General features: G+C 74.1%; 36 protein-coding genes. 22 read left to right on the top strand and 14 right to left on the bottom strand.

Translation table 11 applies throughout. The features are described from left to right. The first annotated feature begins 175 nt into the window (after window positions 1-175). Window positions 176-1,396 (top strand): DegT/DnrJ/EryC1/StrS family aminotransferase, encoded by a 1,221-nt coding sequence (locus ACZ5NJ_RS21355; RefSeq protein ID WP_468766655.1) that lies wholly within the window; start codon window positions 176-178, stop codon window positions 1,394-1,396. Window positions 1,397-1,421: 25 nt separating this feature from the next. Beyond that, entirely contained in the window at window positions 1,422-2,621 is a 1,200-nt protein-coding gene (locus ACZ5NJ_RS21350) for an MFS transporter (RefSeq protein ID WP_468766654.1), read from the top strand. Window positions 2,622-2,660: 39 nt separating this feature from the next. Here the strand turns inward: ACZ5NJ_RS21350 and glpK are convergent, their stop codons facing one another. Continuing rightward, the gene (gene glpK / locus ACZ5NJ_RS21345; RefSeq protein ID WP_468766653.1) at window positions 2,661-4,178 is read right to left on the bottom strand and encodes a glycerol kinase GlpK; all 1,518 of its coding nucleotides are present in this window, start codon (window positions 4,176-4,178) and stop codon (window positions 2,661-2,663) included. Window positions 4,179-4,222: 44 nt separating this feature from the next. Next, window positions 4,223-5,071: an MIP/aquaporin family protein gene (locus ACZ5NJ_RS21340; protein WP_468766652.1), complete on the bottom strand. Its 849-nt coding sequence runs from the start codon at window positions 5,069-5,071 to the stop codon at window positions 4,223-4,225. Window positions 5,072-5,330: 259 nt separating this feature from the next. Here ACZ5NJ_RS21340 and ACZ5NJ_RS21335 point away from each other — a divergent pair, with 259 nt between their 5' ends. Next, a complete protein-coding gene (locus tag ACZ5NJ_RS21335) occupies window positions 5,331-6,071 on the top strand; it encodes a class I SAM-dependent methyltransferase (RefSeq protein ID WP_468766651.1) in 741 nt (246 codons plus the stop codon). Window positions 6,072-6,241: 170 nt separating this feature from the next. Continuing rightward, window positions 6,242-7,078, top strand: a complete 837-nt coding sequence (locus tag ACZ5NJ_RS21330) for a hypothetical protein (RefSeq protein WP_468766650.1) — start codon at window positions 6,242-6,244, stop codon at window positions 7,076-7,078. Window positions 7,079-7,124: 46 nt separating this feature from the next. Here the strand turns inward: ACZ5NJ_RS21330 and ACZ5NJ_RS21325 are convergent, their stop codons facing one another. Continuing rightward, window positions 7,125-8,579 carry an amidohydrolase family protein gene (locus ACZ5NJ_RS21325; RefSeq protein ID WP_468766649.1) on the bottom strand — a complete coding sequence of 485 codons (1,455 nt, stop codon included), beginning with the start codon at window positions 8,577-8,579 and terminating at the stop codon, window positions 7,125-7,127. Window positions 8,580-8,945: 366 nt separating this feature from the next. Between ACZ5NJ_RS21325 and ACZ5NJ_RS21320 the strand changes: the two genes are divergently transcribed. The 5 genes from ACZ5NJ_RS21320 to ACZ5NJ_RS21300 all read left to right on the top strand — a co-directional run bounded on the left by ACZ5NJ_RS21320 (window position 8,946) and on the right by ACZ5NJ_RS21300 (window position 13,306). After that, entirely contained in the window at window positions 8,946-9,101 is a 156-nt protein-coding gene (locus ACZ5NJ_RS21320; protein WP_468766648.1) for a GPR1/FUN34/YaaH family transporter, read from the top strand. Window positions 9,102-9,124: 23 nt separating this feature from the next. Then, window positions 9,125-9,607 carry an acetate uptake transporter gene (locus tag ACZ5NJ_RS21315; protein ID WP_468766647.1) on the top strand — a complete coding sequence of 161 codons (483 nt, stop codon included), beginning with the start codon at window positions 9,125-9,127 and terminating at the stop codon, window positions 9,605-9,607. Window positions 9,608-9,653: 46 nt separating this feature from the next. Continuing rightward, window positions 9,654-11,651, top strand: coding sequence for an acetate--CoA ligase (gene acs, locus ACZ5NJ_RS21310; RefSeq protein ID WP_468766646.1), 1,998 nt, complete (start codon window positions 9,654-9,656; stop codon window positions 11,649-11,651). A 215-nt stretch (window positions 11,652-11,866) separates the two neighbouring features. Next, on the top strand, window positions 11,867-12,091 hold the full coding sequence (infA, locus tag ACZ5NJ_RS21305; protein WP_468766645.1) for a translation initiation factor IF-1: 225 nt from the start codon (window positions 11,867-11,869) through the stop codon (window positions 12,089-12,091). A 120-nt stretch (window positions 12,092-12,211) separates the two neighbouring features. Continuing rightward, entirely contained in the window at window positions 12,212-13,306 is a 1,095-nt protein-coding gene (locus ACZ5NJ_RS21300) for a substrate-binding domain-containing protein (protein WP_468766644.1), read from the top strand. Here the strand turns inward: ACZ5NJ_RS21300 and ACZ5NJ_RS21295 are convergent. From ACZ5NJ_RS21295 to ACZ5NJ_RS21280, 4 genes are all read right to left on the bottom strand, one after another. After that, the gene (locus ACZ5NJ_RS21295) at window positions 13,290-14,000 is read right to left on the bottom strand and encodes a sulfite exporter TauE/SafE family protein (RefSeq protein ID WP_468766643.1); all 711 of its coding nucleotides are present in this window, start codon (window positions 13,998-14,000) and stop codon (window positions 13,290-13,292) included. The genes ACZ5NJ_RS21300 and ACZ5NJ_RS21295 overlap by 17 nt on opposite strands. Then, window positions 13,997-15,424, bottom strand: coding sequence for an amidohydrolase family protein (locus ACZ5NJ_RS21290; RefSeq protein WP_468766642.1), 1,428 nt, complete (start codon window positions 15,422-15,424; stop codon window positions 13,997-13,999). The genes ACZ5NJ_RS21295 and ACZ5NJ_RS21290 overlap by 4 nt, the downstream gene beginning before the upstream one ends. A gap of 34 nt (window positions 15,425-15,458) precedes the next feature. Next, window positions 15,459-16,841, bottom strand: coding sequence for a uracil-xanthine permease family protein (locus ACZ5NJ_RS21285; protein ID WP_468766641.1), 1,383 nt, complete (start codon window positions 16,839-16,841; stop codon window positions 15,459-15,461). Window positions 16,842-17,130: 289 nt separating this feature from the next. Continuing rightward, window positions 17,131-17,973 carry a helix-turn-helix domain-containing protein gene (locus ACZ5NJ_RS21280; protein WP_468766639.1) on the bottom strand — a complete coding sequence of 281 codons (843 nt, stop codon included), beginning with the start codon at window positions 17,971-17,973 and terminating at the stop codon, window positions 17,131-17,133. Window positions 17,974-18,372: 399 nt separating this feature from the next. On the opposite strand from ACZ5NJ_RS21280, the gene ACZ5NJ_RS21275 reads away from it, so the two are divergent. The 5 genes from ACZ5NJ_RS21275 (at window position 18,373) to ACZ5NJ_RS21255 (ending at window position 24,246) form a co-directional block, all read left to right on the top strand. Next, window positions 18,373-19,785 carry a phenylacetate--CoA ligase family protein gene (locus tag ACZ5NJ_RS21275; RefSeq protein ID WP_468766638.1) on the top strand — a complete coding sequence of 471 codons (1,413 nt, stop codon included), beginning with the start codon at window positions 18,373-18,375 and terminating at the stop codon, window positions 19,783-19,785. Beyond that, window positions 19,782-20,696, top strand: coding sequence for a hypothetical protein (locus ACZ5NJ_RS21270; RefSeq protein WP_468766637.1), 915 nt, complete (start codon window positions 19,782-19,784; stop codon window positions 20,694-20,696). The genes ACZ5NJ_RS21275 and ACZ5NJ_RS21270 overlap by 4 nt, the downstream gene beginning before the upstream one ends. Before the next feature lie 41 nt (window positions 20,697-20,737). Further along, window positions 20,738-21,253, top strand: a complete 516-nt coding sequence (locus ACZ5NJ_RS21265; protein WP_468766636.1) for a GNAT family N-acetyltransferase — start codon at window positions 20,738-20,740, stop codon at window positions 21,251-21,253. A gap of 90 nt (window positions 21,254-21,343) precedes the next feature. Continuing rightward, window positions 21,344-23,737, top strand: coding sequence for a PP2C family protein-serine/threonine phosphatase (locus ACZ5NJ_RS21260; RefSeq protein WP_468766635.1), 2,394 nt, complete (start codon window positions 21,344-21,346; stop codon window positions 23,735-23,737). Between the two features lie 137 nt (window positions 23,738-23,874). Next, entirely contained in the window at window positions 23,875-24,246 is a 372-nt protein-coding gene (locus ACZ5NJ_RS21255; RefSeq protein ID WP_468766634.1) for a hypothetical protein, read from the top strand. A gap of 3 nt (window positions 24,247-24,249) precedes the next feature. Here ACZ5NJ_RS21255 and ACZ5NJ_RS21250 read toward each other — a convergent pair whose 3' ends face one another. Beyond that, window positions 24,250-25,074 (bottom strand): class I SAM-dependent methyltransferase, encoded by an 825-nt coding sequence (locus ACZ5NJ_RS21250; protein ID WP_468766632.1) that lies wholly within the window; start codon window positions 25,072-25,074, stop codon window positions 24,250-24,252. A 116-nt stretch (window positions 25,075-25,190) separates the two neighbouring features. Here ACZ5NJ_RS21250 and ACZ5NJ_RS21245 point away from each other — a divergent pair, with 116 nt between their 5' ends. The 7 genes from ACZ5NJ_RS21245 (at window position 25,191) to ACZ5NJ_RS21215 (ending at window position 31,959) form a co-directional block, all read left to right on the top strand. Next, a complete protein-coding gene (locus ACZ5NJ_RS21245) occupies window positions 25,191-25,937 on the top strand; it encodes an IclR family transcriptional regulator (RefSeq protein ID WP_468766631.1) in 747 nt (248 codons plus the stop codon). A 133-nt stretch (window positions 25,938-26,070) separates the two neighbouring features. Beyond that, window positions 26,071-26,397: a putative quinol monooxygenase gene (locus ACZ5NJ_RS21240; protein WP_468766630.1), complete on the top strand. Its 327-nt coding sequence runs from the start codon at window positions 26,071-26,073 to the stop codon at window positions 26,395-26,397. A 127-nt stretch (window positions 26,398-26,524) separates the two neighbouring features. Then, window positions 26,525-27,562 carry a hypothetical protein gene (locus tag ACZ5NJ_RS21235; protein WP_468766629.1) on the top strand — a complete coding sequence of 346 codons (1,038 nt, stop codon included), beginning with the start codon at window positions 26,525-26,527 and terminating at the stop codon, window positions 27,560-27,562. Between the two features lie 129 nt (window positions 27,563-27,691). Further along, complete coding sequence (locus ACZ5NJ_RS21230; RefSeq protein WP_468766627.1) at window positions 27,692-28,306, top strand: TetR/AcrR family transcriptional regulator; 615 nt, start codon at window positions 27,692-27,694, stop codon at window positions 28,304-28,306. Next, complete coding sequence (locus ACZ5NJ_RS21225; RefSeq protein WP_468766626.1) at window positions 28,290-29,924, top strand: isovaleryl-CoA dehydrogenase; 1,635 nt, start codon at window positions 28,290-28,292, stop codon at window positions 29,922-29,924. The genes ACZ5NJ_RS21230 and ACZ5NJ_RS21225 overlap by 17 nt, the downstream gene beginning before the upstream one ends. A gap of 256 nt (window positions 29,925-30,180) precedes the next feature. Continuing rightward, window positions 30,181-31,347, top strand: coding sequence for a S8 family peptidase (locus ACZ5NJ_RS21220; protein ID WP_468766625.1), 1,167 nt, complete (start codon window positions 30,181-30,183; stop codon window positions 31,345-31,347). Between the two features lie 60 nt (window positions 31,348-31,407). Beyond that, a complete protein-coding gene (locus ACZ5NJ_RS21215) occupies window positions 31,408-31,959 on the top strand; it encodes an RICIN domain-containing protein (RefSeq protein ID WP_468766624.1) in 552 nt (183 codons plus the stop codon). Between the two features lie 234 nt (window positions 31,960-32,193). Here ACZ5NJ_RS21215 and ACZ5NJ_RS21210 read toward each other — a convergent pair whose 3' ends face one another. The 3 genes from ACZ5NJ_RS21210 to ACZ5NJ_RS21200 form a co-directional block, all read right to left on the bottom strand. After that, window positions 32,194-32,976, bottom strand: a complete 783-nt coding sequence (locus ACZ5NJ_RS21210) for a hypothetical protein (protein WP_468766623.1) — start codon at window positions 32,974-32,976, stop codon at window positions 32,194-32,196. Continuing rightward, window positions 32,960-34,252 (bottom strand): hypothetical protein, encoded by a 1,293-nt coding sequence (locus tag ACZ5NJ_RS21205; RefSeq protein WP_468766622.1) that lies wholly within the window; start codon window positions 34,250-34,252, stop codon window positions 32,960-32,962. The genes ACZ5NJ_RS21210 and ACZ5NJ_RS21205 overlap by 17 nt, the downstream gene beginning before the upstream one ends. A gap of 109 nt (window positions 34,253-34,361) precedes the next feature. Continuing rightward, the gene (locus ACZ5NJ_RS21200; protein WP_468766621.1) at window positions 34,362-36,353 is read right to left on the bottom strand and encodes an ABC transporter ATP-binding protein; all 1,992 of its coding nucleotides are present in this window, start codon (window positions 36,351-36,353) and stop codon (window positions 34,362-34,364) included. 359 nt (window positions 36,354-36,712) lie between these two features. Here ACZ5NJ_RS21200 and ACZ5NJ_RS21195 point away from each other — a divergent pair, with 359 nt between their 5' ends. Beyond that, on the top strand, window positions 36,713-37,243 hold the full coding sequence (locus ACZ5NJ_RS21195; RefSeq protein ID WP_468766620.1) for an NUDIX domain-containing protein: 531 nt from the start codon (window positions 36,713-36,715) through the stop codon (window positions 37,241-37,243). Window positions 37,244-37,253: 10 nt separating this feature from the next. On the opposite strand, the gene ACZ5NJ_RS21190 is transcribed toward ACZ5NJ_RS21195, so the two are convergent. From ACZ5NJ_RS21190 to ACZ5NJ_RS21180, 3 genes are read right to left on the bottom strand one after another with little or no spacing between them, the layout of a single operon-like run. Then, window positions 37,254-37,607: a UBP-type zinc finger domain-containing protein gene (locus ACZ5NJ_RS21190; protein ID WP_468766619.1), complete on the bottom strand. Its 354-nt coding sequence runs from the start codon at window positions 37,605-37,607 to the stop codon at window positions 37,254-37,256. Further along, window positions 37,604-39,067: an ATP-binding protein gene (locus ACZ5NJ_RS21185; RefSeq protein WP_468766617.1), complete on the bottom strand. Its 1,464-nt coding sequence runs from the start codon at window positions 39,065-39,067 to the stop codon at window positions 37,604-37,606. The genes ACZ5NJ_RS21190 and ACZ5NJ_RS21185 overlap by 4 nt, the downstream gene beginning before the upstream one ends. Further along, entirely contained in the window at window positions 39,064-40,740 is a 1,677-nt protein-coding gene (locus tag ACZ5NJ_RS21180) for an NAD(P)/FAD-dependent oxidoreductase (RefSeq protein WP_468766615.1), read from the bottom strand. Before ACZ5NJ_RS21180 ends, ACZ5NJ_RS21185 begins: the two co-directional genes overlap by 4 nt. Window positions 40,741-40,858 lie beyond the last annotated feature (118 nt).

The following is a 40,858-nucleotide window of genomic DNA, read 5'->3' as shown; positions in this document are numbered from 1 at the left end:
GCCGCGATCTGGCACAACCGGGCCACCGGAACACCGATCACACGATCACTGATCGCCTACGACCACTGACCAGGACTTCGGACTTACTCGTCTAGCCGTCGACGGGGGCACCCCACTGCTCGCCGAGGGCGAGGCGGCCCCCTGGCCGCATGTCACCGACGCCGACCGCAAGGCCGTGCTCGACGCACTGGAGCAGGCCACCCCCTGGCACTGGCCCATGCGCACCGTGACCGCCCTGGAGGAGGCCTGGTCCGAGTTCACCGGCATGCCCCACGTCCTCGCCGCCAACTCCGGTACGGCCGCCCTGCACATGGCCGTTGCGGCCGCCGGGGTGGAGCCGGGCGACGAGGTGCTCGTCCCGGCCGACACCTTCCTGGCCTCCGCCTCCTGCGTGCTCCAGGCCAACGCCATCCCGGTGTTCGTCGACACCGACCCCGTCACGTTCACCATCGACCCGGCCCGGATCGAGGAGCGGATCACCGACCGCACCCGTGCCGTCGTGGCCGTCGACCTCAACGGCCTGCCCGCCGACCACGACGCCCTGCGCGCGATCACGGACCGCCACGGCCTCGTCCTCATCGAGGACGCCTCCCAGGCCCACGGGGCCACCTACCGGGGCCGCCCGGTCGGGTCCCTCGGCACCATGAGCGGCGCCAGCCTCAACGGGTCCAAGACCCTCTCCGCCCTCGGCGAGGGCGGCCTGTTCGCGACCCGCGACGAGGAACAGCACCGGCTGGCCCGGCGGGTGCTGATGTTCGGTGAGGAACTCCCGGGCCAGAGCCGCGACTACAACGCACGCATCATGGGCTGGAACTACCGCATCGACGTCCTCGCCGCCGCCTTCGCCCGCTCCCAGCTCACCCGTCTGGAGGAGATGTCCCTCGTCCGGCAGGCCAACGGCGCCGCGCTCACCCGGGCCCTCGACGGCGTACCCGGCATCCGCACCCCGGCCGTGCCCGAGGACCGCACGCACGTCTACTTCTTCTACCCCCTGCTGGTCGAGCCCGGGGAACTCGGGCTCGACGGCCTCCCCGTCGCCGCCTTCCGCGACGCGCTCGCCCGGGCGGTCGCCGCCGAAGGCCTCGGCATCATGCGCTGGCAGCCGCAGCCGGTCCCCGGCCAGACCCTGTTCCGGGAACTGCGCGGCTACGGCCGGGGATGCCCCTGGAGCTGCGGACACGCCCGCCCCGGCCACCACTACGACCCCGCGCAGTACCCGGTGAGCGAGGACGTCTGCCTGCGCCGCCTGGTGCTCGGGCAGAGCTTCAGCTCCTTCGGGCCGCCCAACGACGCCACGACGATGCACCGCTACGCCGAAGTCCTGTACAAGGTCCTCGTCGAGGAACGGGAGGCGCTGATCGCCCTGACCCGGCGGACGGCCGCGGCGGCGCGGTGACGTACGAGGAAGGGAACGTACGACGATGCGAGACGGGCCCGAGACCGCGCAAGGACGCGAGGCGCCGCACACCCCCGGCCGGAGCCGGCGGCCGGGGACGACGCGGCTGGCCGTCGGAGCGGTCTTCTTCGTCACCGGAGCCGCCTTCGCCACCTGGGCGGCCCGTGTCCCCGCCGTACAGGGCCGGCTGGACCTGTCCGCCGGGGAACTGGCCGTGGCCCTCGTCGGCCTGAGTGGCGGAGCCTTCCTGGGGCTGCCGCTGGTCGGCGGCCTGGTGGCCAGGTACGGCAGCCGAACGGTCCTGTGCACCGGCATGGCCGCCTACCTGGGCGCCCTCGCCGGCCTGCCGTACGTCCCGGACCTCGCGGCGCTGACGGGGGCCCTGGCCCTGTTCGCCTGCGGCAACACGGCCGTCGACGTCGCCATGAACACCCAGGGCGTCCTTGTCGAACGCGCCTACGGCCGCCCGGTCCTCGGCGGCTTCCACGCCATGTTCAGCCTCGGCGGCATCACCGGAGCCACCGCCGGGGGCCTGGCGGCCTCCGCCGGGGTCGGTATCCGGGCGCACTTCACGGTGGCGGCCCTCGTCCTGCTGGCCGTGGCGGGGGCCGCCGCCACCGCCCTGGCCCCCGATCCGCCCCGGCCCGGCGCCCCTTCCCGGAGGGACCCCCTGCTGGCCCTGCCCGGCCCGGGCCTGTGGGTCCCCGGCCTGGTGGCCTTCTGCGCGCTCATGGGGGAGGGGATCGTCAACGACTGGGGGGCGGTGTACCTGAAGGAGGAGACCGGGTCCTCGGCGGGCGCCGCCGGTCTGGGGTACGCCGTCTTCTCCGTCGGCATGGTCATCGGCCGGCTCACCGCCGACCCGCTGCGGGCCCGCCTCGGCACCGTCCGCTTCACCCTCCTGAGCGCCGTGGTGGCCGGCGCCGGGGCCCTCGTCCCGATCCTCGCCGCGACGACGGCGGCGGGCTTCGCCGGCTACGCCCTGCTGGGCCTGGGGCTGGCCGCGGTCATCCCGCTCGTCTTCGCCCACGCGGCGGCCCTGCGGCCCGAGCGCACCGGCTCCGCCCTCGCCGCCGTCTCGGCGGTGGGCTACGTCGGCTTCCTCGCGGGGCCGCCGGTCATCGGCGCGCTGGCCGAGGCGGCGACCCTGCGGTGGGCGATGCTCGTCCTGCCGGCGCTGATGGCGGCGATGGCGCTCCTGACCCCCCGCCTGCGCCGCCCCTGACGCCCCTGGCCTCCGGACCGTCCCGGCCGTCCGCCGGGGCTACTCGACCTTGGCCCAGTCGAGGGTGCGCTCCACGGCCTTCTTCCAGCCCGCGTACCCCTCGGCCCGCTGGTCCTCGGACCACTGGGGCTCCCAGCGCTTGGACTCCTGCCAATGGGTGCGCAGTTCGTCCGTGTCCTGCCAGAAGCCCGTCGCCAGACCGGCGGCGTAGGCGGCGCCGAGCGCGGTCGTCTCCGCGACGACCGGACGGCTCACCGGTACGCCCAGCACGTCGGCCTGGATCTGCATGCACAGGTCGTTGGCCGTCACGCCGCCGTCCACCTTGAGCACGTCGAGGTGGACGCCGGAGTCCTGCTCCATCGCCTCCACCACGTCCCGGCTCTGGTAGCAGATGGCCTCGAGGGTGGCCCGGGCCAGGTGGCCGTTGTCGTGGTAGCGGGCCAGGCCGACGATCGCGCCGCGGGCGTCGGAGCGCCAGTACGGGGCGAACAGGCCCGAGAAGGCGGGCACGAAGTAGATGCCGCCGCTGTCCTCGACGGTGGAGGCCAGGCGCTCGGTCTCGGCCGCGTCGGTGATGATCTTCAGCTGGTCGCGCAGCCACTGGACCGCGGAGCCGGTGACGGCGATGGACCCTTCGAGGGCGTACACCGCGGGCTGGCCGGCGAACTGGTACGCCACGGTGGTCAGCAGGCCGTGCTGGGACCGGACCAGCTCGGTACCGGTGTTGAGCACCAGGAAGTTGCCGGTGCCGTAGGTGTTCTTGGCCTCGCCCGGGGCGTAGCAGACCTGGCCGACGGTGGCCGCCTGCTGGTCGCCGAGCACGCCGGTGATGGGGATGGCGGCCCGTAGCGGCCGGGAGGTGCGGGCCTGACCGTACGCCTCGGGATCGGAGGAGGGGTTGATGGTCGGCAGCATCGACCGGGGCACCCCGAAGAAGCCCAGGAGCTCGTCGTCCCAGTCGAGGGTCTCCAGGTCCATGAGCATGGTGCGGCTGGCGTTGGTGACGTCGGTGGCGTGGATGCCGCCGTCGGGGCCGCCGGTGAGGTTCCACAGCACCCAGCAGTCGGTGTTGCCGAAGAGGGCGTGCCCCTGCTCGGCGGCCTCCCGGACGCCGTCGACGTTCTCCAGGATCCACTGGATCTTCCCGCCGGAGAAGTAGGTCGCCGGCGGCAGCCCCGCCTTGCGCCGGATCACGTCGCCCTGGCCCGAGCGGTCCAGTGCCGCCGCGATGGAGTCGGTGCGGGTGTCCTGCCAGACGATGGCGTTGTAGTAGGGGCGGCCGGTGCGCGGGTCCCAGACGACGGTGGTCTCCCGCTGGTTGGTGATGCCGATGGCCGCCAGGTCGGTCGCGGAAAGGTTCCCGTGCCGCAGGGCGTTCTGGATCACGGAGTTGGTGCGTTCCCAGATCTCGACCGGGTCGTGTTCGACCCACCCCGACCGGGGCAGGATCTGCGAGTGCTCCAGCTGGTGCCTGGCCACCTCGTTGCCCGCGTGGTCGAAGATCATGAAACGGGTGCTGGTGGTGCCCTGGTCCACTGCGCCGACGAAGTCAGCCATGGGGTTGCCGCCTCTCTCGGGTCCGTCCCGTCCTGCGGGTCGGGTCAGCTCTCGTCCGGTGACGGCACCCGTCCGGGCGGTTCCGGCTCGGCGGTCGGCAGGTACCGGCCGATGAAGACCTTGTACAGGCCCGCTCCCAGCAGACCGCCGATCAGCGGACCGACGATCGGCACCCAGAAGTAGAAGTGCCCGTACTGGTCGCGCCACGCGCCGCCGTACCCGGTGAGGAAGCTGGCCAGCCGGGGCCCGAAGTCGCGCGCCGGATTGATGGCGTAGCCCGCGTTGGTGCCCCAGGCCATGCCGATCGCGACGACGATCAGGCCGACGATGAACGGGCCGAGGTTGGCGCCGGGGGGAGTGTTGAGCAGGTCCGTGACCGCGAGGATCAGCAGCAGCAGGATCGCGGTGCCGATGATCTGGTCGCGCAACGCGCCCCACTCGGTGACCGGCAGGTTCGGGTTGCCGTTGGCCGGCAGGGTGGAGAAGACGCCCTGTGTCTTGATGGTGTGCGTCGGGTCGGCCTTCGCCAGTGCCTCGGAGTAGTTCCAGCGCACGATGAGGGCGGCCACGAAGGCGCCGGCCGTCTGGGCCAGCGCGTACGGGGCCACACGGCTCCACGGGAACCCCTTGAACGCCGCCAGCGCGACGGTCACGGCGGGGTTGAGGTGGGCGCCGCTCAGCCGGGCGGCGACGTAGACACCGAGGGTGACGCCGAGGCCCCAGGCCCAGGCGATGCTGTCGTGGTTGCCCAGACCGCCCGGCGGAGTGGTGAGGCCGCCGCCGGCGACCACCTGGGCCACCACGCCGACGCCGAAGAGGATGAGGATCATCGTCCCGGCGAACTCCGCCGAGAGCTCGCCGATCAGCCCCGACTTCTTGAGCCGTTCAGCCATGGGTGCCCGCTTCCCGCCGGCCAGAGACCGGCCGTCGACTGCCCCGAGTCCTCTAGCGCCATCGTAAGTCCGGCGACGGCATCGGGCGCGGGGAGCGGGGTCCCGAGGGGGCCGTGGCCTGTTGGAGTCATCTGGGAGAACTCCGCGTGATCTTCGTACGTTCGGCCAGTGCGACGTCCCGTGGACGAAGCAGGAGACTCTCCACCGAGGGCCGCGGCTCGTCATGGGAGCCGACGCCACAAATCGAGGGGGAACCACGATGAGTGGTCAGTTGTACGACGGTATCGGGGAAGCGTTCGAGGGCTTCAAGACCCTGCCGATCATCCGCTACGGCGAGGTGCCGAGCTTCCTCTCCCTGGTCGGGGACGTCACGGGCAAGTCCGTGCTCGACATCGCCTGCGGAACCGGCTTCTACAGCCGTGAGCTGAAGCGGCGCGGCGCGTCCCGCGTCTTCGGCTTCGACATCTCCGGTGCGATGGTCGACGCGGCCCGGGCGATCGAGGGGTCCGAGCCGCTGGGCATCGACTACGAGGTCGGGGACACGGCGACCCTGCGGGAATTCGACCGGCCGTTCGACGTCGCCGTCGCCGTCCAGGCCTTCAACTACGCCGCCGACGTGGCCGAGATCGAGCGGATGATGCACAACATCCGGCGCGGCGTGGTGCCCGGCGGGTCGTTCCACCTGTTCGTGCAGAGCCCGGCCTACGACTTCGACGGTCCGTCGCTCGACAAGTACGGGTTCCTGTGCGAGGCGACCGGCAAGGACAACGAGATCGGGCGCGGGATCCGGCTCACCGCCCTGCTCGACCCGCCGGTCTCCTTCGAGGCCGTCGTCCCGTCGCGGGAGACGTACGAACGGACCCTGGAGGCGGCCGGGTTCACCGGCGTCGAGTGGATCCCGCTGACCATCTCGGAGGCCGGGGTGGAGAAGTACGGCCGGGAGTTCTGGGCGGACCACGACGCGAACCCGCCGCTGACGATGATCCGCTGCACCGCCTGACACCGACACGCGCACGGCCGCGCCCCGGGCAAGCGGGACATCCCCACCGCCCGGGGCGCGGCCGGCTCCGTACGCCACGCGCCCGCGGAACGACCTCACCGGCCCGGCCTGACCCATACTCAACACCGGTACCAGGTGCCACGCTTCACCGTCGAGGTCCAAGGAGATCCATGGCCGACACCGTCCACTCACTGACCGCCCGCGTCCACGAACTGCTGGTGACACATCTGACCCAGAGCGCCGCCGCGGCCGCGCCGGCGCCGGACGCGTTCTCCTTCCTCACGGGCGCGGTCCCTTCCGCCCCCCGGGGAGTCGACGTCGCCGCGGGACTCCACGACGCCGTGGCGCGTGCCTCGGCGCTCGGCCCGGAAGGCGCCTGGCTCGTCGCCGCGGGCCACGCGATCCTCGGCGGCGCGGCCGTCCTGCGGGGGGAGGCGGAGCGGGCTGTCTTCCACTTCGACGCCGCGGTGACGGCCGGCTACAACGACTGCGTGGCGTTCCACATCGGCCTCATACGCCCCCTGCACCGCGACCCCCGCTTCCGCGCCCTGTACGCGCGGATGCGGGTCACCGAGGCCGACCTCGACGAGTTCTTCTGGCTGCACCAGGAGATGCAGACCACGGCGAGGGAGGCGCAGACCGCGGCCGTCGACGACATCGGCCGCCACGACACCGGGGTGTCGCTGCTCCCGCAGGCCCCCCTGCCGACCCGTGAACCGGACACCGCCGGCGTCCTCGTCACCCGGCTCGACCTCGCCGCGACCCAGACCGCGATCCAACGGGTCGCCGTGCAGGCGGAGTTCCGGCGCAGCTCCGGCAACGTCAGCCTCAGCCTCATCGACGGCTCGTGGGACGACACCCGTGCCGTGCGCGACGCCCGGCACGCCGACGAGCTGGATTCCCTGCGCCGGCGGGCCGCCGAATCCCGTGCCTTCGTCGAACGCCCCGGCGCCGGAAGGGTGCTCGCCCCCTGCCCGCCGCTGGGCTCCCTCACCTACCCGGTCTGACGGGGCCGGGCCCGCGCGGCGGCCGGGCGCCCCGTCGCGGGTCCGGTCAGCCGGCCGCGCGCAGGCGGCCGGCGGCCGCCTCGGCGTCGCGTACGACCCGGGCCGTGTCGACGTCGACCAGCCGGCCGCCGAGCTTGAGGGCCCGGCCGTCCACGAACACCGCGTCGATGTTCTCGGGGCGGCCGTTGAACACGATCTGGCCCGTCCAGTCGAAGCGGGGGGCGAAGTTCAGGGCGGCCGGGTCGATGACCAGCAGGTCGGCGCGTTTGCCGGGGGTCAGGGACCCCACGCGGTCCGCGAGGCCGAGCACCTCGGCGCCGCCCAGGGTGGCCATCCGCAGGACGTCCTGCACCTGGGGGAAGACCGTGGCCTCGGTCGCCCGGGCGCGCTGCAGGCCGATGGCCGTCTTCATCAGGGCGTGGAAGTCCGAGGTGTCGTCGGTGCCGCCGTCCAGCCCGAGCCCCACCTTGACGCCCCTGCGCCCGAGGTCGGACAGCCGCATGATGCCGGAGCCCAGCCGCATGTTGCTGAGCGGGCAGTGGGCCAGCCGTACGTCGTGCTCGGCGATGGCGGCGATCTCCGCGTCCGTCAGGTGGATCGCGTGGTTCATCAGCAGCCGGGGCCCCAGTGCGCCGATGTCGGTGAGGACGCCGACGGGATCGTCGGCGCGCATCTCGGGGCGTTCCAGCACATGGGAGTTGAGCATCACCCCGAGCGCCTGGGCGGTCTCCCAGTGGGCACGGTTGTCGGCCTCGGCCGACCGCGCCGCGTGCGTGGCGATCTGGAAGGAGCCGAGCGGAACCGGGTCGACCAGCTCCTTCTTCACCTTCGCCGCCAGCGCCCCGTCGGGGGCCGGCGGGAACATGGCGTACGTGAACCGCAGCCCGGTGCCGGCCAGGGCGCGTACGTAGCTCTCGACGAGGTCGTACGAGAAGATGTCCACCCAGTCCACCAGCGTGGTCACGCCCGACTGCACGGCGTCGAGGGCGGCCAGCCGTACGAAGCTGTGGAGGGCCTCGGGGGTCAGGCGGCCGCGCTGGGGGTCGGTACACGCCTGGAACCAGCCGAATAAGTCCCGGTCGGTACAGCCGCCGCGGATCACCGCCTGCCAGAGGTGGTTGTGGGTGTCGACGAACCCCGGCATGACCAGTTTCCCTGACGCGTCCACGACCCAGGCGCCGGACGGGGTGGGCAGCGCCGGCCCGACGGCGGCGATGGCGCCCCCGCGCATCAGGACGTCGGCGCCCTCGACGGCGCCGAGCGGGCCGCTGCCGAGGGCCGGGTCCATGGTGAGGACCAGGGCGGCCCCGCGGAGCAGGACCGTCCGGCCGCCCTGGGCGGGAGGGCGGGAGGACGGGTCGACGGGGGCGGGGCGCGGGGCGGAGCCGAGCACGAGCGGGGCGGCGGCCAGACCGAGGCCGGCGAGGAGGCCGCGACGGGTGGGGGCCGAAGGGACCGAAGGGACCGAGGAGATGGTGGGGGTGCTGGGGATCGACTGCATGGCGTGTTGCCTCCCGAGGGCTCAGAACGGAAGGCCCGCCCTGGGCGCGACGCTGACGGGGCGTCGGGCCGGGGCGGGAGAACACCCGCAGCATTCCCAGCCCGTGGCCATTCGATAGACGTCAGCGGAAAGCTTTTTCCGGAACGTGAGCGCGTGCCGTCGACGCCATGGTCGGTTTGGCCGGTTTCGTACGGGAAAGGCGCAGGGGGCGGTGGCGGGCCGCCGAGCCGCGGGTGATCCGCAGGCCGACGGCCCGGGCCGCGGACGAGCGGGCGCCGCAAGACCTGCCGTGGCGGGACCCGGTGCCGTGCCCGGGACGGGCGCGGGCGGGCCGGCGACGGCGACGCCCGCCGGAAAGGAGCCGTCGTGGCAGACCCCGGCCGGAACGCATCGGAATCCGCCCTCCCCCCGAGAGTGCCGGCGCCGCCGGCGACCATCCCCGCCGTCGCGGATCCGGGGGCCCTGGGGCTCGCGGCCTTCGCGATGACCACCTTCGTACTGAGCTGGTTCAACGCGGGCTGATCGACCGCTCGGTCGAGGCCGTCGTGCTGCCGCTCGCCCTGTTCTACGGGGGCATCGTCCAACTCCTCGCCGGAATGTGGGAGTTCCGGCGCGGCAACACGTTCGCCGCGACGGCGTTCGCCTCGTTCGGCGGGTTCTGGCTCGCCTACTGGGCCTTCGCCCGGTCCGTGGTCCCGCACCTCCTGCACGTCCCCCAGCTCTACCAGGCCACCGGCCTGTTCCTGCTGGCCTGGACGATCTTCACGGTGTACATGACCATCGCCGCCGCCCGTACGACCGGGGCGGTCCTCGCCGTGTTCGTCACCCTCAGCCTGACCTTCCTGCTGCTGACCGTCGGGGCCTTCGCACAGTCCGGCGGCGTGACGAAGGCGGGCGGCTGGATGGGCCTCGTGACCGCCGTGATCGCCTGGTACGCCTCGTTCGCCATCGTCACGAACAGCACGTTCAAACGCACCGTACTGCCGGTGTGGCCGCTCGGCTCGCCGTCCGCCGCCGGGCCCGGATAGGGCCGCGCCGCGCCTGCCGCGGCCGGCCGAGGAGTGAGGAACGGCCATGAGTGACCAGACCCTGTCCCACCTGTCCCACGAGGAACGCCGCTTCCCCCCTCCGGAGGACCTCGCCGCGCACGCCAACGTCACGGACGCAACCCTGCGCGAGGCGGAGCGGGACCGGCTCGCCTTCTGGGAGGCCCAGGCGCGGCGGCTCGACTGGGCCGAACCCTGGACCCAGGTGCTCGACTGGTCGGACGCGCCGTTCGCCCGCTGGTTCACGGGCGGCCGCCTCAACGTCGCCCACAACTGCGTCGACCGGCACGTCGCGGCCGGGCACGGCGACCGGGTCGCGTTCCACTGGGAGGGCGAACCGGGCGACACCCGGACGATCACCTACGCGCAGCTGAAGGACGAGGTCTGCCGCGCCGCCAACGCCCTCACCGCGCTCGGCGTCCGGGAGGGCGACCGGGTCGCGATCTACATGCCGATGATCCCCGAGACGGCCGTCGCCATGCTCGCCTGCGCCCGGATCGGAGCGCCGCACACCGTCGTCTTCGGCGGCTTCTCCTCCGACGCGCTGCGCGGGCGCATCCTCGACTGCGACGCCCGCGTGGTGATCACCGCGGACGGGGGCTACCGCAAGGGCGCCGCCGCCGCGCTGAAGCCCGCCGTCGACAGCGCCGTGGCCGACTGCCCCGACGTGCGGACCGTCCTCGTCGTCCGCCGCACGGGCCAGGACGTGCCGTTCACGGAGGGCCGCGACGTGTGGTGGCACGAGCAGGTGGACCGCCAGTCCCCGCACCACGAGGCCCGGGCCTTCGACGCCGAGCACCCGCTGTACATCATGTACACCTCGGGCACCACCGCGAAGCCCAAGGGCATCCTGCACACCTCCGGCGGCTACCTCACCCAGGTCGCCTGGACCCACTGGGCCGTCTTCGACCTCAAACCGGAACGGGACGTCTTCTGGACCGCCGCCGACATCGGCTGGGTGACCGGCCACTCGTACATCGTCTACGGCCCCCTCGCGAACGGCGCCACCTCCGTCATGTACGAGGGGACCCCCGACACCCCGCACCAGGGCCGCTGGTGGGAGATCGTCGAGAAGTACCGGGTCAGCATCCTGTACTGCGCGCCGACCGCCATCCGGACCTTCATGAAATGGGGCGAGGAGATCCCCGCCGCCTTCGACCTGGGCTGCCTGCGCCTCATCGGCTCGGTCGGCGAGCCGATCAACCCGGAGGCCTGGATCTGGTACCGCCGCCACATCGGCGGCGACCACTGCCCGGTGGTCGACACCTGGTGGCAGACGGAGACCGGCGCCCAGATGCTCAGCCCGCTGCCCGGCCTCAGCGTCTGCAAGCCCGGCTCGGCGATGGGCGCCCTGCCCGGCATCGCCGCCGACGTGGTCGACGACCACGGCGACCCGGTACCGAACGGAGCGGGCGGCTACCTGGTGCTCACCGAACCGTGGCCGGCGATGCTGCGCACCATCTGGGGCGACCGGCAGCGCTACCTCGACACCTACTGGTCGCGGTTCCCGGGCCGGTACTTCGCCGGGGACGGCGCGAAGAAGGACGAGGACGGGGACATCTGGCTCCTCGGCCGGGTCGACGACGTGATGAACGTCTCCGGACACCGCATCTCCACCACCGAGGTCGAGTCGGCGCTCGTCTCGCACCCGAAGGTGGCCGAGGCGGCGGTGGTCGGCGCGGCGGACGCGACGACCGGCCAGGGCATCGTCGCGTTCGTCATCCTGCGCGCCGGCGCGGACGCCGGGGACGACGGCGGCGACGACGGTGCCGGGGGCCGGTCCGTCGTGGACGAACTCCGGGCGCACGTGACCCGGGAGATCGGCCCCATCGCCCGTCCCCGGGAGATCCTGGTGGTGCCCGAGCTGCCCAAGACCCGCTCCGGGAAGATCATGCGCCGCCTGCTGCGCGACGTCGCCGACCACCGCGGACTCGGTGACGTCACCACGCTCACCGACAGTTCCGTCATGGACGTCATCAAGGAGCGGCTGCCGGCGGCGGCGGGGGGCGGCGGCGAGGAGGAATGAGCCACGACCGCGCCCCGCGCGGAAAACCGGTGGGTCGCGGCGCCGGAGCCGGGTAGGGTCGGAACGCCGTGCCGGCCCACGGGGGCACCATCCCGGCCCGGGCGACACCCACCGCGCCGGCGCCGAGTCGGCCTGCGACCGGCCGACGGCCGGCTCCCACCCCACCCCCGTCACACACCCGCACGGAACCGCGAAACCGAGAGAAACGGAATACATTGCCGAGGACAGCCAAGGGCATCGAAGTCGAGGGCACCGTCGTCGAGTGCCTGCGCAACGCGACCTTCAAGGTGACGCTCCAGAACGGGCACCACGCGCTCGCGCACATCAGCGGGAAGATCCGCAAGAACTACATCAAGATCCTCCCCGAGGACCGGGTGCTCGTGGAACTGAGCCCCTACGACCTGACCCGTGGCCGGATCGTCTACCGGTACCGCAACTAGCCAGTGCCCACCGGCCCGCGCCGGCCGGCACGCGTCCGGGAGCGGGGCTGGAGGACGGCCGGGCGGTCGGCGAAGATGAGGGGGCCGTCCCGGCCGAGCGAGCGAGGAGCGTTTCCGCAGATGTCCAGTTCCGGTTCCGCTTCCGCCTCCGGTTCCCCCACCGGTCCCGCCGGCGCCCCCCGCAGGAGACCGCCGACGATCGCCGACGTCGCCCGGGCCGCCTCCGTGTCGCCGACCACCGTGTCCCACGCCCTGAACGGGCTCGGCAAGGTGGACCCGCGGACCCGCGCGCGCATCAAGCAGACCGCCGCCGAGCTCGGCTACCGGCCCAACCTGCGCGCGCAGCGCCTGCGCAAGGGCCAGGCCAAGGCCATCGCCCTCGCCTCCTCGATGCCGTTCGCGGTGGCCGCCGGGCCCTCCCGGCTCGGCTTCTACATGGAGGTCGCCGCCGCCGCGGCCGAGCGGGCCATGGTGCACGGCTACGCGCTGGTCCTCGTCCCGCCCGTGCAGTCCGGCTCGCCGCTGCACTCCCTCGACATCGACGGCGCCATCGTGGTCGAGCCCGGCGAGGACGACCCGGCCGTCGCGCAGCTGCGCGAGCGCGGCCTGCCGTACGTGGCGCTGGGCCGCGAGGTGGCGCCCACGGACGCCCCCTGCGTGGACCTGCACGGCGGCCCCGTCACCACGCTGCTGCTGGAGCACCTGCGCGCCCAGGGGGCCCGCCGCCCGGCGCTCCTCATCGGCGCCGGTACGCGCCACTCCTCCGTCGACGCCCGCGCCGCGTACGAACGCGCCGCCGAGCAGGGGGGCTGGCCCCCCGTCGTCGCCACCGCCCCGGAGGAGGGCGGCGAGCAGGCCGGATACGAGGCCTGCGCCGCCTTGCTCGCCGCGCACCCGGAGACCGACGCCGTCTGCGCGCTCGTCGACGTCTTCGCGGTGGGCGCCGTCCGCGCGGTCCTCGACAGCGGCCGGCGGATCCCCGAGGACGTCCTGGTCGCCACCCGGTACGACGGGCCGCGCGCCCGCACCTGCGACCCGCCGCTCACCGCCGTCGACCTCCACCTGGACCGGGCGGCCGCCGACGCCGTGGAGCTGCTCCTCTCCCGCCTGCGCGCCGGGGACGGCGCCGTCGCCGAAGGATCCGCGGCGGCGCCGGCCCCCGAGCCCCGGGTGATCGCGCGGGCCTCCTCGCTGCGCGTCACGGAGCCAGGATGAGCACCAGGCCGGAGACGAGCGCGAACCCCAGCACCAGGGGGCGCATCCGCGCGGCGTCGATCCGGTGGTGCGCCAGCCGGCTCAGCCACGCCCCGACGGCGAGGGCCGGCAACAGCCCCACCGCCCAGCCCAGCTGGGCCGGCGTGCCCTGACCGGTCGCGAGGAGCAGCGCGAGCGAGACGACCTCGCCGACCAGGAAGCACAGGGCGACCGTGGAGCGCAGTTCCGCGGGCGGCCGGTGCTGGTACACCAGGGCCAGGGGCGGACCGCCCACCCCGGTGGCGGTCTCGGTGAGCCCCGTGACCACCCCCGCCCCCAGGTAGGCGGCCCGGCCGGGGACGAAGGCCGGCGCCGCCAGGCTCACGGCCGCCGCGAGGACGGTCGCCACGCCGACGACGAGGCCGAGCCGCTGCCCGGGCACCGCCCAGAGCAGCAGCAGCCCGCCGGGGGTCGCGGCGAGCCGCGCCGCGGAGATCCAGCCCGCGCCCCGCAGGTCGACCGCGTGCCGTTCGCGCCAGACCACGTACACGTTGAGCGGGATCATCGACGCGAGGACGAACACCGGGAGCAGCGAGGGGTCCAGCAGGCCGGCCACCGGGGCCACGACCAGGGCGAACCCGAGGCCGCTGGTCCCCTGGACGAACGCGGCGGCCGCCACGACCAGGGCGAGCAGCGTGATCGTCGTGCCGCTCACCGGGCCGCGCTCCTGGTCCGCGAGTCCGTCGAGGTGGGGTGGGCCCGGGTCACCGCGGCCCGTGCGACCACCTCCTCGGCCAGCTCGGCGGCCCGCTCGACGAGCGCGCGGTCGTCCCAGCCGACGGGCCGGCCCCGCCACATCCGCAGCCGGCCGGCCACGAACACGGCGGTGATCTGGTCGCGGTTGCCGCGCCGGACCAGTTCCCAGGGCAGGTCCCGGGACGTCCGCATCTCCGGGCCGCTGACGTCGACGAGCAGGAAGTCGGCGGCCGCCCCGGCGGCGATCCGGCCGGTGAGCGCCCCGAGGCCGACGGCGTCGGCGCCGCCCGGGCCGCCGCGCTCCAGCCAGGACCAGCCCGCGCCGCAGGAGGAGTCGCCGGTGGCCAGGCCGTAGACGAGGCGCTGGGCGGACTCGGCGGCCTCCACGAGGCGGAAGGCGTCGCCGCGGGTGCCGTCGGTGCCCAGACCGAAGCGGATGCCGCGCTCGGCCATGGTGGTCGCCGGGGCCACGGCATTGCCCTTCCACGCGCTGGCGACGGGGTTGTAGCTCACGGCGGCGCCCGTGTCGGCGAGCAGGGTGAGCTCGGCGGGGGTCACCAGGGTGGCGTGCGCGGCCAGCAACTGCGGTCCCAGCGCCCCGACGTCCCGCAGGTACTCCAGCGGGCGCAGGCCGTGCCGGACCAGGGAGCGCTCCACGGCGGCGAGGTGTTCGTTGACGTGGATCTGGACGACGGCGCCCGCTTCGGCGGCGAGCCGGGCGGTGTCCCGCAAGGTCTCGCCGGTCGCGGCCTCCGGGACGGAGACCGCCAGCGACGGGTGGACCAGAGCGGCGCCCTCGTACCGGGAGAGGTGCCGCTCGGCGGCGGCCAGCACCTCGGCGCGGTCCCTCCCCCCGGCCCCGGCGGGGTCGGGGGCGTCGTTGCAGACGAGGCCCAGGACGCAGCGGATCCCGGCGTCCCCGGCGGCCGAGGCCACGACACCGGCGTCCACCGGGGCCCGGGTACCGGCCTCGGCCACCGTGGTGAACCCGCCCCGCAGGGATTCCAGGGCCGCCAACTTCGCCGCGATGTAGGCGGATTCCTCGTCCAGGGCCCCTTCCAGGGGGACCCAGACGCGACGGAAGATCTCGGAGGGTTCGCCGAAGGCCAGGGCCGCGCCGAAGCTCTGCGTCAGGTGGTGGTGCGCGTCGACGAACCCGGGCATCAGCACGTGCCCGGGCAGCCGGACCGGCGTCAGACGGGGGTGCTCGCGCTCCAGCCGGGCGGCCGGCCCGACGGCCCGGAAGACGCCGTCGGCGACCACGGCCGCCTGCCCCTCCTTCGGCCCCTCGGGGGTCATCGTCACGGCGGGACAGAGGAGTCGGGGTCCGCCGGCCAGGTGGTGGGGGCCCAGGGGGGCGCCGGCGGGGGGCTCGTGTGTCATGGGGAGGGTGGTCATCTCGTCCTTCGGGTGCGGATCACGCATGGGGCAGGGGGCTGGGGCCGCCGGCGTCGGCGGGGGTGAGGGACGGCCGTCCGGCGCGGCCCCGGACCAGCCGGGGGCGTACGTGGTGGAAGAGGACGTTGAGGACGGCGGCGGTGAACGCCCCCACGGCCACGCCGCTTTCGAGCAGGATCCGCGCACCGGACGGCACGCCCGCGTAGACGCCGGGGACGAGGATCGGCAGCAGGCCCAGCGCGAGGGCGACGGCGCAGATGAACGCGTCGGAGTGCCGGTCGAGTCGGGCCCGGCCCAGCATCTGGATCCCGAGCACGGTGATGACCGCGAAGACCACCATGGCCGTGCCGCCGACGACGGCGGACGGGATGACGCTGATGGCGCGGATGACCGGAGCGAGGAAGCCGATGGCGATCAGGACGGCGCCGGCCGCCGCGGTGACGTAGCGGCTGCGCACCCCGGTGACCCGGACGATCCCGATGTTCTCGCCGCTGGTCACCATCAGCGGCAGTCCGAGGAACCCGGCGAGGACGGACACGAGGGCGTCACCGCGGATGGTCCGCGGGACGTCGGTCCGCACGTCGATCTCCTTGCCGACGGTCTCCGCGTTGATGACGGTCTGCCCGGTGGCCTCCGCCATGGAGGCCAGGCCGTACAGCATCAGCGGCAGCGCGGCGACCAGGTGGAACTCGGGCGTGCCGAACGGCATCAGCTGCGGGGCGCTCAGGATCCCGCCCTCGGTGACGCCGCCGAAGTCGACCCGGCCGAGCGCGAAGGCCAGCACACTGCCGGCGATCAGGCCCAGCATCACGGCCAGTTGCCGCAGGACCCCGCTGAACAGCCAGTACAGGGCGACGGTGAAGCCGATCGTGGCCAGGCCGAGGCCCAGGTTCACGGGGTCGGCGAAGCCGGGCCGGCCGGGGCGCCCGGTGACGAGCAGCGCGCCGACCTTCACCAGGTTGACGCCGACGATGACGATCATCGTGCCGATGACCAGGGCGGGGAAGAACTTCAGCAGCCGGGAGAAGACGGGCAGGACCACGAAGTAGAAGGCCGCGCTGATGATCACCGCTCCGGTGGCGGTGCGTACGCCGTGCTCCTCGGCTATGGCCAGGAAGAGGATCAGCGGGGCCCCGCCGGGCAGCATCACGAAGGGCAGCCGGGGCCCGAACTTCCAGGGGCCCAGCGACTGGATCAGGGAGCCGACCCCGGAGAGCACGAAGGCCGCCGAGAGCAGGTTCACGGTCAGCCGGGCGTCGAGGTGCAGGGTCGCGCTCATGAGGAAGATCGCCGAGACGGGCGTGGCCGCCATGACGAGGACGTGCTGGACACCGAACAGAAGGATCCGGCTCAGTGGGCGGGACTGGTCCACGGGGTGGGGGAGAGTGCGGGGACTGGACACGTTCGAGCTCCGTTCGGCTCGCTCCGGCTTCGGCCCCGGTCCGGCTGCGGGAAGCGCCGGATCACACGGGCCAAATCGATTTGGCCGCCAGTATGTGAGGGCTCTGAGGGCCCGTCAAGGGTTGCGGACGGATTGATTCCAGCGGCTCTGCGGGCCACCCCCGGCGGCGCCCGCCCCCGGACGTGGAAAGCCGCCTTCCCCGCCGGACCCACGGCCCGGCGGGGAAGACGGCCGCCCCAGGAGGGCCCCGGGCCGGCCTCGCGCGGCCCTCAGACCCCCGGTGGGGGGCTCAGCGGATCCGCTCCGCCGGAACCACGAGTTCCGACCCGTGGCCGTGAGCGCCGCGGCCGTGAGCACCCCGGCCGTCCGCCCCCCGGCCGTCCGCCCCCGGTCCGCCGCGGCGCGGTCGTGCCGCCGGCTCCGGCAGCCGCGCCAGCCTGCCGCTGACCATCGCCGCCGCACGGCCCACCGCGTCGCACAGCGGCGGGATCAGGTTCCCGTCCAGGGCGGTCACCGCCACGGCGGCCACCACCTGACCGGACGCCGACCGCACCGGAGCCGCCACGCACGACAGCGCGTCCACGCACCGCTCGTAGTCGAACGCGAGCCCCCGCTCGCGGACCGCGGCCACCTCGCGCGCCCAGGCGGCCGCCGTCCACCCCGCGGGCCGCCGCGGCACCGGCGCGGACGCCGCCAGGACCAGCTCGGCGGCGCTGCCCGGCGGCAGGACGACCCCGGAGCGCAGCGGGAAGACCTCGTCCACCTCGCCCCGCAGGCCCCCGACCACGATGATGTGTCCCGCTTCGGGCACCGACAGGCTCAGGCTCACCCCGCCGCCGGCGACCGCCGCGAGCTCCCGCAGCGGCCGCGCCGCCGCGGCCCGCAGCGCACGGGCCGGATGCCAGGCCTGCCCCAGCCGGAACGTGCGCGGGCCCAGCCGGTAACGCCCTTCGTGGCTCTGTACCGCGCCCAGCGCGACCAGCTGACCGAGCAGCCGGTGGGCGGTGGCCTTCGGCAGGGCGGCGTCGCTCGCCAGCCGGGTCAGCCCCACCTCGTCGTCGTGCGCGAGCACTTCCATCAACGCGAACGCGCCTTCCAGCACGCCGCGGCCCTCAGCGCCGGATCTCGCCATGAGGGTCCCCCTCTCATGCTGGGGCCATCGATCGGACGGCCCCGACAATTCCCCGTTCGAACCAGGTCAGTTGGGGTATCGGTATGGCTCCCCTCACCCACCGGTCCGTTGAATGGACCCGATCATTGCCCGCTCGCCGCGATCGCGCCACTGTTGGTGCGTCAAGGGACGGACCACCGGAACTCCTGCGGGAGTCGAGCGTCCGTCCGGTCACAGCAAACAGGGGAGGCACATATGAGCGCCATCAAGACGAGCGCGAAGCAGTTCAAGTACGTCATGGGTGCGATGACGGCGGTCTTCTTCTCCATGTGTTCCGCCAGCTGACGCACACCACGACGGGGGTGGGGGCGGCCGCCGCCCCCACCCCTTCGCCCTGTCCGACGTTCGAGGGAGGCATCAGTGCTGGAGACCGCTGTCCGGCAGGTGCGGGTGGCCACGGCCATGGTGTTCGGCCGACAGCTGAACGTACGGGCCGTGGAACGGCTGGTCGCGGACGCGCTCGCCACGCTGGAGGAGTTCGGCTCGCTCGGCGACGACGTCGATGAGCTGGCGGACGGCCCGTTCACCGATCCGGCCGAGCGCCGCGAGCTGCAGAACCGGGCGCTCCAGCGCACCGTGCGCCGGCTCGCGAAACGCTCGCCCTTCTACCGGGAACGCCTCGCCGGAACGGACCTGTCCGCCATCACGACCGAGACGCTCACCCGTATCCCCGTGACCCGCAAGGCCGACCTGATCGCGCGCCCCGACGACTTCCTCTGCAGCGCCCCCTACCTGGTGACGCAGACGACCGGCACCACCGGCGCCCCCGTCCAGATCTGGCTCTCCCGCTACGAGATGGAGCTGTGGCCCGCCCTGATCGCGCTGTCCCTGGTGCTCCGCGGCGACCTCGGCCCCGGCGACCGGATGCAGATCAACCTCAGCTCCCGGGCGACGGCCGCCGTACAGGAGGACGTCGAGGTGTGCCGCCTCGTCAACGCCGCCTGCCACGTCGTGGGCCAGATCCCGCCCGAGGAGTCCGTCGGCCACCTGCTCGGACGCGGCGGTCCGCAGCCGACGGTCCTCACCGGCAACCCCAGCTACCTCGGCCGGATGGTCACCGCCGCCCGCGAACGCGGCCACGGCCCGGACGACTTCGCGCTGCGCGCGGTCTACGGCGGCGGGGAGATCCTGTCGCGGAACCTGGCGGCCGCCCTCCGCGAGACCTTCGGCGCCGCCACCGTCGGCGACGCCTTCGGGATGACCGAGCTGCTGCCCGTCAGCGGCCGCCACTGCACCCACCACCACCTGCACCTCGACCCCAACATGGGCTACGTCGAGGTGCTCGACCCGGAGACCGGCGAGCCCGCCGGGCCCGGCCGCCTCGGCGAGCTGACGGTCACCCCGTACTTCCCCTACCGCGAGTGCATGCCCGTCCTGCGGTACAACACCGGCGACGTGGTCCGCACCCTGGAGGGCGAACCCGACTGCGAACTCGCCTCCGTCCCGGCGGTCTCCCACATCCTCGGCAAAGCCGGAGCGCTGCACCGCACCGCCCACGGCGTCGTCACCCCGCGCGACATCGTCGAGGCCCTGGACGGCACCCCCGGCCTGCCGTTCCCGCTGCGCCACCGGGCCGAGGTCACCGCCGCGGGACGGCTGCGCGTGGAGGTCGCCTCCAAGGACGTCGGCGCGGCCGAGGTGACCGGGCGGCTGCGGGCCGCGGGCATCGACGCCGACGTCACCGTCCTGCCGCTGGACGACGCGGACGCCGCCCTGCGCTTCCCGCTCCGCTGCGACCTGCTGGAGCACACCTTCACCCGGAGCCACGCATGACGGTCCTCTTCCAGCTCGCGGTCGGCTGCACCCTGGTGCTCGCGGTCTGCGCCGGCGCGGTCGGCTACTTCCGCACCGTCCGCACCGCCCGGCCGCCGGTCGGCGTCTTCAACGGCAGGGACATCTTCGTGATGATGGGCTTCGTCCTGGCGCTGCCGTACCTCTACCTCGCGCTGCCCGGCGCCGTCCTGCCGGTGGTGCTCGCGCTTGCCTTCGCCGGGGGCCTGTCCGTCGGCTACCAGCCCGTCATCGGCAACGGGAGGCTGCGCTGGGCGCTGATCGCCGCGCTGATCGCCGCCGTGCTCGGCGCCCACCTCGCCTTCGGCGACACCTCCGCGCCGTACTGGGTCGCCAACAGCTGCGTCGTCGGCCTGGTCGTGGTCTCCGCCACCAACATCAACGTGCAGGGCGGGATGCGGCTGCGGAACGTCGCCTGGTTCCTCCTCGCACTCACCGTCTACGACGCCTTCTTCGCCTGGGTCGTCCCCCTCACCGAGGAACTGTCGCAGGCCGTCCAGGGCCGGCCGTACGCCCCCGCGGCCGGGCTGCGCATCGGGGAGGACCTCGGCGCCGTGGTCGGCATGGGCGACCTGCTCGCGTACGCCCTGTTCACCACCGCCGCCTGCAAGGCCTACGGGAAGGCGGGACTGCGCACCGGGATCGCGCTGGTCGTGCTCTTCGGTGTCGTGGCCCCGGTCGCCGCCCTCCACCTCGTCGGCGCGGTCACCGGACACACCCCGGCGGTGATGCCCGCCCAGGTGTTCTTCGGCCCCGCCGCCTTCCTCGGCCACCTGTTCCTGCGCCGCCGAGGCCCGGAGCGGCGGATGGCCGAGATCGTCTTCCGCCGCGACCGGGCCGAAGGCCCGCGCCCACGTCCCACCCGCGCCGCACAGGCCCCGGCCACGGGCTGAGCCGGAGCCGGAGCCGATCATGAACGGGCTAGGGTGAGGCGATGACACGGGTACGGGAGATGGACGGGGCCGACATCGAGGCCGTCTCGGCGATCCGGGTCCGGGGGTGGCAGGCGGCGTACGCCGGCATGGTCCCCCGGGCCCACCTGGACGCGATGACGGTCGAGGACGACGCCGCCCGCCGGCGGGAGTGGTTCTCCCGGCCCGGCAGGACGGCACGCGACCTCGTGGCGGTCGGCGACGACGGCCCGGTGGGGTGGATCTGCTACGGGCCCCGCCAGGGCGGAACACCCGGGCCGGAGGGGACCGGCGAGGTCCACGCCCTGTACGTCGCCCCCGACCTCATCGGCACGGGCATCGGCCGCGCTCTCCTGGACGAGGCCCACGCCCGGATGCGCGGCGCGGGCTTCACGGCGGCGGCCCTGTGGGTCCTCGCCGGCAACGCCCGCGCGCGGCGCTTCTACGAACGGGCCGGCTACCGGCCCGACGGCGCGACCCAGGACGACGTCTACGAAGAGGTCACGCTCACCGAGCTCCGCTACGCGCGCCCGCTCTGAGCCCGGCGGCCGCCGGCGCGTTCCGGCCGCTTCGCGGGACGTCACCCGTGGCGGGACGCCCCCGCCTCCGGGCAGTGGCATCCTCGACGTATGGACGACGAGGCCGGACCCACCGGCGAGAGCACGGCCGCGGAGAAGCTCGCCCTGGCGAAGGTGGTCGCCAGGCTGCGCGCCGAGGTGGAGGACCTCGAAGCGGGAGCCGCCATGTCGGCCGTCCTGGAGCGGGCCAAGGGTGTGCTCATGGGACGCGAGGGCCTCGCCGAGGACGAGGCCGGCGAGCTCCTCCGACAGCGTGCCGAAAGCCGCCGCAGCACCCTCATCGAGGAGTGCTGGCTCGTCCTGGGCGGCGCCGGCCGCTCCCCGTACCCGCGGGCGCAGGGCGAGGCGGAGCCGGGGGAGACGTCCCCGGGAGGGGTGTTCCACAGCGGCAGGTACGCGCCGGACGACGCCGGGCAGCGCGCGCTCCTGGCCGCACTGGCCCGGACCCTGGCGACCACGGGGGGTCCCGGCGAGGTCGCCGAGCTGCTGCGGGCCGAGCTGGCCGGCTGCGCACGGGTGGACGCCGTCATGATCTACAACCGGGCGGCCGCGGGAAGCCTGGAACTGGCCGGACACGCCGGGATCGACCCCGCCACGGCCGAGCAGTGGAGCCACATCCCGCCGCTCGGCGGGATCGCGCCGCTGGAGGCCCTGACGACGCAGCGGCCCGTCTGGCTGGACGCCCGGCAGCGGGCCGCGGACGGCTACCCGCTCATCGGGGACCGGCCCGAACGGTGGCCCTCGCGCGCCTGGATCCCCGCCCCGGGGGCCCCCGCCACCACCGCCGTCGGGTTCTTCCGCAGCGAACCGGGGCCCTTCGACCACCGGACCCAGAACCTGCTGCGCCGGGTGGTCCGGCTCTGCGGAGGCGTACTCGGCCCGCCGCGGGCCGCGGGGCCGACGGAGCAGGAGCAGGACGTCGCGGCCGTGCAGCAGGTCTTCGACGTCCTGTCCGAACCGGCCGTGCTGCTCACGCCCCTGCGCGCCGCGGACGGCGCGGTGGAGGACTTCCGGATCGACGCGGCGGCCGGCGAATCGGTCGACGTGGCGGGCCGCCGCGGCAAGGAACTCGTCGGCCGCAGGATCCTGGAGACCTACCCCACCGTGGCCGAAACCCCCCTCTGGGACGGCTACCTGGACACCCTGGAAACGGGGACGGTCTACGAAGGACCCCCCTTCACCTACGAAGAGGTCGCCGCCGGCATCCCCCGCCAGTCCGTCTACTCCGTCCGCGCCTCCCGCCTGGGCGGCCGGCTGGTGGTCTCCTGGATCCGCCGCGACACCAGCGACCAGGAGGTCCGCCGGCTGGCCGACCTCCAGCGCCTCGGCGACCTCGGATGGGCGAGCTGGAACCTCACCACCGACACCATCACCTGGTCCGACCAGGTCTACACCGTCTTCCGCCGCGACCCCTCCCTCGGGCCCATGGCCCTGGAAGAGCTCCCCGCGCACGTGGTGCCGGACGACCTGCCGGGACTCGGCCGGGCCGTGCGGCGGCTGCTCGAAGACGGCGACGCCATCGACCAGCCCTTCCGCATCACCACCGGCCACGGGGTGCGCCACCTGAGGATCGTCGCCGAGGCGAGCGTCGACATGGACGGCACACCGGTCGAGGTGCACGGCTTCGTCCAGGACGTCACGACCCTGCGCGACACCGAGATCGCCCTGCGCGAGAGCGAACGGGCGAACCTCGTCCAGCGGGGCATGCTCCGGGCCGAACGCTCCCTGGCCGCCCGGCTCCAGGAGACGCTGCTCCCCATCCCCGAACAGTCCCTGGACCTCGCCGGCCTGCGCGTGGACGTCGCCTACCTGCCCGCCGACGCCGGAGTGAACGTCGGCGGCGACTGGTACAGCGCCATCCCGCTCCCCGACGGCGGAGCCCTCTTCGTCGTCGGGGACGTCGCCGGACACGGGCTGGCCGCCGTCGGCACGATGGCCCAACTCCGCTTCACCGCCAAGGGCATGGCCGTCACCGGCTCGGCCCTCCCCGACGTCCTGGGCCGGCTCAACGCGCTCCTGCTCCACACGGCCGAGGACACGTCCGCCGCGGCCACCGCGACCATGGTGATGGCCCGCTACGAACCGGCCGGACACCGGCTGAGCTGGGTGCGCGCCGGACACCTCCCGCCCCTGCTGATCCGCGACGGCGAAGCCCGCTACCTCCCCCAGCCCCACGGGAGCCTCCTCGGCGCCGCCGCCGATGCCGTGTACCGGCAGGACGTGGTCGACCTGCTGCCGGGGGACCACCTCCTGCTCTACACCGACGGCCTCGTCGAAGACCCCGGCGTGGACATCGAGGAGGGGTTCACCGCACTCGCCGCCGCCGCGGCCCGCCTCGTGCGCGAGGGGAGGACCGAAACCCTCGCCCGCACCCTGGCGGCGGGCCGGCCCCACCACCGCGACGACATCTGCGTCCTGGACATCCATCTGCCGCTCCCGCGCTGACGCCCGGGCCGGGAGGTTGCCATCCTCGGTCCCCGCACCCCAGGATGGCCGGATCACGCGTACGCGCCGCGCCCAGGGGTACGAGAGTCCTGGCATGGAGGGGGCCCGTACCGGGTGTCGAGAACAGGGAGAGCGGTGTGAGGACGAGTGTGATCGCCAAGGTGGTTCCGGTGTTGCTGCTGACGGGGCTGTTCCTGGCCCCGCTGCCCGCGAACGCCGCGGACGCCCTGAACCACCGGGCCGGCCCGGCCCGCAGCGCGGCGGCGGCCGCCGCCCCGGCCGGAGCGACGGCCGGATCCGTCCGGGAGGCCGGCGCCCGGGCCGCCCAGCCCTACGCCGAGACCGTGGCGAAGGACGGGAAGAAGAAGTCCAAGTCCAAGAAGAAGAAGGGCTTCCTCGGGAAGCTGGGCACCGCCGCGCTGGTCGTGGGCGTCGTGGTCCTCCTGCTGGTCGTGGCCGCCGTCATAGCCCTCGTCCTCATGCTCGGCCGCCGCCGGCGGCGCGCCTGACGCTCAGGGGCGGGCGGCGGTGATCACGTAGTAGTCGAGGAGGCCCCGCTCCCAGGCGAGCAGGAAGTTCCTCGGCCAGGTGCCCGGCTCCCACTGCGCGGACAGCCAGTGGTCCCAGCCGGGCCAGACCGAGGAGCCGATGGACTCGCAGCGCACCTCCGCCAGCCCCGCCCCGGCCAGGGCGTCGGTGAGTTCGGAGGGCGGACGGGCGATGTCCAGCCCCTTCGCGAAGGTGTCGAGCAGCTCCGCCAGCCGTGGGGCGGCACCCGGGTCCGCGGCGAAGAAGCTGGTCACGGCCGCCCTGCCGCCGGGCCGCAGGACCCGGGCCGTCTCGGCGGCGAAGGCGGCCAGGTCGTCGAAGTGCTGGGCGGCCTCGACGCTGTAGACGCAGTCGAACGCGCCGTCCCCGAACGGCATGTCCTCGGCGGCCCCGCGCACCAGCCGCAGCCGCTCGGGCCCGGCCCCGTCCAGCAGACCGGCGTTCGCCCGGCGGGCCCGCTCCAGCTGCTGGGGGTGGATGTCCATGCCGGTGACCCGGGCCGGACCGTACTCCGCCACGGCCAGGGCGCACCCGACGCCCAGCCCGCAGCCGACCTCCAGCAGCTGCCCGCCGCCGAGGGGACCGGCGGTGTCCAGCACGCGCCTGTACAGGTCCTGCTGACTGCGGATCCGGTCCTCCACCGTGGGCCGGCCGTCGAGGTCGCCCGGCCGCCAGTGGCCGAAGTTGATGAACCCGCCCGCGAAGACGGGTACGGAGCTGAGATCGGCGGGACCGTACGTCTCCCGTACGGTCGCCCGCATGCCGCCGGGCCGGTCGGCTTGGGTCATGTGCGCACCTCCGCACCCAGTGTGGCCGCAGTGTGACGGTCTGTCGACGGTGCCCCGGCGCGTCCGGCGTAGGCTGGGACCCGCCCCGCCGCCCACCCACGGGAACCACCAGCACCATGCCGCACACCGGTCCGCAGTCCCTCGACCGCGCGCTGGCCCTGGTCGACGCCGTGGCCGAGGCGCCCGGCCCGGTCAGCGCCAAGGCGCTGGCCCGCCTCGCGGGCTGCTCCCTGTCCACCGCGTACCACCTCCTGGGCCCGCTCACCGAGCGCGGCTACCTGGTGCGCACGCCACAGGGGTACGCGCTGGGGCCCGCCCTGCCGCGGCTGCACCGCAGCTTCCTGCACCAGCTGGCCCCGGCCCCGGGCATGGCCGACCGGCTCGCCCGGCTGCGGCGGGCGACCGGCGGCGAGGCGTACTACACGGCCTACCGGGGCGGGGTGATCACCGTGGTGGACACCACGGCCCCCGTGACCGACACCGGCAACCCGTTCGCGCCCGGCCGCGAGACCCGCGCGCACGCCACCGCCCACGGCAAGGCGCTCCTCGCCCGGCTGACCCCGCGCGCGCGGCGGCGCTACCTCGCCGAGCACGGGATGGCCCGTCTGACCCCGGCGACCATCACGAGCGCGGAGGCCCTGGAGGCGGAGCTGCTGCGGGTGCGGGCGGCGGGCTTCGCGGTGTCCGTGGGGGAGGCGGACCCGGCATGGACCTGCCTGGGCGTCGCCCTGCCCCGGACGGGGACGGCGGAGCACCCGGACGCCGTGCACGCGCTGTCGGTGTCGGTGCCCACCGAGGAGTTCCGCCGGCGCCCGGACGCGATCCGCGCCGCCCTCGCGGAGGCGGCCGCGGGCCGCACCTGAGGGGCCGTACCCCCCGGGGACCGCAGCGGCCGACCGCCCCGCCCGACCACCTCGCCCGGCCGCGATTCCGGCTCTGCCGGAATGGCGGGCGTCGGGCGTGCGCGCGGGCCGTCCCGCGTGCCAGGCTGGTCGCATGATCTTCATCGCCGTCAGGTTCGACGTCCGCGCCGAGTACAGCGACGACTGGCTCACCCTCGTCGACGACTTCACCCGCGCCACCCGGTCCGAGCCGGGCAACCTCTTCTACGACTGGTCCCGCAGCGTGGACGACCCGAACAAGTACACCCTGCTGGAGGCCTTCACCGACGCCGAGGCGGGCGCCGCGCACGTCGCCTCCGACCACTTCAAGGCCGGTATGGAGACCCTGGCCGGAGCCATCGCCACCACCCCGGAGATCATCCACGTGGAGGTCCCCGGCCAGGGCTGGAGCGCCATGGCCGAACTGTCTCCCCGCGACTGACCCGGCCCCCGGGCGCGCACCGGTACGAGATCGGGACACCGCCGTCACGTCGCGGGGATGGACCCCGGGGCCCTCTGGCCGAAAACTGTCGGGCAGGAGCAGCCCGACCACAGGGGGATCGCAGGCCATGAGCGACGGCAGAGGTGGACCGGACGTTCCCCGTCCGGAGAACGACGCGTCGGTCCCGTCCCACGGGACCACCCCGCACCCCGGCGGAGGATTCACCGACCCGCCCCCGGGCGGCGACGGCATCATCGTCCAGGGCGGCCGCACGGCTCCCGGCTCGAACGACCCGCGGGCGATCGGCCCGAAGCAGGACGACCCGCGGGCGATCGGCCCGAAGCAGGACGACCCGCGGGCGATCGGCCCGAAGCAGGACGACCCGCGGGCGATCGGCCCCAAGCAGGACGACCCGCGCGCCATCGGTCCCAAGCAGGACGACCCCCGGTCGGTCCGCAACGGGATCATCGTGCAGGGCGGCCGGACCGGGCACCCGGACACGAAGGCGCGTCAGAAGCGGGCCAAGAAGAAGACGAAGACCATGATGCTGGTCATCGGCGGCGTCATGGTCCTGGCCCTGGGCGGCTTCTTCGTGGGCAGCCGGCTGGGTCACGACCCGGCCGCCCTCCAGCCCCAGGCGGCCGCCACGCCCACCACCGCCGCCTCGGCCGGCGCGCCCGGCGGAGCTCCGTCCACCACCTCCGACGGCGCCGCCCCGGCGCCCGCGGCCGACCCGAGCACCCCGGCCACGGAGGCGCCGGCCCCACCGAAGCCGGCCCCCTCCGGCCCGCCCGCACGGAGCGGCGGCAGCCCCTCGCCGGGCCGTCCGGCGCCGTCGGCGCCGCCGCAGCGGTCGAGCCCGCCCGCCCCGGCCGCCGAACCGGTGCTGTCGCTGCGTCCGACCGCCGTCCGGGAGTTCTGCGCGAACGGGGAATGGCCGGCCACCCTGCTCGTCCGCAACGGCGGCGGCGGGGAACTCGCCTGGTCGCTCGGGCCGCTCCCCTCCGGCGTCACCGCCAGTGCCTCCGGCGGGACCCTCGCCGCCGGCGCCTCGCAGGAGGTCACGCTCGGCGGCCGGACCGAGCAGCAGCCGCCGGGAGGCCGGTTCACGATCGCCTTCTCCGGCAACGGCGGCACCGGCCGGGTGACCGTCACCTGCGCCTGACCCGGCAGCACCCGCGCCCCTCCCTCCCCCCGGAGGGCAGGGGCGCCGGCCCGTCACACCCGCACCCGGTCGAGGCCAATGGCTTCACGCACTGGCGTGAAGCAGTGAATCACTGCTTCAATCCTTGCCATGCCCTACCGCCGACCACCCGCCGTACAGGCCCGGCTCGACGCCCGTCGCGACCGGGTCCTGGAGGCCGCCGTCCGCCTGCTCTCCCGGGAGGGGTACGCCGGCTGCTCCGTCGCCGCCATCGCGGCCGAGGCCGGCATCTCCACCGGCAGCGTCTACCAGTCGTTCTCCGGGAAGTCCGAGCTGGCCGCCGCCCTGTTCCGGACCCTCGTGGCCCGGGAGGTCGAGGCGGTGACCGCCGCCGCGGACCGCCCCGGGACGGCCGCGCAGCGGGTGGCGGCGGCCGTCGAGACCTTCGCCTCGCGCGCGCTCCAGGCCCCCCGGCGGGCCTTCGCCCTGCTCGCCGAGCCGGCCGACCCGGCCGTCGACACCGAACGCCTCGTCTTCCGGCGGGCGTTCCGCGACGTGTTCGCCCGGCAGGTGGCCGCCGGTGTCGCCGCCGGCGAACTGCCGCCGCAGACGGCCGAGCTGACGGCCGCCGCGCTGGTCGGCGCCATCGCCGAGGCGCTCGTCGGACCGCTCGCCGACGGCGACGCGGCCCCCGGCGAGGTCATCCCGGGCCTGATCACCTTCACCCAGCGTGCCCTTGGAGGACACGATGCCGCAGACGCATGAGGTCACCAACCAGGTACCGCCGCAATACGGTTATGACGCGGCCGACGACCCCGCCCTGCTGGAGGCCCTCGACCGCGAGGGAGCCGGCTGGGCCGCCCCCGAGCTCCACCGCCTCGGCGTCCTCGCCGGATCCGAGCAGGCGGCCGAGTGGGGCCGGCTGGCCAACGAGAACGAGCCCGTCCTGCACACCCACGACCGCTACGGCCACCGCGTCGACGAGGTCGAGTTCCACCCGTACTGGCACGAGCTGATGAACACCGCCGTCTCGCACGGACTGCACGCCGCCCCCTGGGCGCAGGACGAGCCGGGCGCACACGTCGCCCGCGCCGCCAAGTTCATCGTCTGGAGCCAGGTCGAGGCGGGCCACACCTGCCCCGTGTCCATGACCTACGCCGCCGTCCCGGCCCTGCGCGCCGCGCCCGCCCTCGCCGAGTGGCTGGAGCCGCTGCTCACCTCCCGTACCTACGACTTCGGGCTGCGCCGGCCCGACACCAAGCGCGGGCTGATCGCCGGCATGTCGATGACCGAGAAGCAGGGCGGCTCGGACGTCCGCGCCAACACCACCACCGCCGTCCCGGCCGGGGACGGCACGTACCGGCTGACCGGGCACAAGTGGTTCACCTCGGCCCCCATGTCGGACGTCTTCCTCACCCTGGCCCAGGCCCCCGGAGGCCTGTCCTGCTTCCTGCTGCCGCGGGTCCTGCCCGACGGCACCCGCAACCGGCTGCACCTCCAGCGCCTCAAGGACAAACTGGGCAACCGCTCCAACGCCTCCTCCGAGATCGAGTACGACGAGGCCTTTGGCTGGCTGGTGGGGGAGGAGGGGCGCGGGGTCCCGACCATCATCGAGATGGTCAACACGACCCGCCTCGACTGCGTCCTCGGCGGGGCCTCCGGGATGCGGCTCGGCCTGGTCCGGGCCGTCCACCACGCCACCCACCGGCGGGCGTTCGGCAAGGCCCTGATCGACCAGCCCCTCATGCGCAACGTCCTGACCGACCTGGCGCTGGAGTCCGAGGCCGCGACCGCCGTCGCCCTGCGCCTGGCCGGGGCCACCGACCGGGTCGCGCGCGGCGACGAGGACGAGGCGCTGCTGCGCCGCCTGGGCCTGGCCGTCACCAAGTACTGGGTGTGCAAGCGCGCACCCGCGCACGCCGCCGAAGCCCTCGAATGCTTCGGCGGCAACGGCTACGTCGAGGACTCGGGCATGCCCCGGCTCTACCGGGAGGCGCCGCTGTCCTCCATCTGGGAGGGCTCGGGCAACGTGGCCGCCCTGGACGGGCTGCGGGCGATGGCCCGCCGGCCGGAGACCGTCGAGGCCTTCTTCGCGGAGGTGGGCCGGGCCGCCGGGGCCGACCGGCACCTGGACGCGGCGGTGGCCGGGCTGCACAAACAGCTCGCCGACCCCGCCGAGGCCGAGTACCGGGCCCGCCGGCTGACCGAGACCATGGCGCTGGTCTTCCAGGCGTCGCTGCTGGTGCGGCACGCCCCGGCGGCGGTCGCCGACGCCTTCTGCACCTCCCGGCTGGGCGGCGAGCACGGCGGGGCGTACGGGACCCTGCCGACGGGGGTGGACACCGGGGCCGTCCTGGAGCGCGCCCGGACGTCCGCCGTCTGAGCCGGGCCCGGTCCGGTCAGGGGTGCCGGACCGTTGCCGTGGTGGATCCGGTCGTTCCGCAGTCGCCGCCGGCGCGGCGGACGGCTTCGCGTCGGTCGGCGGCGTCGCGGCCGCGGTGTCCGGGGCCGCGGTGTCGTCGGGGCCGCAGGCCGCGACCGATCGCCTCCGGCTGCAACCGGAACGGTCGCCCGGCACGTCTGGGCCCGTGACGAGGGCCGGCCGGAGCGCCGGCCGCACCAGGAGACGGGGGCGGGACATGAGACGCGCGTACCGCAGCGCGATGCTGGTCACCACGGTGACGATGACACTCGGCCTGTCGGCCTGCCACCCGTCCGGCGACCCCGGGCCCGGGGGGCCCGAACGTCCCGCGGGTGCGACCGGGACAGCGGGGGCCACCCCCTCCGACCGTCCGCCGGCCACCGGCGGATCCACCGGTGCGCCCCGCCCGACCGGCGCCCCCGGCACGGGCTCCCCGGCCGGCCCCGCACCCACCGCGCACACGGGCGCCGCCCCCTTCGCGCGGACGGGCGTCCCGTGGAACCTCGACCGGCTCGACCAGCGCACCCGCCCCCTCGACGGCCGGTTCGCGGCGGCCGCCGACGGCAGCGGCGTCCACGTCTACGTGCTGGACACCGGCCTCGACGTCAAGCACCCCGAGTTCGCGGGCCGGGTCACCGCGGGCGCCGACTTCGTCGGGAAACCCGACACCGGGGACTGCGCCGACAGCAGCGGACTCGGGCACGGCACGTTCGTCGCCGGCATCATCGGCGGCCGCACCTACGGGGTCGCTCCCAAGGCCCGGCTCGTACGCGTCCAGGCCATCGGCTGCGAGGAGGGCGGCGGCAGCAGCGGCCCGGGCGAGGACGCACCGTTCGCGGACGAGGCGTCGATCGTCAAGGCCGTCGAATGGGTGACCGCCCACGCCCAGCGCCCGGCCGTCGTCAACATGTCCCTGAACCTCAAGACCCGCTCGCCCGCGCTCGACGCGGCCGTACAGCACCTGGTGGAATCCGGGATCCCGGCCGTCGTCGCGGCGGGCAACTTCAACGACGACGCCTGCGGGCACTCGCCGGCCGGCGCCCACGGTGCCATCGTGGTGGCCGCCGCCACGGCCGACGACCACCACTGGCGGGACACCGAGTCCTTCGGCTCCGGACACGGGTCCTGCGTGGACCTGTACGCACCCGGAGACAAGATCACCTCCGCGGTGGCGGGCGACACCGGCACCGCCACCAGCGACTCCGCCGCCACATCCTGGGCCACCCCGCACGTCACCGGCGCCGTGGCCCTCTACCTCTCGGCGCACCCCGCCGCCACCCCCGCCCAGGTCCGCACCTGGCTCACCACCCAGGCCGACCGCGACGCCCTGACGTCCGTCCCCCCGGGCACCCCGAACCGCCTGCTCAACACCTCGGGGATCTAGACCGTCCCCTCTGGATCTTCCGATCGTTACGCACGGGCAACTTCGGACAAAGGAGAGCTCGTGAAGCCGCGTATCCGATTCGCCGTCATGGCCACGGCACTTGCTGCCGTCTTCGCGGCAGCCGTTCCCGGTGCCGGGGCGGCCGAACCCCGGACCCATTCGGAAACGACCCCCGCAGCCGCAGCCGCAGTCGGTCCGTTCCAGGTCAGGAACCAGGGCACGGGCCGCTGCCTGGGCTTCCCGTCCGGTGAGGACCGGACGCGGGTGTGGGACTGCACCACCGAGGCGTACCAGCTCTGGGACCTGGCGGCCGACGGCCGGGGCCGCTACCACCTGGTCAACCGCAGGGACGGCCGCTGCCTGGCGGGCTACGCCCAGGGCCCGAGCGGCTGGGCGACCTGGCTGTCCACCTGCGACCGCGACTTCACCAACGTCGACCAGCTCTGGTACGTCGACCCCGCCCACCAGTCCGACCCGGCACGCATCGCGAACCTCTACGGCCGGGTCCTGGAGCCCGACCGCGGCTGGAACGGCGCGAACCGGTCTCCCGTCGTGACCAACGACAACCAGGGCCTGCCGAACCAGAAATGGACCCTCAAGTACGTCCAGTGAGGTGATCCACGGGAGGCACCCCGGGAGCCCGCGTGGGAAAGGCGTGCGGGTGGAGGGACAAGCCGCGCAACCGTGGCTCCGGGGGCGATCCGGGCGCGTTGCGCGGCTTCCGGCCTACCGGCGTCATTCCCCTCATCGGCCTCCTCGCCCTTCCCCGACCCCACCGAAGGCTCGGGGATCCCGTACGGCTGGAGCGAGAGCCAGGCCGTTCCGGGCCGCGGGGGCTCCTGGGGGTCAGATCGGCGGCAGCAGGTCGCTGTCGCTCACGGTGTACGTCAGCTCGGGGTAGACGAAGTCCGTCTCCCTGTTCTCGCGGCGCCGCAGCCCGTAGAACTCGTTCCGCTGCTCCTCGTCGGCCGGCAGCAGGCGCGCGCCCTGCGGGAGGTAGGCGTGGCCGTCGCGGTACCGGACGCGGGTCTTCGAGGTCCGGAAGGTCACGCCCAGCCAGAGGTTGTCCGCCGCCGGGACGGGCGTCTGCGCCACGATCCTGTGCCTGAGCCGCCGGTTCACGGTGGTGGAGAACGCCACCACGCCGTGGTGGGCGAGGGGGATCTCGAACGTCTCGGCGTCCCGGCCGTCCGCGTCCTTCGCGGCGAAGACCAGCTTCCGCAGCGGGCCGGCGTCGGGGTCCCGGTAGCAGGAGAAGACGGCGATGAACGACTCGTCGGCCAGATCGAGGGCCTGGTCGCAATGGGCGCCCATGGTCGTGTAGGCGTTCGTGTAGCACTCGGCGAGGGCGTTGTCGAAGTCGACGGCGAGCCCCGCGCATTCCCGGACCTGCCGCGCCAGCCGTTCGTGCACCGCCCGGAATCGCAGCGCCGGGCTCGCGTACCGCGTGGTCGTGCGGACCAGCGGCACACCGTCCGCCCCCTCGCCGGCCCGGGTGAGCACGGCGCCGCGCCGGCCCTTCCCCACGTCCTCCATCGGCGTCGACGCGGACAGCTGCGCGAACCAGTCCTCGTCGGCCGGCAGCGAACACCGGATGATCTGCTCCGCGATGCTAGGCGTGGGGGGCACTGTAGTCTCCCGTGTTCATGCTGAAAGTGAACGCGTCGCCGTAGTCGACGAACGACGCGCTCCTGTTCTCCTCGGCGTACAGCGCGCGCAGCTCGTCCATGCCCGCCGGGGTCGGCGGGCCCAGCTCCACCAGGTCCCCCGCCTCCTTGAGGTACGTCCGCCCGTCCTGGTGGACGGCTTCGGCGTCCGAACAGCGCACCACGTATCCCAGCCGGGTCGGGAGCAGCCCCGCGTCCAGGGGCGAGGGCCGGATCTCGTGCGTGTACAGGCGGTTGGTGGACAGCGGCATGAAGAACACGGAGCCGGGGTGCAGGGTCACGGTGAACTCGGCGGGCAGCGCGCCCTGCGCGCCCCCGGCGCCCGCCGCTTCCGGCTCCTTGAGCCGGAAGCGGAGCCGGGTCAGTCCGCTGACCCCGTTCACGCCGTGGTCGAAGGCGTCCTCGTCCAGCGGCCGCAGCCCGTCGAGCCGGTCGTAGAAGGTGCAGAAGGCCATGATGCCGTTGACCGGCATGTCCTTGGTCTTGTCGGCGTGGGCCGAGATCCTGGCCTTCGACTGCTTGCGCTCCGCCGTGGCGGCGGTGTTGTGGTAGATCTGCGCGAGCACGTGGTTCAGCGGTGCGGGGTTGCGGAAGACGGCGGCCGCCTCGCGGTTGAGGGCCTCGACGATCCGCGTGTCGGTCGGGCGGAAGTTCTCCGTCGGCCCCGAGAGGTTCGTGGAGCACCGGAGCAGGCGAAAGTGCAGCGCGTCGCCGCTCCGGGTGACCGGCGTCAGGTAGATGCCGCTGCGGTGCGCCGTTCCCGGCTTGGTGGACTCCGTCAGCGACTGGAACGCGTGCTCCGCGCGGATCCGGCCGAAGTGATCGGCCGCGGGGTCGAAGAAGCGGCGGTAGTGCACGCCGACGCCGTGGACGCGCTGGGGCACCCGGCCGAGGCCGACCACGGTCCAGGGGGCGTCGGGGTCGTCCTCGTCGTAGCCCGTCGCCAGCTCCCGGACGACGAACACCCGGTCCGCCGACCGGAGTCGGTCCCGGCTGATGCCGGACACGTCGCCGCACAGGTAGAGGGTCTTCCGCGTGAGGTCGGCGGAACCGGAGGAGAGGTCCTCCGCGGTGACCGTCGAGCCGAAGAAGTCCGCGACCGGGCCGGCGCCGCCCCGCAACGCCGCGGGCACGACCAGGAGGGTGTTCGCGTCCTCGATACGGGCTTCGGCCGGCCGCCCCGTCGTGGACGTCGAGCGGCAACCGCCGCCCGGGTGCGGGCGGGAGGCGTCATCCATGGTGCGGCCCTTCCTGAACTGACGTACGGACAGCGGACAGGGACCATTGTGCAGGGGCCCCCGCACGGGACGTACGGGGGCTCGGTGCGCGAAGGTCAGGGGGCCGCCGTCACGGGCCCGAGGGCGTGGACGGGCGGCGCGGGGCGGGCAGGGTGGCTGCGAAGGCGTTCGCCTGGACGAGGTAGGCCTCGCGGAAGTCACCGGTGCCGGTGGCCTCGTCCATCAACTCCTCGAACGTGCCGGACTCGGCCAGGCGGCCCTCCTTGAGGACGTGGATCAGGTCGGCGTGCCGGACCGCGTGCAGCCGGTGGGTGATCAGCACGATCGTCTGCCCGGTGGCGGCCTGTTCGCGGATCCGGTCGAAGACCCGCTGCTCCGCCAACGGGTCCAGGGCACTGGTCGGTTCGTCCACGATCAGGATCGCCGCGCCGCGGTAGTGGGCGCGGGCGATGCCGATGCGCTGCCACTGGCCGCCCGAGATCTGGTGCCCGCCGCGGTAGCCGCGGCCCAGCAGGGTCGCCAGGCCCCGGGGGAGCGCGGCCAGGACCTCGTCGGCGCCCGAGAACGCGGCCGCGGTCTCCACCGCGTCGTCGCGGATCGGCTCGCCGGGACGGCCGATGCCGATGTTCACCCGCGCGGTGAACGGCCAGTTGTAGAAGTTCTGCGACATCAGGGCCACCCGCCCGAACACCTGGCTCCGGTCGGCGGTGCGGGCGTCGACGTCGTCCCACCGGATCGTGCCGCCGCCCTCGTCCGGCTGGTACAGCCCCGACAGCAGTTTGACCAGCGTCGACTTGCCCGACCCGTTCTCCCCGACGAGGGCCACGACCTTCCCCATGGGGAAGGCGAGGGACACCTCCCGCAGGGCCGGCTCCGGCGATTCCCCCGGGCCGGCCGGATAGGTGAACGTGACCTTCTCGAACCGCACTTCGCGCACCCGCTCGGGCAGGGCGACGCCGCCGCCCGGGATGGTACGGCCCTCCGCCTCCGCGCACAGGCGCGTGAAGTCGGCGACGAACAGGCTCTCCTGGTAGAGCTCGGTGACCTGGAGGACCAGCCGGTCCAGGCTGGAGGCGCCGGTACGGATCGCGAGCACGGCCGTGCCGGCGACCGCCAGGTCCATCCGGCCGGCCCACAGCAGCAGCCCCAGCGCCCCGTACGTCGCCAGGGCCGCGACCCCGCCGGCCGCGTCGGCGATCAGCCCGGTGCGGGCGGCCCGCCGGGCCAGCCGGGTCTGCTCGCGCTCGTTGGTCTCGGCCATGCCGCGGAAGTGGGTGAGCAGGAACGGGCCGACGCCGTGCACCCGCACCTCCGCGGCGGCCTGCTGCTGGGTCAGGAGCTGGCCCAGCAGATGGCCGGCCCGGGCGTGCTGGAGGAAGGAGTGGAAGGAGACGTAGCGCTGCCGGCTGATGACCAGCGCGCCCCAGGCGCTGGGCAGCGTCATCAGCACCAGCAGGGGCAGCAGCAGCGGATGCAGCACGGTCAGCACGCCGGCCGCCGCGATCAGCGACACGGCCGAGTTGAGCACGTCGGTGCAGTAGCGGATCATCCGGCGGGCCGAGTCGGCGCCGTAGCGGGCCGCGTCCAGCAGCCGGTGGAACTCGTCGTCCTCGATCGACGTCAGCTCCACCCGGTGGCCCAGGGCCAGGTACTGCTCGGTGGCCAGCCGCTGCACCTTGGGCTCCAGCGCACCCGTCGCCGCCGTCGAGGCCGACCGGAGCACCGAGCCGAGGACCCCGGTCACGGCGACGACGACCAGGGCGGGCACCGACCCGGTGAGCCGCGCCGTGGTGGGGCCGGAGGCCATCAGGTGGCCGAGGGCCGAGTTCACCGCCACCAGCCCGGCCGCCTGGGCGACGCCGCGGCCCAGCTCGGCGCCCAGGAGGGTCCGCAGGGCCGGCGCGTCGGCCCCGCGGGCGAGGCGTAACGCGGTGCCCACCATCGCCGGCAGGTCCCGGGCCATCCGCCACAGCCCGAGCTCCAGCCAGGCCCCCTCGTGCTGGTCCCAGCCGACGTCGTACCCCAGGGGGCCGCCGAACAGCAGCCGCTCCGACTCCGACACGTCGGGGGCGGCGGGCGCACGCCCGCGCCGCCGGCTCACGCCGCCCTCCGGCGGCCCGCCGGGCCGTGGCCGTGGCGGCCGGGGGCGGCGTCAACCCGGCGGACGCGGGGAGCGCCCGGTGGGGCCAGGGGAGGGGCGTGTTCGATTGTGCGGGGGTGGGCGGGGCGGGCGGGCACGGTGTCCACGGCATCCTCCGGACGGGCGCACGACTGGTACTGGTGCTCCAGGAACGCCCCCCGGAACGGGCCCGTCACGGGGTCTGGGGCGGCAGTCGGTGAACGGATGTTCCCGTGGCTCCCGCAGGGCTTGCGGCCGCTGCCCGGGCGGCGTTGAAACTCGCTCGAACAGGGCGGGGTCACCCGCCCGGGGGGTTTGCGGGTCCGCTGCCCGAGGACGAGATGTCAGTGGGGTCTGCCAGGGTGTGCCTCGTGGATGAACGGGTGGAACGTGTCGACGGTCAGGATCGCGTGCTGGGGGTGGTCAGCCGGGGGGAGGCCATCCGGGAGGGTTGGCTGCACCGGGTTGCCGTGACGGTGTGTCGTGATGAGCGGGGACGGATCCTCGTCCACCGGCGGTCGGAGCGGGTGGGGCGCTTCCCCGGGCTCCATGAGGTCGGGGTCGGTGGCGCCGCGCATGTCGGCGAGTCCTATGAAGAGGCCGCCGCGCGGGAGCTGGCCGAAGAGCTGGGCGTGCGTGCGCGGCCGCGCCTGCTGTTCACGTTCGTCAACCGCGGCGGTTTGAGCCCTCACTGGCTCGGTGTGCACGAAGCCGTGGTGCCGGACGCGGTGGTCCCCGATCCCGACGAGGTCGCCTGGCACGGCTGGCTGACCGAGCCGGAGCTGCGGGCGGCCCTGCCGCAGTGGCGCTTCACCCCCGACAGCCACGAAGCCTTCAGCCGCTACCTCGCGTTCCGGACCGCACGGCCCTGACCGTGCCCGACTAACGGTGGAGCCGGCTCGGCCAGTCCTGGGGGACGCGGCCGGCGGGGCCCGGCGCCGGCTGGTCCGCGGGGTGGGCGTCCGGCGGGGCGAGGCCGGGCCCGGACTCGTACAGGGAGTCGGCGGAGTAGTCCCAGAACCACGCCTCGCCCGGCTCGAAGCTCTGCACCAGGGGGTGTCCGGTGGCCTTCCAGTGTGCGGTGGCGTGCTGGGCGGGGGAGGAGTCGCAGCAGCCCACGTGCCCGCACTGGGCGCAGCGCCGCAGGTGGAACCACCAGCCGCCGACCGCGTCGCAGTCCGCGCAGCCGGTGCCGCTGGGCGCGGCCCCCGGGTCGATGCCGTCGATGCCGGTCATGTGTGCTCCTCCGTGGTCTGGGTTCCGGGCTCCGGTGCGGTCAGGGGCAGCAGGACGCGGAACCGGGTGTCCCCCGGTACCGATTCGACCTGGAGCGTGCCGTGGTGCTTGTTGACCACGATCCGCCAGGAGATGTCCAGGCCGAGCCCCGTGCCCTCGCCGACCGGCTTGGTGGTGAAGAAGGGGTCGAAGATCCGGTCGCGGATCTCCGCGGGCACCCCGGGTCCGGTGTCGCGGAACTCCACCAGCAGCCGGTCGCCCTCGCGCGCCGTACGGACCGTCAGGGTGCCCACGCCGCCCGCACTCCCGATGGCGGACACGGCGTTGTCGATGAGGTTGGTCCACACCTGGTTCAGCTCCGCCGGGTAGGCCGGCACCTCGGGCAGGGTCCGGTCGTACTCCTTGACCACCCGCACCCGTGGGCCGATCTTGCCGGAGAGCATCAGCAGGGTGCTGTCGAGGAGTTCGTGGACGTCGGCCTCACGGTGCGGGGCGCGGTCGAGCTGCGCGTACTGCCTGGCGGCGTCCACCAGGTGGGAGACGCGGGTGGTGGCGTCGTCGATCTCGTCCATCAACAGCTCGGTCTCCACCGTGTAGTTGAGCCATCCCACCGCCCCCGGCAGGATGTCCTGGGCGACGGTCGCCGCGACCTGCTCCAGCCAGTCCGTGTCCAGCCCGGCCTGGACGAAGGCCGGCGCCATCCGCCAGCCCTCCGCGATGCCGTGGTCCTCCAGCCAGTCGGCCAGCTCGTCCTCCCGGTCGGAGGCCTCCAACGGGCTCAGCACCGGCGCCTTGGCGACACGTTCGGCGGTGCGCTCCTGGATCTCGATGAGCGCGGCGAGCGCCTCGCGCGAGTACGGGCCCCGGGCGATGACGGCCAGCTTGTGCCGCATCTTGCCCACCCGCTCGCGCAGCGCGGCCGTGGCCCGCACGGCCGCGGCCGCCGGGTTGTTGAGCTCGTGCGTGAGCCCGGCCGACAACGAGCCGAGCGCCAGCAGGCGTTCGCGCTGCCCGATGGCCCGCTGGGTGTCCTTCGCACCGAAGAAGAGGCCCTCCAGCAGGTGCGCAGCCATGGGGAACCACTCCTGCATGATGTCCGCGAACGACTGCGCCGACAGCACGAAGAACCGCGTCGGTCCCGTCACCCGCATCGAGTTGACGTACGTCTGCGGGACCCGGTCACCCAGGTACGCCTGCATCGCCCCCGCGTACACCCCGGGCTGGGAGGTCCGGCTCACCTCCACGTCGTCGCCACCGACCCTGCGGGACAGCACGACCGTCCCTTCGATCATCACGTAGAAGCAGGTGGCCGGCTCGCCCTCGGTGTACACCGGACCGGCCTCGAAGCGCTCCACCCGGCCCTCGGCGCACAGCCGCCCGAGCTGCGCCGGCGTGAGCTTCTCGAACAGGAACAGCGAGGCGATCTCCCGCGGGTCGCAGGACGCCTCCCGCGCGCTCACGACTGCTCCAGGTAGCGGTGGACGAGCATGACGGCCATGGCACCCTCTCCGACCGCTGACGCGACGCGCTTCGCCGACTGGGCACGCGCGTCACCCGCCACGAACACCCCGGGGACGCTGGTCTCCAGGTGGTACGGCGGCCGGTCCAGCTCCCACTCGGCCGGCGGCCGCCCGTCCGGCGTGAGGTCCGGCCCGGCCAGGATGAACCCGTGCTCGTCGCGCAGCACCGTCCCGTCCAGCCAGTCGGTCAGCGGGGCGGCACCGATGAAGACGAACATCCACTGCGCGTCCACGCCCTCCGTCGCCCCCGTCACGGCGTCTCGCAGGACCAGCCGCTCCAGATGGCCCTCGCCGTGCGCCGCGTCCACCACGGTCCTGGGCCGCACCGTGATGTTCGGCGCCTCCTCGATCTGCTGGACCAGGTAGTACGACATGGACGCCGTCAGGGACTCCCCGCGCACCAGCAGCGTCACCGACTTCGCGCCCCGGGCCAGGAAGACCGCCGCCTGCCCCGCCGAGTTCGCCCCGCCGACGACGTACACGTCCTGCCCCTCGCAGGACGCCGCCTCGGTGAGGGAGGAGCCGTAGTACACGCCCCGCCCGGTGAGGTCCGCGCAGCCCGGGGCCGCCAGTTGACGGTAGGACACCCCGGTGGCGAGGATGACGCTGTGCGCGGCGACCGACGAGCCGTCCGAGAACCGTACGACGCGGGCCGGGCCGTTCACCTCCAGCCCCGTGACCTCGCGCGCCGTGAGGATCTCGGCGCCGAAACGGGTGGCCTGGCGGCGGGCGCGCTCGGTGAGCTGGGCACCGGAGACCCCGTCCGGGAAGCCGAGGTAGTTCTCGATGCGGGAGCTCTGCCCGGCCTGCCCGCCCGTAGCCGACCGCTCCACCAGGACGGTCCGCAACCCCTCGGACGCCCCGTACACCGCCGACCCCAGCCCGGCCGGGCCGCCGCCGATGACGACCAGGTCGTAGAACGCGGCGGCCGGCGTGGTCGCGAGCCCCACGCGGGCGGCCAGCTCCGGCACCTCCGGCTCGATCAGCGCCGCGCCGTCGGCGGTGACCACCAGGGGCAGCCGCAGCCCGTCCGCCCCGGCAGCCTCCAGCAGCCGCCGCCCCTCGGGCTCGTCGGAGGAGTACCAGCGGTAGGGCACCTGGTTGCGGGCCAGGAACTCCCGCACCTCGGAGGAGCGCGCCGACCAGCGGTGCCCGACCACCTTGGTGGCCGGCACCGGCCGGTGGTCGCTGGAGCGCCAGGCGGTGAGCAGGTCGTCCAGGACGGGGTAGAGCTTCTCCTCCGGCGGGTCCCAAGGTTTGAGCAGGTAGTGGTCGAGGTCGACGACGTTGATCGCGTCGATGGCGGCGTGGGTGTCGGCGTACGCCGTCAGCAGCACCCGCCGCGCCCCCGGGTACACGCCGAGGGCCCGCTCCAGGAACTCGACGCCGTTCATCTGCGGCATCCGGTAGTCGGCGAGGAGCACGGCGACCAAGTCGCCCCGCAGCTTCAGCTCGCGCAGCGCCTCCAGCGCGGACTCCCCGGACTCGGCGCGCACGATCCGGTAGCCGCCCCCGTAGCGCCGCCGCAGGTCACGGGCGATGGCACGGGACACCACCGGGTCGTCGTCCACCGTGAGGATGACGGTCCGCGCCGCATCGCCGGCCTGTGCCATGTTCCTCCGCCCTGCGCGCTCGGGACGACCGGCACGCGAGGGCCGCCCGCGCCGGCTCCAGCCCATCGTAGGTGCGATCGCCTGAGACTGCCCCGGCACGCGACGGCCCGGGCAGGCT

The sequence above is a fragment of the Streptomyces sp. NPDC032091 genome, assembly GCF_055580265.1.
The sequence above is the reverse complement of the archived record's forward strand: the minus strand, read 5'-3'. Positions and strand labels throughout refer to the sequence as shown.

Bases quoted from the DNA above. Each gene is read 5' to 3' on its own strand.
- ACZ5NJ_RS21230 (WP_468766627.1), top strand. From the start codon at position 27,692: ATGCCCTACCGCCGACCACCCGCCGTACAGGCCCGGCTCGACGCCCGT.
- ACZ5NJ_RS21250 (WP_468766632.1), bottom strand. From the start codon at position 25,074: ATGACCCAAGCCGACCGGCCCGGCGGCATGCGGGCGACCGTACGGGAG.
- ACZ5NJ_RS21235 (WP_468766629.1), top strand. From the start codon at position 26,525: ATGAGCGACGGCAGAGGTGGACCGGACGTTCCCCGTCCGGAGAACGAC.
- ACZ5NJ_RS21280 (WP_468766639.1), bottom strand. From the start codon at position 17,973: ATGGCGAGATCCGGCGCTGAGGGCCGCGGCGTGCTGGAAGGCGCGTTC.
- ACZ5NJ_RS21220 (WP_468766625.1), top strand. From the start codon at position 30,181: ATGAGACGCGCGTACCGCAGCGCGATGCTGGTCACCACGGTGACGATG.
- ACZ5NJ_RS21180 (WP_468766615.1), bottom strand. From the start codon at position 40,740: ATGGCACAGGCCGGCGATGCGGCGCGGACCGTCATCCTCACGGTGGAC.
- ACZ5NJ_RS21300 (WP_468766644.1), top strand. From the start codon at position 12,212: ATGTCCAGTTCCGGTTCCGCTTCCGCCTCCGGTTCCCCCACCGGTCCC.
- ACZ5NJ_RS21195 (WP_468766620.1), top strand. From the start codon at position 36,713: ATGTCAGTGGGGTCTGCCAGGGTGTGCCTCGTGGATGAACGGGTGGAA.
- ACZ5NJ_RS21335 (WP_468766651.1), top strand. From the start codon at position 5,331: ATGAGTGGTCAGTTGTACGACGGTATCGGGGAAGCGTTCGAGGGCTTC.
- acs (WP_468766646.1), top strand. From the start codon at position 9,654: ATGAGTGACCAGACCCTGTCCCACCTGTCCCACGAGGAACGCCGCTTC.
- ACZ5NJ_RS21290 (WP_468766642.1), bottom strand. From the start codon at position 15,424: ATGACACACGAGCCCCCCGCCGGCGCCCCCCTGGGCCCCCACCACCTG.
- ACZ5NJ_RS21260 (WP_468766635.1), top strand. From the start codon at position 21,344: ATGGACGACGAGGCCGGACCCACCGGCGAGAGCACGGCCGCGGAGAAG.
- ACZ5NJ_RS21190 (WP_468766619.1), bottom strand. From the start codon at position 37,607: ATGACCGGCATCGACGGCATCGACCCGGGGGCCGCGCCCAGCGGCACC.
- ACZ5NJ_RS21270 (WP_468766637.1), top strand. From the start codon at position 19,782: ATGACGGTCCTCTTCCAGCTCGCGGTCGGCTGCACCCTGGTGCTCGCG.
- ACZ5NJ_RS21325 (WP_468766649.1), bottom strand. From the start codon at position 8,579: ATGCAGTCGATCCCCAGCACCCCCACCATCTCCTCGGTCCCTTCGGTC.
- ACZ5NJ_RS21240 (WP_468766630.1), top strand. From the start codon at position 26,071: ATGATCTTCATCGCCGTCAGGTTCGACGTCCGCGCCGAGTACAGCGAC.
- ACZ5NJ_RS21205 (WP_468766622.1), bottom strand. From the start codon at position 34,252: ATGGATGACGCCTCCCGCCCGCACCCGGGCGGCGGTTGCCGCTCGACG.
- ACZ5NJ_RS21330 (WP_468766650.1), top strand. From the start codon at position 6,242: ATGGCCGACACCGTCCACTCACTGACCGCCCGCGTCCACGAACTGCTG.
- ACZ5NJ_RS21340 (WP_468766652.1), bottom strand. From the start codon at position 5,071: ATGGCTGAACGGCTCAAGAAGTCGGGGCTGATCGGCGAGCTCTCGGCG.
- glpK (WP_468766653.1), bottom strand. From the start codon at position 4,178: ATGGCTGACTTCGTCGGCGCAGTGGACCAGGGCACCACCAGCACCCGT.
- ACZ5NJ_RS21350 (WP_468766654.1), top strand. From the start codon at position 1,422: ATGCGAGACGGGCCCGAGACCGCGCAAGGACGCGAGGCGCCGCACACC.
- ACZ5NJ_RS21245 (WP_468766631.1), top strand. From the start codon at position 25,191: ATGCCGCACACCGGTCCGCAGTCCCTCGACCGCGCGCTGGCCCTGGTC.
- ACZ5NJ_RS21225 (WP_468766626.1), top strand. From the start codon at position 28,290: ATGCCGCAGACGCATGAGGTCACCAACCAGGTACCGCCGCAATACGGT.
- ACZ5NJ_RS21265 (WP_468766636.1), top strand. From the start codon at position 20,738: ATGACACGGGTACGGGAGATGGACGGGGCCGACATCGAGGCCGTCTCG.